The sequence below is a fragment of the Massilistercora timonensis genome, assembly GCF_048354975.1.
GTDB classification, from domain to species: Bacteria; Bacillota; Clostridia; order Lachnospirales; family Lachnospiraceae; genus Massilistercora; species Massilistercora timonensis.
The window spans coordinates 1-51,159 of the sequence record NZ_DBGCJQ010000064.1; the positions used below are offsets into that span (position 1 = coordinate 1).

The following is a 51,159-nucleotide window of genomic DNA, read 5'->3' on the forward strand; positions in this document are numbered from 1 at the left end:
GAATAACGGTGTGTGGAGGAAGGGGCTGTCCATCTCGGAGAGCGGGATCAACGTGGCGCCCACCATCTATCTGGAGGAGTATTATCAGCAGTTTCAGAAAGGGGCCACCGTGGAGAAGATCACGGAGGACATCCTGGAGCTCTATGGGGAGCTGCGGTTTCAAAAGCCCTGGTATCCGGAAGAACTCAATGTGTACCAGCAGGTGCGGGAGAAAATCGTCTACCGTCTGATCCACAGAGAGCGGAACCGGGAACTGCTGGAGCAGGTCCCCTATATGCCCTGGCAGGATCTTGCCATTGTGTTCGTGGTCCTTCTGGAGGCAGGGGAGAAGGGGAGCGCTTCTATGATGATCTGCAGGGATCAGCTTGCAAGGTGGGGAGTCACCCGGGAGGAGGTGTACCGGCAGGCCTGTGAGAATACCTGGCGGCTTCTTCCGGTGGATTTCCGGTCCATGGGGGCGGTGATGGAAGACGCCCTGTTTCTTCCTTCCCTGGACGAGGTGCTGAAGCTCTATGTGCTGACCAACCGGTGGAAAAACTACGGGGCAGCGGCAGCGCTCTATGAGGGGCAGCTCCAGGCGGTGGGAGAGATGTTCGGGGAAAATTTCTATCTCATCCCAAGCAGTGTCCACGAGATGCTGATCCTTCCGGAATCCCGGGTGCCAAAGCGGGAGGAACTGGACGAGATGATCCAAGAGATCAATGAGATCGCGGTGGCCCCGGAGGAAGTGCTGGGGGACCGGGCCTATTATTACGACCGGGACAAAGGGGAACTTTGCTGAGATTTTTCTTTACTTTATCCGGAATATGTGGTAGTATAACTAAGGCGGTTTTAAAAGCCGCCATACGCACCCGTAGCTCAGGGGATAGAGCACCGCCCTCCGGAGGCGGGAGCGGCGGTTCGAATCCGCCCGGGTGTGTACCTTTAAAAAAGTGTATCGTGTGTGGAGGTAGTCTTATGAAGGAAAGACAGGAAGGCTGCCGTACACGCCGGACAAGTACCTGCAGAAGCCGTGTGATCACGGCTTGTTTGGTTCTTGCGCTGGCAGTCGGGGTGGCAGGTTTTTGTCTTACCGAGGAAGAAGCACAGAAGGTACAAAGGACAGGCTGTATTGAGGCTGAGAAGATCCGGATCCCGGGAAGGGAGACCATGGTCTTAAATCCCCTGCGGGAGGAGACGGCGGATTCCAGGCTTGGCAGCGCTGTGAAGAACTACTACGAAGGACTTGCAAAAGAGACGGATTTTACAGAAGGCTATGAGGATATCCGGGCCTGTGTGAAAGACGGGGCATACAAAGATACATATGTGGTGTTTGCCAGATATGAAATGAAGATCAAAGATATCTACACCAAGGTGCCGGGGCTGGAGACGCTGTATGTGGAGGAAGACCACAAAAGCGGGGAGTTCCGGATCTTGACGGAACATCTGGACGAGGATACCAAGGATTATATACAGACGGTGGCCGGACATGAGGATGTAAGAGAACTGCTGGCGCAGATGGAAGAGGAGTATCAGGAGGCCCTTGCCTCGGACGCACTTCTTAAGGAATCGCTGGAAGATCTTAAGAAGGCCTATGAAGGGTCCGCTGCCGGAGAGTAAAGAAAAGAGAGAGGATCAGGTCCTGTGAAGGGTCTGATCCTTTTTGCGAGACAGGAAGGAGGAAGCGCATGGGATACAGGCAGGCATTTCGAAAAGCATTTCCCTATACCATACCGGTGCTGACCGGTTATCTTTTTATCGGCATCGCTTTTGGGGTGATGTTCGCGGAGAAGGGGTATTCTTTTCTGTGGGCGGTGTTGATGAGCCTTCTGGTCTATGCGGGATCCGGCCAGTATCTGGCGGTGAATTTCTTTGCTCCCGGGGTGTCCATCCTCCAGGTGGTGTTCCTGACGCTGATGGTGAATATCCGGCATATTTTCTACGGGATCTCTCTTCTGGAGAAGTTCCACAGTATGGGGCCGAAGCGCTGGTATATGATCTTCGGACTGACGGATGAGACCTATTCCCTTCTGTGCACCACCAGGGTTCCGGAAGGAGTGGAGGAGGACAAGTTCCTCTTTGCCATCTCTATCATGAACCAGTCCTACTGGGTGGTGGGATCTGCCATCGGCGGCCTGGCAGGCGCCATGCTTCCCATCAATTCAGAGGGGATCGATTTCGCCATGACTGCGCTTTTCGTGGTGATCTTTGTGGAGCAGTGGATGGATCAAAAGAACCGGATCCCGGAGATGGTGGGTGTGGCGGCGGCCTTCCTCTGTCTGCAGATATTCGGGGAGGACGGATTTGTGCTGCCCTCCATGATCCTGATCATACTGGTCCTGTTTGTGGCCAGGACCAGGCTGGAAAGGCAGGTGACGAAGGAATGCCGGTAAGTGTGGGGATGTCCCTTCTTATTATCCTTGCGGTGGCGCTGACAACATTTGCCACCCGGGTGGTTCCCTTTCTGATCTTTCCCAAGGGGAAGGAAATCCCGCCGGTGATCCAGTATCTGGGACGGGTCCTGACCCCGGCGGTGATCGGGCTTCTGGTAGTCTACTGCCTCAGGCAGACGCCTGTGATGGAAGCGCCCCACGGGATCCCGGAGGGGATCGCGGTGGCGGTGACGGCGCTGCTCCATGTGTGGAAGCGGAATAATCTTCTGAGCATCGGCGTGGGCACCGTGCTGTATATGGTGTTGGTGCAGGCAGTGTTTTAATGGTTTTGTCATGGTTTTATCACAGTTTGAACACATTTAGTGATTAGACTATACCCTGTAAAGAGAAAAACCATAAGATACCAGCCATGAAAGGAGACCTTATTATGGATCAACAATATACTTACTACACACCAGACCAGAATGGATCACAGAATCCTTACAGAGAGCCGGAGAAGAAACCGGAGAAAAAGAAAAAAGGAGCTCCCAGATGGGTGAAAGTAGCCTGCCTGGGCCTGATCTTCGGTCTGGTTGCAAGCGCTGCCTTCCAGACCAGCAACCTGGTGTTTGGAAGATTCCTGGGAAATTCAGACACAGCTTCTGCGGAGAAGACGGTGGAGAGCGCCAGGCTGACTACCAGCTCCGGTGGCACCGCTCAGTCGGATGTGGCCAAGATCGCTCAGAACGCCATGCCCTCAGTGGTATCCATCACCAATATGAGCGTTCAGCAGGTGCAGAATTTCTTCGGCGGCGTGCAGGAGCAGGAGATGAAGAGCGCAGGTTCCGGGATCATCATTTCCCAGACAGATTCCGAGCTTCTTATTGTCACCAATAACCACGTAGTGGAGGGAAGCGACACTCTGACGGTGACCTTTGCGGATGAAGAGAGTGTGGAGGCCAACATCAAGGGAACCGACGCGTCCAAGGACCTGGCAGTGATCGCGGTAGACTTAAAGGATATCAAGGATTCCACTAGGGACGCCATTGCGGTGGCTCAGATGGGAGATTCGGATAAGATCCAGGTGGGTGAACAGGCGGTAGCCATTGGAAATGCCCTGGGATACGGGCAGTCTGTGACGACAGGGATCATCTCCGCTACAGGGAGATCTCTGGACGGATTTGATATCGGGCTTCTGCAGACCGATGCAGCCATCAACCCGGGCAACAGCGGCGGTGCGCTTCTCAATGCCAACGGCGAGGTGATCGGCATCAATACGGCCAAGGCTTCCAGTACAGAGGTAGAAGGTATGGGATACGCCATCCCCATCTCGGAGGTCAGCGACGTGATCACCAATCTGATGAACCAGGATACCAAGAAGAAGGTATCGGAAGAAGAACAGGGATTCCTGGGGATCGAGGGCGTGGATGTGACCTCTGACAGCGCTCAGATGTACGGGATGCCGGAAGGTGTCTATGTATCCGGTGTGATCAAAGGCGGCGGAGCTGAGAAAGCCGGGATCACCAAGGGATCTGTGATCACCGGGCTTAACGGCACTACCATCGACAGTATGACCACCCTGCAGGAACAGCTGCAGTATTACGCGGCCGGGACGAAAGTGAAACTGACCCTTCAGGTACCCGGAAGCGGCGGAAACTATAAGGAGCAGACGGTGGAGGTGACTCTGGGAAAGAACACCCAGTAAGGATTTCCTTAAAAAATATGCCTTTTTCTGTAGAATTTTTGCCTTTTTTGTCCGAGTGTAGTATAATCGGGATAGAATTTCCATGAGGAGGAGGCATAAGATACCAATGAAGTGTCCGATCTGCGGACAGCAGTTAAGACCGGGAAAGAAAGATCCCAATTATCTGCTGTGCTACAATTGCAAGAAAAAGTTCAAAGCGCCGGCTGCCAAAGCAGAGCAGGAGGAGCGCGAGGAACAGAAGTATTCGAATATCCCGCCCAGGCATGTGCGCCAGAAACGGGAGACAGAGATGCGCAAAGCATATGACGAGCTGCTTTCCATCGATGATGGCAAGAGCCGGAAGAAGAAAGCCCAGTCCCAGCCCAAGAAGGCCCGGCGCAGGGCGGACTATGAGGATAATCTTTATGATGATTACTACGAGGAGGAGAAGCTCTCCAAGGCTCCGGTGATCATCCTGGGGATTGCCATTGTAGTGGTGGCGGCAGTGATCGTATATATGCTGATCCGGTAAGAGGTTAAGAAAAGAACAGGAGATGGATGAGAAGATCCATCTCCTGTTTTTTGCCTTAGCGGCAGCCTTTGTTGTCGAATTCCGGATTGAAGGCGTAGAAATTTCTACTGTCCAGCTTCTCCTGCACCAGCCGCAGGCCTTCGCCGAACCGCTGGTAGTGGACGATCTCCCGTTCCCGCAGGAAGCGGATGGGGTCGCAGACTTCCGGGTCTTTCACCAGACGGAGAATGTTGTCGTAGGTGGTCCGGGCTTTCTGTTCTGCCGCCAGGTCTTCGTTAAGATCTGTGATGGGATCGCCTTTGGACTGAAAGTAGGTGGCGGTCCAGGGGGTCCCTGCCGCGGCCTGAGGCCAGAGGCCCAGGGTGTGGTCCACATAGTATTTGTCAAAGCCGTATTTCTCAATCTCCTCGGGGGTCAGGTCCTTGGTCAGCTGGTAGACGATGGCGCAGATCATCTCCATGTGGGCCAGTTCTTTATCCCGTTTTTGTTGGAAATGATAAAAAGCCCCTAGATACGCGGGATCCGGGGCTTTATTGTCAGCTCAAAGGAGGCCTTTCCAGCTTCCCCCTTCTTATTCCGGATGGTCTTCCGGTATTCCACACTTTCGATCAGCAGCTTCAGGGCCTTGTTGCGATCCGGGACGTCGAGATCCCAGTAGCACCCAAGCAGATTCCGGCAGGATGGGAGGAAAGATGTGATGTTAGCCTGTATTTTCTTCTCTGAGGCCAGTTCTTCTTCCAGGCGAGCAATTCCTGCCTGGGATTCCTGCAATCGATCCTGGAGGCGCCTGGACCGCTCAAGGAAGGTTTCTGAGTCATAGATTCCCTGCTCCAGGAGGTCATATAATTTAGATTTCTGATTCTCCAGCGCTTCATGCTCCTGCCGGGCGGTAGAGAGCAGCACTTCCAGTTCCGGCACCCGGCTTTCTGAGAGCGTTTCTGTCAGCTCATAACCCTTTACCCAATCCTCCAGGGCGCTGATCAGCTCCCGTTCTACCAGATCAAGAGGGCTGCCGACCGTGGGACAGCCATCTGTCTTGCACATCAGCATATCATACGCGGCGCCATTTTTGATCCCTGGTTTCGTGGCCGGGCGTCGCTGCATGCGCTTTTTGCATTCCGCGCAGATCACCAGTCCAGCCAGCGGGCTTTTGACCCCGTAGGACTCCGGCGGTTTTGGTGTTCCCCGACCAATGTAGGACTGAGCCTCTTTGTAGATCCGGTGATCTATAAGAGCCTTGTGCCGGCCATCGTAGACTGCATAGTCTTCTGACCGGGGGCGGGTTTTAATTGGAAGGCCGTTTTCTACCGCAGGGACGATCTTCCGCCGGCCGATCGCAACCAGCCCATCATAAGCCGGGTTGCTAAGAATGTCCCGGATGGTGCTATCTGTCCAGGCAGGCCCTTTTCGCGGGTGGATCCCCTGGCGGTTCAGGTACTTCCGGATCATTGACACGCCCCGGCGGTCCGGTCCGGTGAAGAGAGAGTAGATCAGTCGGACGATCGGAGCTTCCTGGTCATCCGGTTCCAGGGTCCAGCCCTTTTCGTTCTGCAGTTTCGTCCGCCTGAAGCCATATGGGGCGGTGTTGAACGGCCATTTTCCTTCCTTTGCGGCGGCGTACCGGCCGGCCTGCATTCTGCGCTTGATTGTTTTATATTCCCGCCGGCTCATGAAGAGCCCAAACTCAAAATACTCTTCGTCGAATTCGTCGGATGGATCATAGGTCTTTTGGGGAGTGATTATGTAGGTGTTAGAGTACTGGAATGCCCGCTGCACCGTCCCCTGGTCGATAGTGTCGCCCCGGGCCAGACGTTCGATCTCCATTACCAAGACGCCTTCCCACATACCGCTTTCAACCTCTCGGAGCACCTGTTGCATGACCGGCCGGGCGGCAATGGTTTCCCCGGATACGATCTCCCGGTAAATCTTTCCAATGATGAGGTTTTTCTGTTTTGCCAGGGCCAGGAGGATTCTTTCATGCCGGGCCAGAGTCTCTCCCTGGCCGGCCTGTTCCGCCTCCAGGTCCTTCCGAGACTTCCGCAGATAGATACAGTATGCCATGTTATCATCTCCTCTTGTATTGTATGAGAAAAAAGGGTACAAAAATAACAGCCAGCGGGAACGTGAGTTCCGCTTGCGCTGTCTCCCGGGAAATGATACACTATATTGTGAAGAGTGTGCTTCTTGGCGTATCATTGCCCGGGAGTGCCTGACCGTCCTGGTGCTGCAACACTGGGGCGGTTTTTAATTATTGAACAGATATATCAATTGTAAATGGTGAAAATTCTAATTCCCAATTATCGCTATACCCCTCAGCATATATTTGGAACCCAGCTGAACTATCTATTGCCGGGAATACCAAGACGCCGGAAGAAGTTGCATTTGGTAGAATTTCATATGACAATTCTGGATATTCGCCTTCATAACTAGACATTGAAGACACGTCCTGAGAAATTTGCTGTCCGTTTTGCGTAATTTTTATATCGTACACACTGAAGCTAAACTTATCCGAAGAAGCATTGGTTTCCGTTAAATATATTCGTGTCTCCTTCTCAGCAAATTCAATCTTATCAACTTTCAATGATATCCCATTTTGTTCACTCACAGCGTTTTCCGGGGTGATTTCTTTTATCGTGGGTACAACAGCCTCCATGTAGGATTGCTTTTCGATTGAAATTGCGTCAATTTGTGGGCATTCTATGGTTGTGCCAAAAGCGTTTGTTCCTTCAAAGGTTCCTGTAATTCTTCCGTCGACCACAACATAGTCATCAACGTTAAAATCCTCTTCAGGACTTTCCATTCCAAATACAAAGTCATTTGTGCTATTCTGCACGTCATGCCAAGCCTGGTATGCAACATAGTCATCCGCAGTATCTGGTCCGTTAAAGATTTTTCCGGAAAGTTTTACATATTTCCCTTTGTAGTTGTCTGGATCAGAAAATAGATTCGCGATTTCTGATTCTGAAAGATACTCTTTCTTATCATTTTCTGATTCCGATCCACCATTGTCACCACCACAAGCTATCAACCCAACGGACATCAGGCAGACCATCACAATAGCCACAATTCTCTTTTTCATAATAGTTCCTCCTCATTTTCTCATTGGCTTACATTGAGATCTATATAATCGCTTCAGCGGTTATACCACTTTTCCTACGGCCAGGTGCGGGATAAACATGATATAATAATTGTTTACCATTACCCCAATGCCATACTTGCTTCGATACGCCTCTATACATTCAGTCAGACACTCTTCAGTTACCTCCAGATACTCCGCAATTTCATAACCGTTTCGACATCCGGCCTCATAAGCCCTGACCAGACCGGTCAGCCCGATCAGCTTGTTGAAGCCCCAAAGTCTTGCCTGGCGTTCTTGTTTCCGGTTGCCGGAATCGGACATGTCCAAAATATTCCCAACGCTGGTGTGATGATGGCCAAGCTCCTCAGCCAAAACACACATCCTTTCGGCCGTTGTATCTACGCATGTATTGATGGCAACATTGCCATCCGTATAGTATCCCTTCAGGTTGTCTTCTCCCAGGTAATAGTCGTAGACTGTCACCTGATCATCAAAGGCTTCCTGCTCTAATCGTTCCAGTTTATTCACAGTAATCCCTCCATAATAAAATAATATCAGAAGAGGTGTACAATAAACCGGACTTACTTGTCGCCTTCCTGTTTAATGAATTTTGCGAAGGCTTCTATTCTGTCGAGTTGCTCTTCTGTATACTCAGTTCCGTCAAAATGAGCCGCCCGAGTGTGAAGTGCTGATTCTGCGGAAGGACCATATCCAAAAGTGCCGAGGACGTCAGAAACTCCATATGCTTTACACATTACAAGCAAAGCGCCTGGGGTCGGCTGACTATTATTGTTTTCCCAACTATATATAGTAGACTCTGACGCTTTAAATCCTTTAGCCGTTAACAGATCAGAAATTTCTTTGACCGATATCCCTGCAGCATTTCTACATTGTTTTAAAGTCTTCCCTATGTTGTTCGGCATATTCACTACCTCCTTTAGACCAAGAATATCATAAGATTTTTAACACGTCAATAAAATTTCACAAGAAACTCATAAAACGTATTGACACCACAAGAAACTCATGATATTTTAATAATGTCATTAGAAACTTGTGAAAAGAGGTGATAAATTTGGACATTCCAACAAGAAACTTAGGAAGGTATGTTCGAGATAAAGGTTTTAATTTATCTGAACTATCGAGAAAGACAGGGGTTCCCTACATGGCTCTTTATGACAGTCTTATTAACGAAAAACGGGACAGAAGTTTGAGAGTAGATGAGTACCTAAAAGTATGCAGTCATCTCGAATTAGATCCAATGGACTTCGCAGAGGATCCGGAAGAGAAAGGAGCATGATGGGAAATGGTAATTTCTGATAAGGAGTACAGAGAAATCCAGATTGTTACTAATGCTGGTGAACTGATTGCGAGTATCACGGACGCGGATGTTCTCGAAAAGGATGGGTACAAAGTCGTATGTGTGCCGGTTGAAAATTAACCGAGGTTATTGTTACGAGCTTTATCAGGATTAGAAACTGGTGTTGGAACACCATTGATATTTCTAACATGATAATTTTCGTAGTTTCCTTGTTTGATCTGGTTTACAAATTGATTACGAGTCATATCGGCGCCGGTGAAATTATCGTGAAATCGTTCGTTCCGTCCTGTGTTTGATTCGCGAGTTACAGTGATACGTGGAGGCATACACATCATCCTTTCTATGCGGCACACATACCAACTTTGCAAACTTAGGATAGCACTAAATTTTTTTAACGTCAAGCAAAAAACACAATATACGGAAGAACAAATGGAGTGGAAATACAATATATTGATATTTCGATATAAATATATTGAAATGCTACGAGATAAGCGAGGTGAGGAAATTGACTATCAAAGAATGCAACGAACCATTTGTGACAGGATTTAGAAGGATTATAACGTCAAAAGGTCTAAAAAATGTTTATGTCGCTGAACAATCTGGATTTTCTCCGCAAGAACTTAGTGACATGCTCAACGGAAGGCGATTGATTAAAGCTTGTGACATTCCCAAATTAGCTAAAGGCCTTGGCGTGAAAGAGAGTGAAATCTACGAAGCTGGAAAGAGAGGAGAGTGATGAAGAGTGAATGTAAGAAAGCTTGACAGCGTATCAAGGGAAGAACAGAGGGCGATTTTAAGCAACCTCATTTCCAGGTGTATGATCGAGAATCATATGACTTTAGAAAATTTGGATGAGGCGTGCGAAAGCGTGAGGGAAATCTACAGAAAGAACGCCACGATAAAAGGCTGACTAAAGCCAGCCCCTTATTACCCCCTGTGACATTCTCGGCAACAGTAGAAGCACCCATCGAATTCTTTGTTTGGATACGCCATACGAGCAGCAATGATAGCAACCTTGCAGTTTTCATAGTACCCGATGAGTGTCCGGTTAGATGAGGATGGGAGGAATATACAATTTTCAGTATGGACTTCGTGATATCCATGTTCGTCAGTATTGTTGTTAAAGTAGTAGTAGTTCATGTGATTTACCCCTTTCTATTAGATTTTCGAAGCTTCTAATAGTATGGTAAGACACAATATGTAGTATGTCAATACAAAAATAATAAAAAACTACTATATAAAGTGCAAAACATATGTTTATCCACAAAATATTGCGCTTGTTGTGGAGGGTGTGGATAACTTTGTAGGAAAATCGCTGGACTATCTGTTCAAGACAGAGGAGGAGGTGAGGTAGATGTGGATTGCAAGAAAAAGGTTTGAAGAGTTAGAAGAAAGAGTCGGCAAATTAGAAAAAGCTAGAGGAGACATGCTGGGTTTTGCTGAGGAAATTCAAGAATACAACAAAAAAATAGAGGAAGAATTAAATATCCTTCCCCTTAAAATAGTAAAAATGCTAGCTGAAAACGGTCTGGACGAATGATTCTCCGAGAACTGTAGTAGAGAAAGAGCCAGTTTCAAAGTCAAGACGGATATTTTGAGAAGAGTAAGACTTAATAATCTGATAATACTCTTCTAACTTCTTGAAAGTCTGTGATTGCTTAACATATTTATAATGTTCAATCCCGTTTCCGACATAATTTAGCATATCTATTTTAATAATTCCGAGCCTTTCGTAATTAGAAAGGATTGTTGCCAAATTATCAGATGAAAGATTGTCATATTTTATATTGGTGAGATTTCTATAAACAATATTAAATCCTGAATCAGAAATCTTTTTAATATTCGAAACCGGGTAAACCTGTTTCGGTAGAGAGAAAAATAAGTGTTTTAAAAGTTTCACCTCGATGGGAGTCAATTGATTGAGGATGTTATCGAAAGCAAGTAAAGGCTTACATAGGTTATCGGAATTAGATGAAGCTAGCATTAGAACCAAGCAAGATTCACGCAGAGTATCCTCTGTAATTTTGTACTTAGCATGTTCGGCCATCGGGCCTATTAATACAGGATTGGGATCACAGTATTTTTCTTTTGGTATAGATGATAGGCCCTCTTGATAATCACTAATAAATTTGTCAGCTTTTGCTTTTGCTACCGAGTTTAAAAGTTTAATAGGGGTTAATGCAGTATTTAGCAAGCCAAGAACTGTTCCAGCGGCTTGCCCTAGTTCAGTAGAGATTGGATGCCCTAAATCATTATAGACGTCTTTAGCAACTTGTCCAGCGGATTCGGGGATTTCAACATTAAATAAAGGATTGTCTGCCATAATAATCATTCCTTTCATCATTTGATAGGAAGATTATACCAGATACCGGAAACCCGGACAATCCGCGGCACATATATTTTAGAAATGGAGGGATGTGGATTGATTGTAGAAACCCGGAAAAATGGCGAGTGTACGTGTCATTTTGATGACAGTGCCTGCGTCGGACGGACAGCGGAAGAGGTTGATGACATATTGCAGGCATTATCAGCCCTGGTTATCAGCTGCCTGCGAAAGAGGAAGGCCGCCTGAGGGCGGTAGAGGGGAGGGACAAGCTGCATGATCAACAGGATAAAGCCCCGTCGCCGCCGGGCGAGGATGAAGGAGATATTACACCACCTGGCAATAAACATTGCGTATCTGGCCGTTGGTACGGCGCCTGTGTGGCTGCCGATCTTGATGATCGTTATCGCCGGCGGGTTGATAACGCTGCTGGGGATGTGAGAGGAGAGGAGGTGAGAAAGATGGTAGAGAACAAGCAGAAGATTCTCGATTTGCTGCTTCCGGCGTTGCGGGAGACAAGGAATCTGTATGACGTGGTTGAGCTGGAGTTTGACGCCAGTCAGGAGTTGGTTTATGCAAAGTTTGCAAGTGGCCACTTCAAGATCGTAAATGTCGCAATGGATTCTGGAACAGCAATGATCGTAGACGTGATCCAGCAGCTTGTATGAAATGAGCGCCCTTATGAGGCGGGAACCTCGGGCGCTCAGACGAATCATCAATATCAGTATATCAGAAGGAGACGGAAAATGGAAGAAAAAAAAGAGATCATTACGACAGAGGAAGAACTGGAAAGCCTGATCGCGGTAGCCGCATCAAGGAGCTCAAAAAAATTCGGCGACATCCATTTTGGCTTGTTGATCATGGGTGTCGCAAGAGAGATCTCGGTGGATGTGCTTAACCATCTGTCTGGGAGGGAAAAGCTTCCGCAGGAATCGATCGACCTGTACAGAGAAATAAGAAACACACCGCGAGAGACTCAAAAAATCATGTTGGACATTGTTTTCAGAAAAGGAAATTAGCTATGAGTGAAGAATACAAGGTTACTATCCCAATAGAAGAATACAGGGAACTCTGCTGGACTGTTGGGAAGATGGCAGCGGTGATCAACTACTTGAATGGGACAGAATACATTGAAAAAAGGGTCTTGCAGGCGATCATCGGGATGGATTATTTCCAGAAAGACGGGGACGAATAAGATGGAGAACATACCGGGGTACGACGCCTGGAAGACGACGCCGCCGGAAGATCCAGAGCCGGTCACGTACTGTGACGTCTGCGGGGGTCCCGTATTTTCAGGGGACTATCTGACAGATATATCTGGAGAAAAATGGTGCGACGAATGTCTGAAAGAGATCAGGAGAGTGGTTTGATGGCAACAATGAGAGAGCGGCGCCAGCGGATTGAAGATCTTTTGGATGATCGCTTGGCTATGATTGAGGACAATAAAGTCGAAAGCATGTATCAAAGCCGAGATATCAACAATCTCACGCAGGCACTGCTTAACATGATCAGAATAGAGAAGGAGGATTTTTGTGGATAAAAAAATTCATCTGCCTGTGCGGAGTGCAAAATTAACCCGCAGGGCGTGATCAAAATTACACCGGAGGCCTTTGAAGCACTGGTAGAAGTGACTGGGGAGACCGGTATGAGTATAAGGGAGGCGGCCAGCATGATTATTGTGCAGGCTGTTGAAAACAGTCTGATCGTATATGACAGGGAGGGATAGAAGTGAGCAAGGTTATCGCAATCATGGGGGAGTCCGGATCCGGGAAGACAACTGCAATGAGGAATCTGGATCCAAAGACAACCTACTACATTGACGCTGACATGAAAGGCTTGTCCTGGAAGGGATGGAGGAGCCAGTACAGCGTTGAGAACAAGAATTATAAGGCGACGGATGACGCGAATATCGTCCGGCAATACATCAAGACCATTGCGGAGAAATGCCCGCAGGTGAAGGTGATCGTGGTCGACACGATCAACGGCCTGATGGTGGCCGATGAAATGCGTCGGAGCAAGGAGAAGGGATATGACAAATGGGTAGACCTGGCAGCATGTGTCTGGGATTTGGTGTGCGAAGCATATACCTATCGGGATGACCTGACCATCATCTTCACGGCTCATACTCAGACAGATCACGATGAGGCCGGCTATATGTTCACCCGGATCAAGACCTCCGGGAAGAAGCTGGACAAGATCTGCCTGGAGTCGAAGTTTACGACGGTGCTCTTGAGCAAGTGCGTGGACGGGCAGTACAAGTTCGAGACCCAGGCGAACAACTCCACGGCCAAGTCTCCGATGGGGGCTTTTGATCAGATGGAAATAGATAATGATATCGCGGAAGTATTGAAGGCATTGGAGGATTTTTAAGAATGAAAAAGCCAAATAATTATGACGACACAAAAGCACAGGGAGAGTTTATCCCTGTCGAACTTGGCGGCCACCGTCTTGTGATCAAAGAAGTGGTTGAAATGAAGTCGAAGAGTGGAAGGGACATGATCAAGGTCTGCTTTGACTTCGCGAAGGATGATAAGCAGCCAGGACATTTTGAGCAGATGTTCAAGGATGATATCCGCCCGGAGAAGAAGTGGCCTAACCAGGCGACGCAGTACATTCTCACGGAGGACGAGGACGGCAACTGCAGCAGGTCATTCAAGACCTTCATCACTTGCGTGGAGCATTCCAACAACAAGTTCGAGGTCAAATGGGTGGATGATTTTGGGAAGCAGTTCAAGGGCAAGCTGATCGGCGGGGTGTTTGGCCCGCAAATGGATTACTACAATGGCCGGGAGATCGAGAAGCGTGTCCTGCGATGGTTCATATCCATTGACAAGGTAGACGACGCCACGATCCCGGACATGTCCGAGACACAGGCATACAAGAATCATCTCAACGGATATCCGCAGGGATCCAAGCCTGCGGGGGACGGCTTCATGAATATCCCAGATGGGATTGACGAGGAGCTGCCGTTTAACTAGGAGGGATTGCGTTGGATATACAGATTGACTCCCGGGAGAAAGCCCGGGCGATCCGGAAGATCATCAAGACGTTTGACGACTGTGGAGTGAATCATTTTTCCAGCAAGCTTCTGGTTGGCGACTATATGAGCCTGGATAACCCCAGGCTCATCGTCGACAGGAAGCAGAACCTGCAGGAGCTCTGCGGGAATGTCTGCCAGCAGCATGAGCGTTTCCGGCGGGAACTCTTAAAGGCTATGCAGGCCGGGATCCAGCTTGTGATCCTGGTCGAGCATGGGCCGGAAATCAAAAGCCTGGAAGACGTATACTTCTGGAAAAATCCCAGGAAGCATGAGATCCGCTGGCGGATGGTCAACGCCCGCCGGGAGAAATATGTCGTGTCGGCCAAGGCGGTGGATGGCGATCAACTTTACAAGTCCCTCTGTACTATGCGGGATCGGTATAATGTACGGTTTGCTTTTTGCGAGAAAAAAGATACGGGAAAGGAGATCATCCGGATCTTGAGGGATGGGCTATGACAAGTGATGAAATTAAAAAAATGTATAGCATGCGAGACATTCTGATGAGATATGGAATCCAGCCAAATCGGGCCGGGTTTATCCGCTGCCCGTTTCACAAGGAAAAAACGGCGTCAATGAAGATCTACAAGGACAGCTATTATTGTTTTGGCTGCGGCGCCAGCGGAGACATATTTGATTTCGTTTGCCGGATGGACAACCTGACGTTCCGGGCGGCGTTCCTTTCCATGGGCGGAACCTACGAGAAGGAAACCTTCCGGGACAAGACAGCCCGGTATCATGCGCAGAAACAGCGGGAGCAGAGACAGCGGCAGGCTAATGATCTGGAAGCGAAGAGGAAGCTGAATAATGACCTGATAGACATCTACCGGGACTGGTATCAGCGGTCTGAGCCGTTTTCGGACACATGGACAGATTGCTACAATGCGCTGCAGCATCAGTTGTATCTGCACGGCATTTTAAACGGATTGGGGTGATATAAGGTGGTATGAAGCCATTAATAGAATATGACAAAAAGGGGATCCTGGCAGAGGAGGTCTTCGTGGAGATCTTCGAGCAGGATGACATGATCCGGCGGGCACAAATGCTTCTGTCCTTCCAGGACCGGGCAAAGGAGCTGGGAGTGAAAGGGCAATTCGACACGATGGTCAAGGCGTTCCAAGAGGTCGAGCGGGAGACGAAGAAAAAAAGGAGTAAGACACTTCTGGAGAACTGGACCAATTTTACAGGAAAATATGACGCCATGAAATGCGGATCATGGCTGGCGGCAGATGACGGGATCCGGACATTCAACAAGGACTATGATAATGAGGTCGTGGTCTGCTATCATCCGATCCTGCCGATTGGCCGGCTGCGGAACATGGAGACGGGAGAAGAACAGATCCGCCTGGCGTATAAACGGAACCACCGCTGGACGGAGATCACGGTCCCGAAGGACGTGATATCGTCTGCCAGTAAGATTGTAGGCTTGTCCAAGCTTGGAGTGGCAGTGACGTCGGAGAATGCGAAGTTGTTGGTAAAATACTTATCTGACGTTGAAAACTTGAATGACGATGAGATTCCGGTCAGGCAGTCCAGCGCAAAGCTGGGGTGGATCGGCGGTGGCTTCCTTCCATATGACACGGATATCATCTTTGACGGTGATATGCAATTCCGGCAGGTCTATGAAAGTATCGAACCGCACGGGAGCTGGCAAGAGTGGCTCGGGCATGTGCGGGACCTGCGGAAGACTGGCCGGATCGAGATTAAGGCATTCCTGGCGGCGTCTTTTGCAAGTATTCTTGTGAGTCGGCTGGGAGTGCTGCCTTTTATCGTAGATCTCTGGGGCGAGACAGAAGGCGGAAAAACCGTCGCAATGATGTTAGCGGCGTCCATCTGGGCAAACCCGGATAGCAGTCAGTACATTGGAGACTTCAAGACCAGCGAAGTACAGCTCGAAGTCCGAGCTGACCTGCTGAATCATTTTCCAGTGATGTTGGATGATACCAGCAAGACCAGCAGCCGGATCCGGGACAACTTTGAAGGTGTAGTGTATGACCTGTGTTCCGGAAAGGGCAAGAGCCGATCCAATAAAGAGCTGGGGATTCGCCGGGAGAACCGGTGGAAAAATACAGTCCTGACAAACGGAGAGCGGCCGCTGGCGTCCTACGTGTCCCAGGGAGGAGCAATCAACCGAATCATTGAGATCGAGTGCGGAGAGAGGGTTTTTGAGGACCCGCAATATACCGCGGAGCTGGTGAAGAAGAATTACGGGCTTGCTGGGAAGCGCTTTGTAGAAATCATAAAAAGCATGGACGTGGACGATCTGAGGAGACAGCAGCAGGAGATCCAAAAGGAACTTGCCAGCTCCGACAAAATGCAGAAGCAGAGCATTTCCATGTCAGTGCTCCTCCTGGCCGATAAGATCGCCACAGAGAAGATATTTCATGATGGGGTATACATTTCCCCGGATGAAGCCCGGGAAGCGCTTACGGACAAGGAAGAGGTGTCAGAGCACGAGCGCTGCTATCACTACCTGATCGATAAGATTGGAATGAATCATCAGCGCTTTGACGGGACAGCAACCGCGGAGCAATGGGGAATTATTGACGATGGGTATGCGATCATGTATCCACAGGCGGTCAAAGAGTTGTGCCGGCAGGGAGATTATTCCTACAAAGCGTTCCTGAGCTGGGCGGACCGTCAGGGAGTCATCCAGACGGACGGGAAGAATCATACAAAACTGAAGAAGATAGGCGGAAAACCGGTCCGCTGCATTTTCCTGAACATCAATGAATTCCAGGACCAGGATGGGTTCCAGCCGGTGGAATATGAAGAATATGACCAGGAAGAATTGCCGTTCAGGTAGGGCGGTAACAAAAATTTTTAAGTCATAAAAATGCCAGAAAGCCAGTAAACACAAGGGTTTGAGCGGAATTTTGAGCGGTAACAAAAATTGGCGGTAACATTTGAAATCGCACATATATGTCTGAAAATGTATATATATTGTTTTTCTCCCCTATATAGGAAAAGCGTTGTTACTTTTGTTACCGGCTTTTAAAACCGCCAGAAAGCCAGTAAACACAAGGGTTTGAGCGGTAACAAAGCCTGTTGTTACTTTTTTGAAATTATTGTTACAATGGCGTATTTCTGTTACCGGGAAAGGATGTGGAATGTGCACGAGAAAATAAAAGACATCCAAAACGATTTCTGGGCCGCATACAAGAGGTTCTCAAGGGATATGGATATGGCCCAGTACAATAAGGACCTGAAGGAGATCATGAGAAAGCATTCGCATGACCCGGTTATGCGCGAGTTCTGCGAGGATCTCTGCTGGTCCTGGGGGAAGTTAATTAACAAGATGAAGGAGCGAGCGCTATGAATGATATTGGTGCATGGTATGAGGAACTGACATATTCTGAGGCGAAGACCATTCTGCAAGAGAATATGACCAACATGAAGATGAGCTTTATCGCTGCGGGATATTACTTGAAATACATCCGGGACAGAGATCTGTTCCGGGAAGACGGATATGAGAGTATCTGGGAGTTCGCGGAAGACAATTACGGGATCCGGAAATCTACGGCTTCCAGGTGGATGTCCATGAATGACCGGTTTGCCCTAGGCGGGAATAGTCCGGTCTTAGCGGACGAATACAAAGGGTTTGAAAAGAGCCAGTTACAGGAGATGTTATATCTGGATGATAAGCAGATCGAGGAAGTGACGCCGGATATGACCGTGAAGGAGATTCGGGAAGTGCGGAAGCCAGAAAAGAAGTCTCCGATAGAGAGGGGCTGCATAACGGGAAAGAGTCCATACGGAAACTGCGTGTGCTGCGGAAAGAACGATGTTGAGTGTTGTGCACAATGTAGTGCTGATGACTGCAATGGAAGATGCGGCTGGATAGATTCAGCTGTTGCGACGTCGCAACAGGATGAAGAACAGATTCCCGGCCAAATGTCCATTGGAGACTTCCCGGAGTTGCTTCCTGATGGAGATAGTCTGGAAGAGGAAGGGTCTGAGGTAGAAAAAGTTCATGGTGAGATAGTAGGGTCTGAGTTTGTGGATGATAAAACTGATCACAATGAATCTCGCGAAAGTGAAAAGTTTGAGGAGTTGTCTGATAAGACGGATGCAGAGCTGCTTCGAGATCTTCTTAATCAGGCAAAAGACAGGCTTAGCTTGATGATGGAAGAATTCTCGGAGAATGATGTCCGTGTCAGAAAACAGAAACTGATTGTTGGCGCTTATGCTGGAATGATTGCGGAGCTGGATTTATATGCCGATCAGAACCGTGAACAGCCGGAATTACCAAAGCTTCGGAACAATGATCAACGAAAAGCGTTCCTGAACAACTATCGGGAGTGGCCTGTATGGTTCAGGGTGAATGAGGCGTCGGAAGTGTATTACCGATACGATCTTCTGGATGGAAGCAGCATCGTTATCTGTGAATATCATTTTTATCTCCCTTGGCTGAGAAAAGACCAGGACCGTACAGGCACGAGAGAATATCTATTAAAACCAGGCTACCACTACCTTGAAGATTGTAAAACGAATACGACTACACTGGTTGAACATTTGAAAAATATTCAAAAGAAGGTGAAAGAAGATGTTGACAGGCGTTAATTTCCAGCAAGCGATAAAATATTGGACCCAAGGACGAGAGGTGATCGTATTGGATCGGACGGTGAAGTCTCCATCCGGCGGGTATGAGACATACTCCCTGGAAGAACTTTTTCGAAATTTAGAATTCCTGGCCGATGTGCCGGCTGTCAAGAATCTAGAATTTGAGCAGGCTGTAGCTGACATGACTAAAGATACTGATCAGAAGATGGAAAAACCAGCCATGGAGGGAAAGAATACCCCCCCCTCAACAAGGCCTGAGGTGAGTGAGTTGCTTCAGGTCGAAACCGGGAAGACAAAAAAAGAGACAGCCCTTGAACTTGCAGCACATGGGATGAGCACTGCGGAGATCGCAAAACAGATGGGAGAAAGCTATAGCAATGTCTATTACTGGACTCACAAAGATAAGTCCAGAAAGAAGAAGCAGAAGAAAGTGTCCGGATGGAACGCTGACCGTCATGGGTGTCGGACCTGTCAATACCGAGCTGAAAAGAAGGGCTGTGATTATTATATCATCACAGACCGGGAGCGCGGGTGTGATCCGGCGGACTGTAACAGGTACGAAAAGGGAGAAAGGTTAGGGGAAAAATAAGGCAAGGGGAAAAACGGGGTGAGTGTGCAGAAACAATGAAATAAGCAGCAGACCGACCGGCAAGTCTCAAATCTGCTGCTCTTCACCTAAGGACAGTATACCATAACCGTCCTTGGGAGACAAGGAGGATTGTTGTTATGTATACCATGAAAGAAACTGTACGTGATTCCATCATTGCGGAGATGAGACCACACCTTGACGCTGTTCTGATCGATCTTCTTAACCAGGCAATCGTGCGGGCGCTGTTTGATGTGACGGTGACCGAAAGTGAGACGCTTCCGGCCACGAGAGATACCACCAATGAGCATATCCTGCAGCTTTACATGGCCAAAAAGGCTCCGAAGCTTAGCAAGAAGACGGTAAAGCATTATCTCCTGACGATTAAGCACTTCCTGGAGTTTTCCCAGAAGTCCCTTCTTGAGGTATCAGACCTCGATGTGGAGTTTTACCTGCAGGAATATGGCCGTAAAGGGAATCAGGCGAGTTGGTGGTCTATGGATCCAAGAACCGGAGCTACCGGACAGTTTGCCTGGACGCAGTAGCCCTGCATCATGTGCATAAATATGTGGATAGTCGGTGCGATACGGAGCCGGCGTTGTTCGTCAGCCTGCGAGCTCCCCATGAGCGCCTGACGAAGTCCGGGGTCGAAACCGCGATCCGGAACCTGGGGATCCGTGCCGGGTTGGAAAGGCGGGTGTACCCGCACCTGTTGCGGAAGACTACTGCGACAAACATGGCAAAGCGCGGGTGTGAACGTGAGCTGATCGCGTTTTATCTGGGGCACAAGGACGGTCGGACCAGGACGCTGAATAAGCATTATGCTGCAGCGGACAAGGGCCAGATTATTGCCGCGTTTCATCGGTTTGGCGCGGCAGCGTAAAAGAAAGGAGATAGATTACTATGGTGAGACTGAAAGAAACTTTGAGGTTTATCGAGATAGAGTGGCAGATCGTATGGTATTGGCACTTAAAGAAAAAGCTGGTAGAGCACATGGACAAGATGGCGGATCATCTGCTGAGGGATTACGGATCTTTGGAATGCAGGGAGGAGCAGCGGAAGATCTACGAGATCCTGCATGAGGAGGGGTCACGGTAACAGACGGTATCCGGGGCGGGTGATGCCGTCCCGGATCTTAAATAAAAAGTGGGAGGAGAGACTATGAGATATACGGAATATCACGCCGGGAAAGCGGTGATCAAGGACAGAAAGCTGCTTCCCGGGGCAATGGAGAAGCTGGCGAAGATTGAGGATATGACCAAGATCCCGCAAATCTGCTGTGATGAGTACTGCAAGTACCCGAATCAGCGCCTGCGGCAGGGGGGAGCTGGAGGAGATCTGCGCGGAATGCGAGCTGGCGGAGCTGTTTGAGTTACTACTGGATAAGTAAATTAGGATTTTTAGTGGAGGTATGAGATGGGAGAAACCGAAGTAATTAAAGGTTTGATGTTTTTAAAAGAGAAGCTGTACAACGGTATTTTTAAAGACCGTCTGAAGTGTATTGATCTTGCGATCGCCGCTCTGGAAGAAGTGCAGAAGTATCGGCAGATTGGCACAGTTGAAGAGTGCAGGGAAGCGGTGGAGAAGCAGAAATCAAAATCGCCAACCCTCGAAGGTGACGGGTATGATGAGGATGGAGAAATGATATACGACACATGGATCTGTCCAAGCTGTAACGAAGACTACGAGGTTGACTATGATGACTATGATTTCTGTCCAAACTGCGGGCAACGGATATTACATTGATGGGAGGAGAGTTATGCAGGCGGATGAATGGATGGACAGGATAAATGATATTGAGGACATGCTTGAGGACAAGGCGAGAAAGGATTGCACGTTACGAGTTGAAAAAGCAGAGTCATTCCGGGATAGATATATAGCGGCGTGCGAAGAGTTTGGCCGCCAAATAAGGCGTGCGATACGATTAGAGATAAACTGACATTTAGGAGGGAGATGAGAGTATGATAAGAAAGGTGGCCTGCACAGCTGCTGCGGTGATCATCGTTGCGGTAATCGCCTGGGCGGCAGCGGCTAGAATAGCCCCGGGTCCGACTCCGGAGTCTGAGCGGCGGGTTGAGGTAAAGGACCTGGTGATCAACACCCCGAAGGATGGGGACGCGATATTAATGACCGTGATAGATGATGATGGAGAGGTGGTATACCAGTATGATGGAGATCTGGAGCTGTGGAAGGGTGCTGATGGGAAGTGCTATGCTATCATCCACATTGATCGAGGTGCTAAGCCAGAACAAACGAAGGGAGAATAGAGATGGAGAGGTTAACGATACCTGATGAAAAAATAGAGGGTGGAGTGAGGAGAGCTGTAATAGACGCGAGAAAAGTAAAAGAGCATGCTATGACAATTTACTGGGCCTTGAAGAAGTATGAGGACACCGGACTCTCCCCGCAGGAGACCATGAGGCTGAAGGAGCACATGAATGACGGCTGGATCCCGGTAGAGGAGAGGTTGCCGGAAGAATTTACTCCGGTGTTGGTTACGGCAATTCAAGAATCCAGAAAACCTGGATGGGATAAACGCAAAGATTTTTTGGTGGTAGTAGATACGGATGTATACGATTCTGAGATATCGTCAGGATGGGAGGGTTATAAAGACAAAGTTCTTGCCTGGCGTCCTCTACCTGAGCCGTATTGTCCAGAGAGGAGCAAACGATGAATAGGCACACACAGAAGATAGATCAGCAGGCGCACATGGACGAGCTTGAAAGGGAGGGGCCGGATCCGCGAGCGGTAGACCGGTTTCGCCGGCCGCCGTACCAGGCTACACTGCGGCATAAGTCCGTTGTGGAATATGTGGCAGAAAAATTTGGGATAGGGATAGGAGATGATGCCGATGGAAGCAAAGACCGAGAATGAAAAGAAAAAGGAGTATCTGCGGAGTTACCAAGTCCATGTGCGTCGAGTTCAGCGGATCACGGCGGAGATCGAGGAGCTGCGGGCTATGAAAATGTATCCGTCCGTAAAGGACAATGATGGGATGCCGCACGGGAGTGGCGGCCAGGGAGATCTATCCGGATATGCAGCCGATCTGGATGAGATGATCAAAAACCTGATCGAGGAGAGGTATCTGCGGATTAAGACCTATCAGCAAATTGCCCGGCGAATAAAGAGACTGCGGAGTGAAAATGAAAAGGACGTGCTGTTCTACCGATACATAAAGGGCATGGACTGGTGGGAGATCGCAGAGAAGATGAAATACTCTGAAAGACAGGTGCATCGCCTGCATGGGAAGGCTTTGGCTCATTTTGAGCTCCCAAAAGATGTCATAGAATGTCAGTAACATCTGTGGTATTATGGTATCATCGAAAGAAAGAACAAGAGGAGCTCCTCACCGGATGGCGGGGAGCTTTTCTTATGCGATAAAATGCCAGAATGAAGGTGGTGACGTGAGCGGAACGCAGAATTATGTTTTAGCTGAAAAAGACTATATGGCCGGAATGAAGTACAAGGATATTGCCGCTAAATACAGTGTGACTATAAATACGGTGAAGTCCTGGAAGGTCCGGTATGGATGGAATAAAAAGAGTGTGCATACAAAACCACAAAAGGTGTGCACACAAAAAATAGTTGCGTTAGATGATGCCAGCGCTAGGTCTGGAATTGCCAAGGAAGATGTTGATCATGTTGTTTCGAATCCTGATTTAACTGATAAGCAGCGGCTTTTCTGTCTTTGCTATGTGCGGTGCTTCAATGCAACTAAGGCCGCAATAAAAGCTGGATATAGCCGAGAAACAGCAATGGAACAGGGATATCAGCTGCTTCAGAAAACTTCAGTTCGAAACGAAATCCACCGCCTTAAGCAAAGTCGTTTGAATCGTGAGATGTTAGATGAGCATGATATCTTTCAGAAGTACATGGATATTGCATTTGCGGACATCACCGATTATGTAGAATTTGGCCGTGAAGAGGTTCCTGCGATGGGAGCGTTTGGCCCAATATCGGTGAAAGACCCTGAGACCGGCGAGGATGTGCCGTTGAAAAAGACGGTTAACACGGTCAGGTTTAAGGAATCTTGTGAGGTGGATGGGACCCTGATCGTTGAGGTGAAACAAGGGCGGGACGGTGCCAGTGTGAAGTTGGCAGACCGTATGAAGGCGTTAGATTGGCTGGCGAATCATATGAATCTTGCGACAGAGGGAGAGCGGGCCATGATTGAGCAGCGGAAAGCGCAGACACAGAAGATCACCGGGGAAGGAATGGAAGTTGAGGATATGTCGGGAATAGAGGCGGAAATCTATGGAGAAGCAGATCAGGAAAAAACGGACGCTTAACTACGAATTTTCAGAAAAACACAAGGCATATATACGGGCTTGTCAGGAATGTGAAGTGAATATCGCAGAGGGCGCGGTACGTGCAGGAAAGACAGTAGACAACGTGTTCGCTTTTGCCCGAGATCTAAAGACGACGCCGGACAGAATCCACCTTGCGACAGGCTCCACGGTTGGAAATGCAAAACTGAATATTGGTGTATGTAACGGCCTGGGTCTTGAGAATATTTTTCGCGGGCAAAGCCATTGGGGAAAATTCAAGGATAATGAGGCGTTGTTTATAAAAGGACCTGACACTGGGTGGAAGCAAAAGATTGTCATATTTGCCGGCGGAGCAAAGGAAGATAGCTACAAGCGGATCCGAGGAAATTCTTACGGGATGTGGATAGCTACAGAGATCAACCTTCATCATGACAAAACAATTAAGGAGGCGAACAACCGTCTCCTTGCGGCGAAGCGCCTAAAAATTTTCTGGGACTTGAATCCAGATAACCCTAATCATCCGATCTATACGGAGTATATAGACAGATATCGAGACATGGCTGACGCAGGGGAATTCCCGGGCGGATACAACTATATGCACTGCACAATCTACGACAACAAGACAATCACAGAGGAACGCCTGCGCCGTATTGAGAGCCGGTATGATAAAAATAGTATTTGGTACATGCGTGATATAAAGGGTATGCGTGTTGTGGCAAGTGGTCTGATTTATCGGAGATTTGCAGATGATGTCAGCACGAAACAATATGCTTTCCGGATTGATGAGAAGCCTAAAGATATCATGGAGATTAATTTGGGGGTAGACTTTGGAGGATCTGCTTCCGGGCATTCTTTCACTGCAACAGCAATTACGCGAGGCTATCGGTTTGTGGTTGCTCTGGCGTCCGAGTTGATCCCGTGTAAGGATCGCAGCGGGAATCAGATTGAGATAGATCCGGAAATGCTGGGGAATATGTTCTGCAATTTTGTCCAGAGACTACTAAGCATTTACGGCTTCGTCACAACAGTGTATTGCGACTCTGCGGAACAGACGCTTATCGCTGGAATACGGAGCAGCTTGAAAAAGCATGGCCTTGGCTGGGTCAGGGTAGACAATGCACTGAAGACAGAGATTAACGATCGGATCAATGCCACATCGATATTGATGGCCCAGGGTCGTTTTTTTTATGTGAATAAACAATGTAAAAGCCTGGAGACCGCATTGTGTACAGCGGTGTGGGACCCGGATGAGGTTACAAAGAATGTGAGGCTGGATGACGGGACCAGCGATATCGACAGCCTGGACAGTTTTGAATATACCTTCGAGCGACGTATCAGTCAGTTGATCAGGTATGGATAGGGGTAATGCTTATGCGGTATACAAAAATGTATGAAGCGATCACGAAAATCTTGAAAAGAGAAGAGCAGATATCTTTTATGATGTCTGATATTATGGCACATCAAATAGAGCTATGGTCGCGCCTCTATCAGGACAAAGCTCCGTGGATTGACGGCACGACACAGAGTCTAAATCTTCCCGCGTCTATCGCAGGAGAGACAGCAAGGTTGATCACGCTGGAGATGGACACCAAGGTAGAGGGCAGCTCCAGGGCTGTATATATTGACGCCATCTATCAAAAGACAGTAAAGAAGCTGAAAGATTTTGTAGAATATGCTTGCGCGAAGGGCGGTCTTGCTTTTAAGCCCTATGTTACAGAAAGCGGTATTTGTACTGAGCTTGTCCAGGCAGATGACTTTTTCCCGCTTTCATTTGATGATGATGGTAATATTACACGTTGCGTTTTCCTTGATCAGTTCCGGGAGGGGAATTCCATCTATACAAGGGTGGAATATCATAAGATGGAAAATGGAAGGCTTATTGTCCGAAACAGGGCTTTTGTAGCGCGTACCGATGGGGTGTTGGGGATAGAAGTCCCATTAAATGTTGTCCCTAAGTGGAGCTCTCTTACTGATCAGATGATATTTGAGGGAGTTCGAAAATTGCCATTTGGATATCTTAGGATACCAATGGCAAATCAGAAAGACAATAAAAGTCCTCTTGGAGTTTCGTGCTATAGCCGTGGGGTGGGCCTGATAAAAGAAACAGATGTAAGGTACTCTCAGATCAGCTGGGAATATGCGGCAAAAGAGGCGGCGATCCATATCGCGGAAAGCTTACTAAAAACAAATCCGGACACGCAGAAAAAGGAATATCCGGAAGGGAAGGAACGGCTTTACCGGGAAGTGGAATACAACATGGGTGCTGTGGATAAGCCGCTTCTGGATAGTTTTTCCCCAGATATTCGCGACCAGTCATTCTTCAACGGGCTCAACCAGCAGCTACGCCGTGTTGAATTTGCTTGTAATCTTGCCTATGGCACGCTGTCAGATCCTAATAATACGGACAAAACGGCAGAAGAGATCCGGGCAAGCAAACAAAGATCGTATTCTTTCGTTGAGGCTTGTCAGAGTGCCCTTCAGGACGCTCTTGATGATTATATATCCGCGATCGATTTTTGGTCTACGATATATAATTTGGCACCGCCAGGCGGATATCATGTGTCATATAAATGGGATGATTCCATTGTGGTCGACGCAGAGAAAGAGCGGCAGACCGATCGTGCAGATGTTGCAATGGGCGCTATGCAGCTGTGGGAATATCGGATGAAGTATTATCAGGAAGATGAGGAGACAGCGAAAAGGATGGTAGCTCAGCCGGCAGACGTTTTGGAGTAGGTGATCTGAATGATGACGCAAGGAGAGATAGAGTCCCTGACAATTGCAATGGAAAAGGCGGCCTCTCGGTTGGAGATGGACATTATGAAAGATATTGTTCGTCGGATCAAGGCGAATGAGGGGCTGACTTCCACAGCGGAATATCAGATTGATCGCCTTCGACAGATGGGGCTTGCGGATGATTATATCAAAAAAGAGATACAGACTTACTTGAAGGTTTCTGATGATGAAATGGACAGGATATTTAGAAACGTTCCTGAAAATGAGTATGGAAAGTATAGTTCTATGTATCAGGACATGGGAATAGATCAGAAGCCATTTGGGAATCATGTGACGATCCAGAGCGTGATAGATTCTTCGCTGAGGCAGACGGCTGGAACTTTCCAGAACATATCACAGACCCTTGGTTTTGCTGTACAGAATGGAGGGAAGACTGAATTTCTTCCGGTGGCTGAGTATTACCAGAAAGCTCTCGATAATGCGATCCTTGGAGTTGCAACAGGAGCCTTTGATTATAATTCTGCGCTGTTACGGGTGGTGAAAGAAATGACCCGTAGTGGCCTAAGGACTGTGGGCTATGCTTCTGGTAGGTCTTACAGGATAGAGTCTGCTTCCCGCATGGCTCTTATGACTGGTTTTTCTCAAATCACTGGCCACATGAACCAGCAGATTGCTTCAGAACTTGGGACTGATGATTATGAAGTCTCTTATCACATGGGCGCCAGGCCAACGCATCAATGGTGGCAGGGCAGGGTGTACAGCTACCAAGATCTGATCTATACCTGCGGCCTTGGCACTGTTACGGGGCTGTGTGGAATCAACTGCTATCACTGGTATGAACCCTTTATCCGTGGTGTGTCTGTTAGAAATTATACAGACCAAGAACTGGACGCAATGATCCAGGAAGAAAACAGGCCGAGGAGTTATCGGGGCAGAGAGTATACTACTTACACCGCATTGCAAAAGCAACGGAAGATGGAACTTCAAATGCGGGCTCAAAGGCAGGAGATTGCGCTTCTGAAAGAGGGCGGGGGAAGCACACTTGACATCCTGGCGGCACAGGCCAGGTATCGTACTATTATGAATGAATACGTATCCTTTTCCAAGGCAATGAATATGCCGCAGCAGATGGAACGGGTATATATGGATGGGCTCGGAAGAAGTGTTAAAAAATCCGTTGCAAAGAAATCTCTTTTTGGTACAATAGAAGCACGATTATCGAAAGAGGAAAAAGCGGTGACCACTATACGTTCTTTGGGAAAAGTAAAGAAGGAAGTCATAGAAAAAGAATTTGGAAAAATCCAGACTGATGAGATAATCATTACCAACGAGAGAGAGGAACATATAAAATCAAGACATCCAGAAGATTATGAATTGTTTCAAAAATATGGTGCAGAAACTGTCAGTAGTCCAGATCTTATGATTAGGGACGGGAAGAATAAGGGGACCGTCTTCATGATAAAAAGATTGCATGGCACAAATTTGAATGTTGTTGTGAGAGTGGCTCTCGAAAGGGATGAAAAGGGGCTAAAAAATTCTGTCATGACTTTTTATAGACTTCGCGAACGAAACTTAAGAAAAATGATAGAAAAGAACAGCATTTTAATTGGGAAAGACAGTGTGCTTTACAAAAGGGAATAGAAACGTTATAATATAAATACAATAAGCAGAGAGATATTTGAAGTAGAGATTGTGCTGCTACGCACCCTATGGGTCAAAAGAAATGCGGGAAGGGGCACACCCGCCAAATATCTTTCTGTTTACTGGATTATATTGTTTGAAGTTACCACCAGTCAGAAAGGCCGGTGGTATTTTTATATTCATTTTTAGGAGGTGATCCAGATATCTCCCTTTGAGGCGCAGGGTAAGCGTCTTATTTTTATGCCCTGCCATATGGCGCAAAACTGGGTAATTGGCAGCCATGCCGGAAATGGCAGCTCTGTGGGTGGTGGGTTACACACCGAAAACAACCGAATGCAGAGAGAAAGGATAATGATGATTTTAAAAACAGAGACTTTGAGAGAAAAAGGTATGTCGCAGGAACAAATTGACTTCGTGATGGCGGAAGTCGGGAAAGAGATTAACTCTATCACGGCTGAGAGAGACACCTATAAGACCCAACTGGATACTGCGCAGGCGTCATTAAAAGCTATGGAAGGCGTTGACGCTGCCGGGCTTCAGCAGAGTGTTAAGGATCTTCAGACTCAGCTTTCAGGCAAGGACGCAGAGATCGAAAAGATCAAGGCGGACTATGCGTTTAACGATAGCCTGAAAGAAGCAATCAGGAAGTCCGGAGCAAAGAATAGTAAAGCGGTCATGGCATTACTTGATATTGATACTCTTAAGAAGAGCAAAAACCAGACTGTGGATATTGAAGCCGCACTGGAAGGCGTGAAAAAAGAGAATGACTATCTTTTTGCCAGCGACAAGCCGCTCCCGCGGGTAGTATCCACGACATCCGGAATCGATCAGATTGCGCAGACGAAGAAAGAGCAGGCAAATGAAGCCTTGCGCAGCCTTTTTGGAAAAACAGAGTAGAAAGGAGAACGTAAATTATGGGAGTAAACATTGTAAATCGTGCGGACGCAGAGGCGCTTATCCGGGAACAGGTTGTGGCAACTATATTCCAGGACGCACCAAAGCAGTCCGTTTTTATGGGTATGGCAAGAAAACTGCCCAACATGACCAGCAAACAGACCAGGATCAGGGTTCTTGATTTCCTGCCCACGGCATATTGGGTGAACGGAGACACGGGAATGAAACAGACCACCCGGCAGGCATGGGATAACGTATTTTTGACGGCAGCAGAGCTGGCAGTAATTGTCCCGATTCCGGAATCTGTTTTTGACGACGCAGAAATAGACATCATGGGAGAAATTACCCCGCGCGTAAACGAAGCGATCGGCCAGCGCGTGGACGGCGCTATCGTATTTGGGGACAACCGTCCGGCAGAATGGGATGCGGATATCATTACCAGAGCAAGACAGGCGGGCAACAATGTTGCACCAGCAGAAGGAAAAGACTGGTACGATCTGATCCTCGGGGAAAACGGGGCTTTCGCAAAGGTTGAGGATGACGGATATGGCGTCAATGGTGCAATCGCGCCAATGAACTTCAAGTCTAAACTGCGTGGGCTTCGTGACGCAAATGGAAATCCAATCTTTATGCGGAGCATGCAGGAGTCTACGAGATATACGCTGGACGGAGCAACCATTACCTTCCCTGAGAACGGCGGATTTTTCCCCAACATTGCGCAGTTGGTAGTAGGAGATTTCTCTCAGGCGGTATATTCCATCCGTCAGGATATCACTGTTAAGATTCTTGACCAGGGCGTTATCCAGGATCCGGAGACAAAAGAGATCGTTTATAATCTTGCACAGCAGGATATGATTGCTCTTCGTGTTGTATTCCGGATGGGCTGGGCGCTTCCGAATCCTGCAACACGAATGAACGAAGACAGAACTGGTTGCCCATTTGCATATATCGAGCCGGGTACACCGGTTACGACTCAGGAGGTCACCTTTACGGTGCAGGATGGAGATTCTTCCGCAATTGAAGGCGCGAGGGTGAGCGTCGACGGGGCGATCCTGACAACGGATTCTTCTGGGAGAGCCGTGTTTATCCTGCGGAAGGGAACTTACAAGGCGAAAGTTTCTGCAAAAGGTTATGTGGCTGCCATCCAGACCGTAACCGTAGATAACGCTGCTGTTCCGCTGACTGTGAAACTGACCGAACAGGCATAAGGGGGCGAATAAGATGAGAACGATTGAAGCGTTGAAGGAACTGGCCGTTGCAATTAAAGGCAGCGGCCAGGCTGCCGATATTCCCGGAGACACAATCCCCGAGGTGATTGAACAGATTACAGCTGCCTATGTTGAATCGAAGAGTTCTGATACGGATCCGGAAGGTGCGTAAGGAGTGATGTTTTATGTATGCGGACTATAAATATTACACAGATACTTATTTAGCAGGTCGTGATCCGGTGATTGTCAAGGAAACCGATTTTAATTTTTTTGAACGTTCTGCTGAGAAGGAAGTCAATAACCGCACTTATGGCCGTATACAAAAGCGCCCAGATCTCATTACCGATGATGTGAAGAACTGTGTATGTGCTCTGACAGAATTTTTGTTCAAATGCGACACCTTGGATGAGAGCAGTTTTCAGAACGGTGGCGGGCGGCTGGTGTCTTACAGTAATGACGGAGACAGCGGTTCCTTTGATCTATCACAATCTGATTTTGTGTCAGATCAGGCTCGGCAGAAGAAAATTAGCGGCCTTGTTTCATTCTATCTGAGTGGGACGGGGCTGCTGTACCGGGGAGTGTGTTGAGTATGAATCCAAATTATATCCATACGATCACTGTATATAACTGCCTGCGGGCAACGGATAACCCGGACAGCATGAAGGATACCTGGCAAAAAACAGTCCTGCATGGCTGCTATTACAAGAACGTGATCGGGAGGGTGGACAGCGACAAGACATCCAGAATGCAAAATGTATACACAGCACGGATCCCGGAGTCCGAGCAGTATCTGCCTTATCATGAATGGGCAGAGAAACCGGAAAAGGAAAGAGCTTCGTATTTCACGCTTAGCCTGGATGATATTGTTGTGAAGGGTGAGTGTGATGAGATGATCACGGGCAAGACTCCGGATACCGCGGCTGAGCTCCTGGCCCGGCATAAACCGGACGCGTTTGTGGTCACAGCGTTCTCCGACAACACATCACATATGATGTCGAAACATTACAGGGTAGGTGGTTAGATGATCTCAGAAATGCACTGGAACAGACCCATCCCGCAGATCGTCCGGGAAGCTACCGGGGACAAGAAGACGTTGCTTTTTATGGCACAAGAGGCCAGGCGGTTAATGGATCCTTATGTCCCGGCAAGAAACATGGTGCTTTCCCGGAACGTACGGACTTACGTTGAGGATGACCACGGAGTAGTACATTATCTTTCTCCCTATGCAAGGTTTCAGTACGAAGGCTATTTGATGGTGTCCCGGATCACCGGGAGCCCATGGGCGGCAAAAGGAGAAAGTAAAGTGGTTACCGGGACGCGGCTGAACTACAGCAGCGCACGCCATCCGCTTGCTACGTCTGAATGGGATCAGGCCATGAAGACAGCCAGGCTGGAAGACTATGTGCATGCTGTTCAGAATTATGTTAGGAGGGGTGGATAATGTCAAAGCATGACGCTATGGTCGCCTATGTCTCTCCAAAAGTACAGGAGCTGGCCGGGCGGCTATTGAATTTCAATGTCTCATCGGACAAGGTGAATGACATTTCATTCCTGACAAATTATGCCGCGAAGATCCGGAAGAAGTATATCCGTGTAGGGGCAGATAAAGAGTACGGCTTTACGATTGTGATCACAAAGCATTTTTCTGACAGCACGGATGACCTGAACCTGGAGGCCATGAACTTCGCCCAGGGATTTATGGACTGGGTGGATGATCAGGACAGAAAGAAAAGCTATCCTGACTTTGGCGACAACTGCCAGGTAAAGAAAATTGAAAACCTACAAAACATGCCAAACCTTGCTACTGTGGACTGGGAGAATATGATCGCTCAGTACATGCTGCAGTGCAGGGTTATTTATTTTGAAAAGGAGATGTGAGATATGAAATTAAGCGAATTGATGGCAAAGCATACACCGGATCCAGAATATACTGGATGGGTTACAAATGATGATTACGTGTTGGCGATTGACACAGATCCGGGCGCGTCGGAAGCGACTACAGAAGCTAATTTTGCTGTGGTAGAAATGGGGATTTCAGGTCTTGATTCGCAGATGAACCCTGTTACACAGGATAAGCAGTATATCCGCGCTGGGCAGAGTACAACAAAAACCGGAACGCAGAGAACCTTTACTTTATCTGGTGACAGGTATGTTGGGGACGAGGCACAGGACTATATCCTGTCACATGCGATGAAGTATGGAACTGGAAATAGCGTGGTAACCAACTATGTATACTTTAACATCTTAACCGGAAAAGGAGAAAAGGGACAATGTTCGATCATTGTAAATTCAGACGGGTCTGGAAACGCAGGAGAATCGTCTGCGGTAGACGTAGAGTTCCGTAAAATTGGGGCAAACCCAACAGAATACACATATGCGGCGGCTTGAACTGAGCCTGTGTCAGAACCAAAGATCGCTGAAATTGATGTTGTAGATGATAGGGAGGAGATTGACAATGAAATTGATAACAGTGAAGCTCCAAGGGAAGGAAGTGCAGGCGGATCTGCTGAATCCGAAAGTAACGAAGCGATTTGAGGATGGATTTGACGAAGTCCTTGAAAAATTTAAAGCTTCTACGGGAGATGAATCGATATCGGGATCTGAAGGAATCCGAATGCAATGCCAGGCTGTGATCGATTACGTGACAGACATCTTTGGCGCAGACGGGGCCAAAGAGATATTTGGGGCCGAAACAGATCTCCTTACTTGCTTGGATGTGTTGGAAGAAATGCAGGAACTGTATCCTTCCCAGGTTAATCCTCTGGTGCGGGAAAAGAGTAACTCGCTGGAAAGAAAGCTGTCTGGAAAAGCGAAGTCAGAGGGTGAAGCGTAATGCGTTTTAACCTGTTATCAGAAGCCCTCCCGGAAAGTGTGACTATCGGCGGAAAGAATTATCCAATTCGATGGGATTTCCGGGTGGGAATCCAGGTGGAGGCGATTGTCCGGAGTGAGAAATCGGACATTGATAAATACGAAGAAATCCTCCGGCTGTATTACCCAACAATCCCATCTGACCTACAGGCGGCAATGGATCAAGCTATGTGGTTTTACCGTTGCGGAGAGGATAAAGACCCGGAAGAGAAAGACCGGAGGCGGTATATGCGCCGCAGCTCGAAAGGGCCGGCTTGGGTATTTACCCAGGACGCGCCATACATTTATGCCGCATTTAAGGAGCAGTATGGGATTGATCTGACAGAGAAAGAATCCTTGCACTGGTGGAAGTTTATGGCTCTCTTTGAATCTTTAGGGGAAGACACAAAGATGAGCAAGATCATGTATTACCGCCAGGTAAATACTTCAGGCATGTCAAAAGCGCACAGAGCTTTTATTAATGAGATGAAGAAGCATTTTCAGATCCGGGAGACAGGGAAGAAAATGACACTGGAGCAGCGGAATCAGCGGTGGATCAGATACATTGAAGACAGATATTCGCAGGGGAAGGCATGATGGGGAAAGCTCCCATCCCCCTGCACAAAAGCAATTAGGGCATGGCGAAAGGCCGTGCTCTTTTTGCGTCATAACGGACAGGGAGTGTGACGCATGGCAAGTGACGGAACTATAAAGATAACGACAGAGCTGGACAACACCCGGGCGGAACAGGCGCTTTCTAAGTTTGGCAGCCTCATGAAAAAGGGCATAGCGGCTCTGGGGGTCGCGAAGATCACATCCGAGGTAGCCCAACTTGGCGGGTATGTTGTTCAGACCGGGATTCAGTTCGAATCTGCGTTTGCCGGGGTGCAGAAGACGGTAGACGCAACAGATGACGAGCTTGCCGGGTTCCGTCAGGGGATCCGGGACATGGCAAAAGAGATCCCTCAGACGGCGGCAGAGATATCGTCTGTAGCAGAGGCTGCAGGTCAGCTGGGGATCAAAAATGAATATCTTCTCAGCTTTTCCCGGACCATGTCGGATTTGGGCGTTGCGACGAATATGTCTGCAACGGAGGCGGCCACGGCTCTGGCCAGGCTGGCGAATATTACGCAAATGCCCCAGGAGAACTTTGGTCGGCTGGGATCTACCATCGTTGCATTGGGTAATAACCTGGCAACGACAGAATCGGAGATCACCGAGATGGGCCTGAGACTTGCCGGTGCAGGAAGCCAGGTGGGAATGACAGAGGCCCAGATTCTTGGTCTGGCCGGAGCGATATCCTCGGTAGGTATTGAGGCGGACGCCGGAGGATCTGCGGTATCTACGGTCATGACGAAGATGCAGCTGGCCGTTGAGCAGGGAGGAGAATCCCTTGAGCAGTTTGCGAATGTGGCCGGCATGTCGGCGGCTGAATTCCAGCAGGCATTCCGGGAAGACGCAGCTGAAGCACTGGTGTCCTTTGTTGAAGGTCTCGGGAATATGGAATCCCGCGGGCAAAGTGCTATTGCAACCCTGGCAGACATGGAGATCACTGAGATCCGCCAGCGGGACGCTCTTCTGCGTCTGGCCGGGGCCGGAAATGTGCTGTCAGAATCTCTCGGGATTGCCACACAGGCCTGGGATGAGAATAACGCTCTGACAAATGAAGCAGAGCAGAGATATCAGACACTGGAAAGCCAGCTGCAGATCCTGAAGAACAATATCGATGATTTTGCGATCAGCCTGTATGACGGGATCCGGGATCCTATGGCAGAAGTAGTATCTGAATCCATCGGATATGTGCAGCGGCTCCACGACGCTTTCAGTGCGGGCGGATTGTCTGCGGTTGTGTCGGAGACGGGAGAAGTGTTCAACGATGTCGCTGATGATATTGCCGGAACCAGCCAGGCGGCTGCAGGACTGGTGAACCCGCTGAGAGATGTGGCGAATGTCGGCGGGAATCTGGCGAGAACGGTCCTCCCGGTTCTGGGAGACGGCGCGAAGTTTACGGCAGAGAATTTTGACGCGATCCTTCCGGTATTAACGGGAGTGGTTGCTGGGTACAAACTATACAATACTATAGGCCAGAAGACGGCCACTGTACTTAAAGCCAGTACCGCAGCGACAGCGGCGTTGAATAAAATGGAAAAGGCCAACGCCCTGCTACTGGTAGCGCAAGAAGGTGGGTTGACCACAAGGCAGACGCTCATGGCTTTATATAATAAACAGATCCCCGTTACAACAGCGGCAACGGGATTATGGACCAAAGCTCAGACTGCCCTCAACACTGCCATGAATGCCAACCCAATCGGAGTGGCAGTGGCAGGGGCAACAGCCCTGATTGCAGTTGGGACGGCGATCAAAAACATTGTGACCCGTGAGACTGAGGCAGAGCGGGAACACTCCCAGGCGCTGAAGGAATCCGCTGAGGCAGCTACCGAGAATCGGAAAGCGGCTGAGGAAAGAAAACAGGCTTATGAGGAACTGGTAGAATCCCAAAACACCCAGGCGGCAGGAGATGTCGCACAGCTGGATCGTTTACGAAGTCTGAACAATGAACTGAATACCATTGTGGACGCAAACGGCCGGGTAAAGGCAGGCGAAGAAGATCGGGCCGCCTTCATCACATCCCAGCTTTCTGACGCTCTTGGCGTTGAGATCTCTATGACAGATGGGGTGATCAATAATTACCAGGAACTCCGGGGAGAGATCCAGAGCCTGATCCAGCAGAAACGGGTTGAGGCTGTTATGTCTGCACAGCAGGCCAAGTATGAGGAGGCCGTGGCAAATCAAATGCAGGTGGCTGCGGAGGCCTCTGCAAACCTGACAGCCATGAAGCAGGCGGAGAATGACGTCAAGAGGGAGAGCGCAGAATTATCGCAACTGGAGGAGGATTATAACCAGGCAGTCCTTGATGGAAACAAAAAGCAGGTTAGTATTCTTGGCGAGAAGATCAAACGCCAGGAGGAAGACGTCGCGAAAGCCAAGGAGGCCTATGAAGAAAATAAAAAGGCCTACGAGGGAAACTCGGAACTCCTGGCCCAGTATGCAAATGATATTGACATGTACACTGCTCTTGCAGAAGCGGCAGCAACCGGAAATGCGGAAGCCATTGAGGCGGCGATCAGCCAGATCACGGCCGGTATTAAAACGGCCAGCAATGCTACAAGCGAAGAACTACAGCAGCAGGTTGTCGACGTCGCCAACATGGAAAACCTGATCCGGCAGGAGGTGGAAAAGGGAACTCCCGGATTCACTCAGTCAATGTTGACTCAGGCGCAGAGCGCAACGACAGCAGCGCTAGAAGAATTTGCAAAGGCTGCCCCTCAGACGGCCGCGGAGTTGGCGAAAGTACCGCCAGAGGCAGTAGCCGCATTGGTGGCCGGCGATATGCGAGGCCAGCTCTCCGCAGAGGCAAGCGGGGCCGTGGATGGAATGCTGGAGCAGTTTGACAGCCTGGACGATGAGACAAGAGAAGCTTTCGCCCAGGCGATTTACGGCGCCCTGGAGGGGCTGGAAGGTTTTGATCAGCTGAAGGATCCGGCTGAAGAAGGTGTGGAAGCGTTCCTGGAATCCCTGCGGACAGCCCTGGATGAACATTCCCCATCGAAGAAAACGGAAGAGATCTTCCGGCTGGCGATGGAGGGAGCTGCCCAGGGAATCGAGAGCGGGAAAGAAGGCGTTCTGACAAAAGCCGGCGAATTTGTGGCTGCCTTCCTTGCGAAGTTTACTGGCGGAGAGGAAGCCGGGGGGCTTAGCGGAAAGCTCCAGGGCATTGGCTCTGCAGCAATGAATAAGTTTGGAATTGGCGCCGCGTCTCAGACTAAAAATTCCCAGGCGGCGGGGAAGGCAAATGCTGACGCCGCGAACAAAGGAGCCGCGTCTGTAAATCCAACCGGAACTGGTAGCAAGTTTGGAGGACAGTATAATGCCGGTGTGTCCGGGATGTCCGGAGCTGCGCGGGGCGTCGGAACAACTCTTGGTAAGAACGCAAACGCTGGCGCAGGGTCTGTGACCGGCACAGGTACAGGCGGCAAATTTGGATCTCAGTATGCCTCAGGCGTTGGCGGGAAAAGCGGAGAAGCAAGGACAAAAGGAAGCAGTCTTGGCAGAAGCGCAGAATCTGGCGCAGGGTCGTATTCAGGGTATGGAGCTGGATCTGATTTTGGTTCTGGTTTTGTACGAGGCATTGGTAGCTGGATTGGCAGTGCTGCAAGTAAGGCAGCTTCTCTTGCCAAAAGTGCGTTTGATGCCGCAAAAAAATGGCTGGACGCACATTCACCGTCTAGGAAGTCTCGGAAGCTTGGGCGCTGGTTTGGACAGGGCTTTACGGGTGGCATTGAGGATGAGGTGCCATCTGCAGAAAAAGCTTCTCAGGATATCACGCAGGCTTCTTTGGATGGTCTGGACACGAAAGCCATTTCTGAAAAGCTGAAAGGATTGGACCTAGAAAAAGAAATGGCAAATGTATATTTTTCCGTTGATTCGAACCAGGCAAGAGTGGCAGACAATATTGTCAGTGCCGTAAGTGCGCGAGAGTCGCAGGCGTGGAAATCCCGGGAGCAGACAACTACAGTATCGCTGTCCGATGAGGATATTAAAAAGCTGGCCAGAGAATTTGCTTCGATCGTATCTACGTCGATTGCAAATGAGTTGGACGGCATGGGAATCTATGCGTATGAACGCGAATTTGCGAGAGTAATAAGGAGGTCGGAGGCACGATGAAAGATATTTTTTATGTGAACAGCATAGGAAAGAGGCTTGATCTGCTAAAACCTCCTTATCTATTGCAAACAGGAGACCTTTTTGATTATGAATGGGGCTACAATAGCGTGGTTTCTTATGCGGGACAAGGGAAAATAACTTCTTTTTTAAAGGAAATACAGGAAAGGCCACTCACACTCAGTATTCTGAATTATTCTAAAGAGTCTTATGAGCAGGCTATTGATCAGTTTTTTGAGACAGTAGATTATGATGTCTGTACTAAGAGCCCTGGGAAATTATATGTGGGAGAACAGTATCAAAAGTGCTATATAATAACATCCGAAAAAACGGGATGGGAATACGATATAGAACTCTTGGACACAACAATAACCTACGTTTCTGAAAAACCAGTGTGGATTACAGAACGCCCTTATTATTTCAAGCAGAGCGAAATACTATCAAGCAACAATAAGCGATATGCAGGGAGGTATCCATACCGTTATGCAAATGGACTTACAAACGCAAGTCTCACAAATGATCACTATACAGAGTGCCCTTTCCGGATGATTATCTATGGCCCCTGCACAAACCCGGCCGTCTATATAGGTGGGTATGCGTATTCTTTTAAGATTGTCCTGGAGAAAGGCGAATACCTGGAAGTGGACAGCGCTGCGGAAACAGTGACGAAATACATGGTATCTGGAATACAGGTAAATGCGTTTAACAACCGGGATTTTACAAACTCTGTTTTTCGTCCGGTCCAGACGGGCAAGCAGGAAGTAAGCTGGAATGGGAGGTTTGATTTTGATGTCATCCTTTTAGTCGAAAGGAGTGAGCCAAAATGGTCGTAATGGTAGAAGCGATTTGCGACGGCGGTGCCTATGAACTGACAAAGGATAATCAGACAGGCTTATATGTTGCAAAGATCACGGCGATCAGCAAGCTGCCGCAGACAGATGAAAAATATAGTTATTACCCGGTTATGTTAAGGGTCACAGATGAATCAGGAAACGTGACGGTCAAGACCGTATCAGACGCAATGATCGGGACGGATCTGCTCTTGATAGTTCGAGAGCAGGATATTTTCCCGTTAAAATTTATCGTGGCGAATGAACGGGGCGAGGAAATAGGCTATCTGAAGGCTGCAAGCAGTGTTGATCTAGATTTGGGAGACACGAATGATGTGGAGGTCGAAATGGATGCCGGCGCCTGGACAGAGGAGACCTTAAACTGGAGATACAGGCTATACATCCCAGGTACAGAGTACGGCTGTCTGGTTGAAGATCGTAAAACATCAACAGCAAGCAATACGGTCACATGGCTGGGGTACACCTGGCGCGGTCTTCTGGCGCAGAAGATTGTTGAGCCTCCATCCGGCCAGTCCCATCTTACCGTGTCCGGAGACGCAAATAAGATTATCGGACAGGTGATCGGGGACCGGTTTGGGACTCTCTTTGTGGTGGACACAGCGGACAGTGGAATACACGTAAGTAATTACCAGATTGACCGGTACTGTACGGTATTAGCCGGCCTGGAGAAAATGCTGGCGGCTCACGGCGCCAGGCTGAGGATCTATTATCAGCAGGGAGACCCCGGCGGGATGAATGGAGCGGTACACTTATGTGCAATTCCGATCACGGACTGGTCAGAAGAGCTGGAATACAGCCAGGACGGGCAGATTAATTTCACGACCCGGGATTACCGCCGCGGGATCAATCATCTGATCTGCGCCGGCACGGGAGAAGAAGAGAACAGGACTGTCATCCACCTGTATGTACAGGAAGATGGAAGCATTGGAGATACTAAGTATTATACAGGGTTGGATGAGCGGACAGCCCTGTACTCTTATACTTCTCAGTCTGACGTGGACCAGTTGCGGGAAGATGGGACGAAGCGGCTACAGGAACTGATGGATTATGTGCAAATGGAAGCAACCCTGGATAATGTAGATGTAGACATCGGGGATATCGTTGGCGGTCGGGACCGCATTACTGGTATGCACCTGGCCAAACCCGTGACAGGGAAGATCCTGCGAATCAAGGACGGGAGTGCAACTATAGAATATAATTTGAAAGGAGAAGAATGATATGGCATTTAAAGCGATCACTGTAAATACGCCAGCGGCCGATCCGGCGCACATATTGGCAGAAGATGACGCTGCTCTGTATGAGAGCCTGGTAGGTGGTGACAAAGTGCTGAATGTAGGCGGAAAACTGGCGGCAACTACTATCAGTAATAACAAAATTAGGATTACGGATGGAGTGGTAATAGTAGGTGGCCATGTTGGGCGGATCTATAAAGGCGACTATGAGGACCTGACAATTGAGAATGGGACATCCGGTCAGAACAGAAATGATCTGATTGTGGCCAGATACCTGGCTGGGAACAGTGGCGGGGCAGACTCTTATGGTCTTGCTGTGATAAAAGGGACTCCCGGAAGTACAGCAACAGATCCTATTTATATGCAAGGGAATTTATACAATGGAGATCCGCAGAGAGATTTTCCGCTGTACCGAGCAAAGCTAGAAGGGCTTAGCATTGTTGCGGTGGAACAGCTTTTTGAAGTTGGGAAAACAATTGGGGAGTTGGAAGAAGAGATTGAAACGCTAAATAGCAATATGAAAAATGCCATGTTTGTTGAAGAATACAACCTTGACAATCAGTCTCTTGCCGCGAACTCAACCGACATTTTTGAAGTGCCGGTTCCAGTAATAGAAAGATATGCCAGAGGATCATTTGAAACGTCTGTGTATAACGCGACATCAAGTGGATCTGGGTCATCTTTTTGTACTGTGTATCAGCAACTCGTATCAGGGAACAACGTACGCGTGGCTATAAGAAACAATTCTGCATCAGCAGCACGGATCAAGATAAATGTACGGATGACATATATTCTTGGTGAGTTTATCGCGCAAAGGTGATTTCCATAATCAAAGCAAATCATTCCGAACATACATCATTCGGACAGACACTCTGATCTTGATCGACACATTTGCATAATTCCGGATACCGACATCCACGTGATCATCATTTGTTGTGAGGTTTGTGCTGTATACACAAGCGTATGATGATCCATTGCCATTCGATGAAGCGTTCGTTGCTCGTGCTGTCCATACACATCGAGAATACCCAGTTTTTACCGGGACTGATACCTGTATGGTGACTGAGCTGTTCGCAGGAATAGTTTGGTTGTCCTTGTAATATTCATCAGAAATAATCGAATCTTTTTTATTGCTATTTAGTTCTTCAGTAACCAGTAAACCAGATCCCGTTGGGATCTTATTTTATATGCCGCTATTTGCGGAGAAAGGGGATGATATTATGGCCATTGCAACAATGGAGTATATAATGAACGGACAGACCTATCAGTTGCAAAAAGATCTATCGACAGGGAAATACAAAAAAGTTTTGACTGCGCCGGCAAAAAGCAGCTATAGTCAACCAAATCATGTGTATGCTACGACATTAAAGGTTAAGGACCAGGCTGGTAATGTAACAACGATAGACCAGGGCAACGCTGAGTTTGGTAGCAAAATGAAGCTTGATGTGAATGAAAAGGTTCCGCCGGTGATCACTCCGACAAAACCAGGAGATGAAGCATATCTTACGAGTAATAGTGTTCAGATCCAGTTTGATGTGACCGACAATGATTCGGGGGTGGCGCAAGGAAGCATATCGCTGCAGATTGACAACCAGGCGGCAATTACAACAGGGCTGACAAAAACAGAGATCGCGGGTGGTTATCGGTGTGCTTATACTGCAAATATCGCGGATGGCGATCACACGATCAAGATTAATGCAAAGGATAATGACGGCAATGTCGCTTCTCAAGAGACAATCACTTTTGTTGTTGATACGACAAATCCAGAGTTAGAACTGTCCTCCCCGGCAACGGACCTGATCACAAACAAAAAGAGCCTGACTGTCGCAGGCGTGACAAGCGATGCGACAAGCGGGCCATGCACGGTGACGATTAAACTCAATGATGTAGATCAGGGTGCGGTAACCGTATCAGGTAGTGGGGACTTTTCGAAGGTGGTTAGCCTTGCGAAAGGGACAAATAATCTCACGGTGCGGTCTACCGATAAGGCTGGAAAGTATACAGAAGTTGAAAGAGCGGTTGTTTATGATCCGGACGCGCCGCAGGTACTGTCTGTGGAAATTACTCCCAACCCGGTGGATGCAGGCGGAGAATTTACGATTACCGTTGAGGCGGTTGACGAATAGGAGGTGCGGCACGTGATCTACATTGATGATATACAGGTCACACCTAACCCAGTTAACACGAACGGGACACTCATAATCGAAGTGACGGCACATGAAGAATATGAAAATGCGAAAAGATATGCCAACCGATATCCGTATCGGTACGGAGAGAAAGGAGAAGAAAAATGAAGCAGTTAATGTTAAACGACGGACGGAGTATGGAGGTGCAGAGTGTTACCGCTTCAGGGGGGATTCTGCACGTTAGAATGATCCTGACCACGTCTGAGCAGCTCAAGGCGTATTTTATGGATACATTTGCGACGTCTGTTATGACCCTCTATGAGAATGGGAAGCCTGTTGATGATCCATATGAAAATTATACGGTCCTGAAGTACATTAAAGAGGAGACCGGCGGGATCTGGGAGGTTGAACTGAGACAGACGGCTGCGGATACGGACAAGCGGCTAACAGATCTTGAAGCAGAGGCAGAGGAGACGCGGGAAGCAATAAGTCAGGCAAATACAGATCTTCAAATGGCGATTGCAGAGCTGACGATGGTGATTGCTACACTTGCGGCGCCAGTCACAGGAACAGAAGGAGGTGAGATGGATGTTTAACGAAAATAGCGTGATCGTGAAAACGTGGGTCAGCTTGGTGCTGGCAGGAACCTACACTCGGGAACAGGTCCCGGAATTGAGTAACTTGAAAACTATCGTATATGGTGTTCTTGATGAACTGAAAGGAGAATAGGTATGACATTTACAAAAAATAGCATTTTGGTGAAAACATGGGTAAGTTTGGTGGTTTCTGGTGTGTTTACAGTAGACCAGGTGCCGGCGCTTTTTAACCTTCGGGCTGTGGTACAGGAGATCATTAGCGAACTGATGGGAGAATAATCTGATGGACGAGTATATTGGAAGACAGGAGCATGAAGAATTCAAGCGTCGCATGGAAGATGAGCATAGGCGGATTAACCACCGGGTGGGTGATTTGGAAAAGACGGTTCGGGAGATCCGGGAGCTGACAGCTAGTGTGGAAAAATTGGCGTCGTCAGTCGAGAGAATGACGAAGTCTCAGGCACTACAGGAAGAGAGGCTGGAAACATTGGAATCCCGTGACGGAGAAACATGGAGAAAAGTGAAGTGGTATCTGCTGACGCTGGCCATCGGAGCGGTTGCCGGTGTTGTTTTTACGCAGTTAGGATTATAAAGGAGGAGAATTATGAACACAGAAATTTTAATGCAGTATTTTACTTATGCACTGATCGCAATCGGTGTGCTGGCCTTTCTGGTCAGCATCATTACCCAGGTGATCAAAGAAATGCCTGGGCTGAAGAACATCCAGACAAACGCGGTCGCCCTGGCCGTGTCTGTGATTCTGTGTCCGGTATCAGTGATCATTGCTTGCCAGTATTTTAATATCGTGATCACGTGGTATTATGTGTTCGCTTCTTTTATCGCCGCTTTTATTGTATATTTAGTCAGCACTGGCGGCTGGGAAAAGGTTGCGGAGATGTGGGAACGGACAAAATATAATAGGACAAAATAAACCAGGAGGGCGGGAAACCGTCCTCTTTTTTCGTTGCGACGTCGCAACAGGAAGGAGAAAACATGGCAAACAGAAATGATATTGTAAAACAGGCAAGATCATGGGTTGGGCTGAAAGAATCAAACGGTTCGCATAAGAAGATCATTGATATTTATAATGGCCATAATCCCAGGGCGAGAAACCATAAGGTCAAATATACGGACGCTTGGTGCGCTACGTTTGTTTCCGCTGTTGCTATTAAGTGCGGCGCAACGGACATCATACCGACTGAGTGTGGCTGCGGCCAGATGATTGCCCTGTTTAAAGAGTTTAAGGCATGGCAGGAAAATGATGCCTACAGACCCCAAGCTGGAGATGTGGTTTTCTACGACTGGGATGATAGCGGGAAGGGAGATAATACGGGCTGGCCAGATCACGTTGGTATTGTTGAAAAGGTGTCCGGGAATACGATTACTGTGATCGAGGGAAATAAGAGCGATGCGGTAGGGCGCAGAACGATCAACGTAAACGGCAAATTTATCAGAGGCTATGGTGTCCCAAAGTATGATGATGGTGGTCTTTCCAGTTCTTCCGGATCCGGTACTTATTACCCGGCGTTCGACAGCGGATCGATCGTAGACGGACTGGCCGGAATCGGAGAGGATAGCAGCAAGGAGATGCGGGCGGCGATCGCGGCGGCGAACGGGATTAATAACTACTCTGGGACGTATGATCAGAATGTTAAGCTGTGCGACCTGGCCAAACAGGGCAAGCTTAAGCGTCCGGGCGCATCATCTGAATCAACACCGGCTGTCTCTAGTGGCGGTACGGGATACCAGGTCGGTGAAGTATACACGCTGCAGAGCAACATGAAAGTCCGGACGGGCCCGGGGACGGGATACCGGATGAAAAGCCACAGCGAACTGACAGCGGACGGCCGGAAGCACGATAAGGATCGGAATGGCTGCCTGGACGCTGGCACAAAGGTTACCTGCAAAGCAGTCGAGACGTCCGGTGATCAGACATGGATCAAGTGTCCGTCCGGATGGATCTGCGCGCGGGACGGAGGATCAGTATTTATACGATGACGTTTCTCACGGAAACACTCCGAGGATCTTTCGTTAAATAGCAAACTGGTGCCAATTCCGATAACGCTTATCCCGGAAAGCTTAAACCTGCCATCTGGGGTTAGTTATCGGTGTTGGAGTTATCCTGCCCTCGGGTTGGCGTTTCTGCGGATCTATCTCCCATCACGGGCGAGCAAGGTCTACGAGCAGGGCGAAGAGTATACGTTGTATACCATACCGTCCGGCGACGGGTATCCAGCCTTTAGCTCTGCTTTATACACGCATGGCGGTGTTAACAATAAGGTTGACGCCCGTGTAGCCGATGGGAAAATAACCATAACGCCGCGTCTCGGAGACGTTGCGGCAAACAACTTGATAACAATCGGTGGGTTCTGGTTTACCGGTTAACTATGATCCGTATATATTTAAACAAACCAGAAACCAGAGAGCTGAATCGCGGCAGTGGCCGGAACATCCGCAACCTTTGGCTGATATCTTACGGCGCCGGCGCTATTTATCGCGCAGTTCGAAACACCAGACCCAGAACTGTAACATGCCAAAGAGATCGAGCGTGCAGGTCTATATCCGGCCTCGATCTCATAAAGACTGTAAGTTGTACCTGCTTCATACGTTTTTGATATCCGCGGATTTACGGTCAGATTCAGTACGCACATCCCTACCGCGGGGTAATAATAGCAGTCATACGTGTAGTCCGTAGAGCCATCATCCAAGCGGGTAACGGCAACCGGTATTTTGCTATTTAACAGCTTTCTTCTTATTAAAATATCATCTCCACAGAAAACGGGATACTTCCTCTGTGCCGATATCGGTCAGAAGCCCAGTCACCTCCTTGTAGGGCATGGTGTACCGCTGGGACAGATAGCGCATGGAGGCGGCCAGTTCCCCGTCCGGTCCTCCGAACTGACTGATGATCACCTGGGCGATCTTGGGGTTGGTCTGGGTGATCTTCACCGGATACTGCAGTCGTTTCTCATAATTCCACATGGATCAACATCCTCCTTCCTGCCAGGGCCAGGGCTCCCTGACCCATTTCCAAGTTTCTTCGTTCTGACACGCGGGGCTGACGGTGTCTATGGTAAGGGGACCAAAGCAGTCGGCGTATTCTTTAAGAGCCTGGTTCCGCTGCTCTTTCATTTCCTGAAAATAAGAGAGGGCTTCCGGACAGTCTGGGTGAGAGTCCAGGAAAAGCTTTACGTCATCGACGGCGAAGCTGACTACGTTGATCCAGTCCAGCATTTCTTTTCGGCTTCTTCTTGCTTCGTTCATCTGCGGCATCCTCCTGTTCCCTGAAATGGTTTGTTCAGATCTTCGAATATGGTCCCGCAGCAGAAGCCCTGGCGGGGGTCATAGAGGCCGCCCCATTCCTGCCAGGGGACGTATGCCATGGCGACGGGCATTTCCTGCAGGGGATCGGCGCCGGCTTTGCCAGAGCAGGGAGTCTTCGCCTGAGCCGGAACACATCCGCAGCCGCCGCGGCGCATGGGATCCTGGGGATAATAGCGATAATTGGGCATATCCATTCTCCTTCTAAAAACATTTGCACTAGTATAGTATGAAAACCGGGGGATTTTGTGATATACTGAAGCAATATGGAGGGTGGAGAACATGTGTTATGAACTGGTCTATCCGGGGAAAATGGATGAAAAAGAGGTGCTGGCCGGGAGCGGGGAGGGAAAGTTCCTGCGGCTGGAGCGGGTATTTTCATGTGGCGGGGAGGAACCGTGGAGGAATCTTCTGGTCTTTGGCGATAATTTAGAGTTCCTGCGGTCTGTGTACCAGGAGGAGGATCCGCTGACCCGTGGACAGGTAAAGGGGAAGGTGAACCTGATCTACATTGATCCGCCTTTTGCCACGTCCGATGAGTTCCGGAACCAGGAAGGGGCGTGGGCATACCAGGATAAAAGGACGGGGGCAAAGTTCCTGGAGTTCCTGAGAAGGAGGCTGATCCTGGCAAGGGAGATCCTGGCCCCGGGCGGAAGCATTTTTCTCCATCTGGATCAGAAGATGAGCCATCCGGTGAAGGTGATCATGGATGAAGTCTTTGGGAGGAGCAATTTCCGCAATGAGATCGCCTGGTGTTACACCGGTCCTTCTCAGGCGGGAAAATATTTTCCCAGGAAGCACGATACCATCCTGTTCTACAGCAGAAGCGCCGACTATTATTTTGATCCGCCCAGAGTGCGGCATAAGAGCGGCGTCCACAACAGCGGCCAGTTGTTTGGTGCTGTCGGGGAAGAAACGGGGAAGAAAGAGGCCATGGAGAAGCAGGGGAAGCGGGTAGAGGACTGGTGGACGGACATCTGGTCCTGCGACCGGTACCGCGGTGAACTGGCCGGTTATCCCACCCAGAAACCGGAAGAGCTGCTGCGCCGGATCATCCTGGCGGTCACCCGGGAGGGGGATCTGGTGATGGATTTCTTCGCCGGAAGCGGTACGACGGCGGTGGCGGCGGAGAAGCTGGGAAGACGATGGGTCCTCTGTGATGAAGGGAAGCTGTCCATTGCGGTTTGTCAGAGGCGGCTTCTTGCCATCGGAGAAGGGAAGGATCTTAAGAGCATTGAGCAGCGCCCGCCAAAATACGGAAAGGAATGCGGGCCTTTCGGTGTGTATCGCCTGGCATCCCAGGATGAAGAGAACTGGTCCTGTCCGGCGCCTCCAGGGGTAGGAGCCCGGATAGAAGAACGGGCGGGGGAACTGGTCCTTGTTGTTACAGAGTTCTGTTCCTGTGAGACACAGACGGGGAAAAGGGGAAAGAAAAGAGAAGGGAATTTCGGGGACCTGGCGGGGATCCTTACAGGCGCCGGCCGGGAGGATGGAAGTTTTGAGATCCGGGAGTTTTATTTCGCGGATCATCTGAAGCCGGAAGGCGGAAAGATCTGTATCCCGCTTGCAGGGATGGAGAAAGACGGGGAGATATGGGCAGTGTTTCTGGACATTTACGGAAATGAGACGAAGCGGCAGTTTCCCTGTCCGGGAATTTAACGGTTGTTTTTCTTCGCGCAACTGAGTATAATGAAGACGATTGGAGTGTAGATATTATGGCAGGGACGCGCAGAAGAAGAAAAGAGAATACAGGACCAGTCCCGGTTCGTTACTATGATTATAGTCTCGTTGCGGTGCTGGTCTTTCTTGTATGTTTTGGCCTGGTGATGCTCTACAGCACCAGCGCTTATACCGCATTGATCGAAAATGAAGACAGTATGTATTATTTTAAGAGGCAGATCCTGTTTTGCGGTGCAGGTGTCGTCATCATTTACGTGGTATCCAGGATCAATTACCACTGGTATATCGGGAAGGCGAAGGCGATCTATTTCTTCTCCCTGTTCCTGATGTTTCTGGTTAAAACGCCGCTGGGGAAAGAGGTCAACGGGGCCAGACGGTGGATCCGGCTGCCCATGGGGCAGCAGTTTCAGCCCTCAGAGCTTGCCAAGATCGCGGTGATCCTGTTTATTCCCGTATTGATCTGCAAGATGGGAAAGGAGTTCCGGTCTTTGCAGGGAGTGGTGAAGATTCTGGCCTGGGGCGGCGTTTGCGCGGCGGCGGTGCTGTTCCTCACGGACAACCTGAGTACGGCGGCTATCGTGTTTGGGATCACGTATATCGTGGTGGCGGTGGCTCATCCCCGGACGAAAGTGTTTCTGGCGCTGGCGGGGATCGGAGTGGCAGGGCTTGTGACTTTTGTCCTGGCCTTTGGAAGCGGTTTTGCTTCCAGCAGCGATTTCCGTCTCCGGAGACTTGCGGCATGGCTGCACCCGGAGCAGTATGCGGACGGCCAGGCTTACCAGACGCTGCAGGGGCTTTACGCCATCGGTTCCGGCGGGTTTTTTGGCAAGGGGCTTGGGAACAGCGCCCAGAAGATGGTGATCCCGGAGGTGCAGAACGACATGATCCTTACGGTGATCTGCGAGGAACTGGGAGTGTTCGGGGTGATCGTGGTGCTTGTGCTTTTTGGCATGCTGTTGTACCGGATCCTTTTTATCGCCCAGAACGCGCCGGATATGTACGGGACTCTGGTGGTGATGGGGATCTTTGCCCACATTACCCTGCAGGTGTTCCTGAACATCGCAGTAGTCACCAACATCCTTCCCAATACGGGAGTGACCCTTCCCTTTATCAGTTACGGAGGTACGTCGGTGCTGTTTCTGATGGCGGAGATGGGCATCGTTTTGGGCGTGTCCAGGACCATCAAACTTAGTGAATAATTTCCTTTTCTTTCCGGAAGTTCTGTGTTATGATATTAGAAGTGGTATTTAATACTATGTATAATAGAAACGAATGACAGGCAAGAGGCATGAGAGGATGCCAAAACGCCGGGAGGATGACGATGAGTTATAAGATTGTTGTGGACAGCTGTGGAGAGCTGACAGAAGAGATGAAGAAGTCCGGACATTTTGAGACCGCTTCTCTGGAGATCGATGTCAACGGGCACCATATCATTGATGACGAGACATTTGATCAGAAGGAATTCTTAAGGCTGGTGGCGGAGTCGCCGGAATGTCCCAAATCATCCTGCCCTTCTCCGGAGCGGTACATGGAGGCATTTCACTGTGATGCGGACCATGTATACGCGGTGACGCTTTCCGCGGAGCTGAGCGGTTCCTACAACAGCGCGGAGCTTGGAAAGAAATTATATCAGGAAGAATACGGGGAGAAGGATATCTATGTGTTCAACTCCCGTTCCGCCTCCATCGGGGAGACCCTGATCGCAAGAAAAGCGGCGGAGTGCGAAGAGAAAGGCATGAGCTTCCAGGAGACGGTGGAGACGGTGGAGGCCTATATTGAGGGGCAGAACACTTATTTTGTGCTGGAGACACTGGAGACCCTGCGCAAGAACGGAAGGCTGACCGGGCTGAAGGCCATCGTGGCGTCGGCGCTGAACATCAAGCCGGTGATGGGGGCGACCCCTGCGGGAACCATCCGTCAGCTGGGCCAGGCCCGGGGGATCAAGAAGGCGCTGGTGAAGATGGTGGATGAGATCATGAAGGATCTGAAGGATCCCATGGAGAAAGTCCTGGCAATCTCCCATTGCAATTGTCCCCAGAGGGCGAAGGATGTGGCGGAGATGCTGAAGGCGCGGGCTACATTTAAGGAGATCATGATCCTGGATACGGCAGGCATCAGCAGCATGTATGCATCCGACGGCGGTGTGATCGTGGTTGTATAATCCGAAGAACTGTGGTAGAATATCCCTATTGGAACTGATAGGAGGAATACAGTCGCGATGAGTCAGGAAAAAGTAGACAGATATAAGAAGGAAAAGGCAAACCGCAAGCAGATCATGCGCAAGGAGAAGATGGCGAACCTGCTGCGCAAGTGCGTGGTGGGGATCGTAGGGCTGATCCTGGTAGGGTGGATCGGATATTCCGCTTACGGTACTTATGAGAGCAGTAAGCCCAAGGAAGAAGCGCAGATCGATTATTCCGTTTTTGATGAGCTTCAGGGCCGGCTGGAGGCCGTGCAGGAAGAAGAAGCCGCGGCACAGGAAGCGGAGTAACAGCAGTTACCTGCGAAGGCAGAGACTGGATCAACAGAATAGAATAAGGAAGATAAAACAAGACCGCAGAATGGTAAAACATTCTGCGGTCCTTTCTTTTTTTCAATTAGGGACAGGGTATTTTCAATCTGGGACGTGGTATTTTTAAAAATACCACGTCCCAGATTGAAAAAAGGGTTGAAATTACCTAAAAAGTAGTTTACAATGAGTTCAAGTGGTAGGAAGTGGAGAAAAGTGGAACGAAGTGGCGAGAAAATGGAGAGCCATTTCGAAAGAGGGTGAGTTTCATGTTGAAAGGAGAGTACAGTCATAATATCGACCCAAAGGGCAGATTGATCATTCCCGCGAAGTTTCGTGACGATCTTGGGGAGAATTTCGTCATTACCAAGGGGATGGAGAATTGTCTGTACGTATATCCGGAAAACGAATGGAACGCCTTCGAGGAGAAGCTGAATGCTCTGCCAACCACCACAGATAAGAAAGCCCGTGCTTTTGCGTACTTCTTTCAGGGGAGCGCTTCGGACGGAGACCTGGACAAGCAGGGGAGGACTTTGATTCCCGCAGTCTTAAGGGATTACGCGAAGCTTGAGAAGGAAGTGGTCTTCATCGGTATGGGGAAGCGTGCCGAGATCTGGGACAAAGCAAGATGGGATGAAAAGAATGCTGAAGTGGAACTCAATATCGAGGACATCGCCTCCGATATGGAAGCGAGCGGATTCAGTATCTAGAGGGAGAAGATATGGAATTCGAACACAGATCAGTATTGCTTGAAGAAACTGTAAACGGCCTGAATGTCAGACCTGACGGAATCTACGTGGACGGAACGCTGGGGGGCGGAGGACACGCTTATGAGATCTGCAGGCGGCTGGGCCCTAAGGGGAGTATTGTAGGAATAGACCAGGATGCGGCGGCGATCGAGGCCGCGGGCGTCCGACTGAAAGACTTCGGGGAGAAGGTCACGATCGTAAGGAGCAACTATCGTGATATGAAGTCGCAGCTCCAAAAGTTAGGCATTGACAAGGTCGACGGGATCGTACTCGATCTGGGCGTATCATCCTACCAGTTAGATA

General features: G+C 49.0%; 73 protein-coding genes, 1 tRNA gene and 2 pseudogenes. 67 read left to right on the forward strand and 9 right to left on the reverse strand.

Annotated elements, in window-relative coordinates; translation table 11 throughout:
- The 7 genes from ACML7B_RS05635 to ACML7B_RS05665 all read left to right on the forward strand — a co-directional run.
- Nucleotides 1–781 (forward strand): DUF5688 family protein (locus tag ACML7B_RS05635; protein ID WP_418539708.1); only part of this gene is annotated, 781 nt, incomplete at its 5' end.
- Between the two features lie 66 nt (nucleotides 782–847).
- A tRNA-Arg gene (locus ACML7B_RS05640) sits at nucleotides 848–919 on the forward strand.
- Nucleotides 920–957: 38 nt separating this feature from the next.
- A complete protein-coding gene (locus tag ACML7B_RS05645; RefSeq protein ID WP_418539710.1) occupies nucleotides 958–1,599 on the forward strand; it encodes a hypothetical protein in 642 nt (213 codons plus the stop codon).
- 68 nt (nucleotides 1,600–1,667) lie between these two features.
- Nucleotides 1,668–2,372 carry an AzlC family ABC transporter permease gene (locus ACML7B_RS05650; RefSeq protein WP_346708126.1) on the forward strand — a complete coding sequence of 235 codons (705 nt, stop codon included), beginning with the start codon at nucleotides 1,668–1,670 and terminating at the stop codon, nucleotides 2,370–2,372.
- Nucleotides 2,363–2,695 carry a branched-chain amino acid transporter permease gene (locus ACML7B_RS05655; RefSeq protein ID WP_106790271.1) on the forward strand — a complete coding sequence of 111 codons (333 nt, stop codon included), beginning with the start codon at nucleotides 2,363–2,365 and terminating at the stop codon, nucleotides 2,693–2,695. The genes ACML7B_RS05650 and ACML7B_RS05655 overlap by 10 nt, the downstream gene beginning before the upstream one ends.
- A 104-nt stretch (nucleotides 2,696–2,799) precedes the next feature.
- Nucleotides 2,800–4,056 (forward strand): S1C family serine protease, encoded by a 1,257-nt coding sequence (locus ACML7B_RS05660; protein ID WP_418539713.1) that lies wholly within the window; start codon nucleotides 2,800–2,802, stop codon nucleotides 4,054–4,056.
- A gap of 106 nt (nucleotides 4,057–4,162) precedes the next feature.
- Nucleotides 4,163–4,567, forward strand: coding sequence for a hypothetical protein (locus ACML7B_RS05665; RefSeq protein ID WP_346708128.1), 405 nt, complete (start codon nucleotides 4,163–4,165; stop codon nucleotides 4,565–4,567).
- A gap of 55 nt (nucleotides 4,568–4,622) precedes the next feature.
- On the opposite strand, the pseudogene ACML7B_RS05670 reads toward ACML7B_RS05665, so the two are convergent.
- The 5 genes and pseudogenes from ACML7B_RS05670 to ACML7B_RS05690 all read right to left on the reverse strand — a co-directional run.
- Nucleotides 4,623–5,042: pseudogene (locus ACML7B_RS05670) on the reverse strand (manganese catalase family protein); the annotation flags it as partial.
- 32 nt (nucleotides 5,043–5,074) lie between these two features.
- Nucleotides 5,075–6,628: a recombinase family protein gene (locus tag ACML7B_RS05675; RefSeq protein WP_418539716.1), complete on the reverse strand. Its 1,554-nt coding sequence runs from the start codon at nucleotides 6,626–6,628 to the stop codon at nucleotides 5,075–5,077.
- Nucleotides 6,629–6,815: 187 nt separating this feature from the next.
- A complete protein-coding gene (locus ACML7B_RS05680; RefSeq protein WP_418539718.1) occupies nucleotides 6,816–7,646 on the reverse strand; it encodes a hypothetical protein in 831 nt (276 codons plus the stop codon).
- A gap of 60 nt (nucleotides 7,647–7,706) precedes the next feature.
- The gene (locus ACML7B_RS05685) at nucleotides 7,707–8,174 is read right to left on the reverse strand and encodes an ImmA/IrrE family metallo-endopeptidase (RefSeq protein WP_418539720.1); all 468 of its coding nucleotides are present in this window, start codon (nucleotides 8,172–8,174) and stop codon (nucleotides 7,707–7,709) included.
- Nucleotides 8,175–8,227: 53 nt separating this feature from the next.
- The gene (locus ACML7B_RS05690; RefSeq protein WP_418539723.1) at nucleotides 8,228–8,569 is read right to left on the reverse strand and encodes a helix-turn-helix transcriptional regulator; all 342 of its coding nucleotides are present in this window, start codon (nucleotides 8,567–8,569) and stop codon (nucleotides 8,228–8,230) included.
- A gap of 149 nt (nucleotides 8,570–8,718) precedes the next feature.
- On the opposite strand from ACML7B_RS05690, the gene ACML7B_RS05695 reads away from it, so the two are divergent.
- From ACML7B_RS05695 to ACML7B_RS05710, 4 genes are all read left to right on the forward strand, one after another.
- Nucleotides 8,719–8,943 carry a helix-turn-helix domain-containing protein gene (locus tag ACML7B_RS05695; protein ID WP_418539725.1) on the forward strand — a complete coding sequence of 75 codons (225 nt, stop codon included), beginning with the start codon at nucleotides 8,719–8,721 and terminating at the stop codon, nucleotides 8,941–8,943.
- A gap of 526 nt (nucleotides 8,944–9,469) precedes the next feature.
- A complete protein-coding gene (locus ACML7B_RS05700; RefSeq protein ID WP_418539727.1) occupies nucleotides 9,470–9,700 on the forward strand; it encodes a helix-turn-helix domain-containing protein in 231 nt (76 codons plus the stop codon).
- A 6-nt stretch (nucleotides 9,701–9,706) separates the two neighbouring features.
- Entirely contained in the window at nucleotides 9,707–9,874 is a 168-nt protein-coding gene (locus tag ACML7B_RS05705) for a hypothetical protein (protein ID WP_418539730.1), read from the forward strand.
- A 444-nt stretch (nucleotides 9,875–10,318) separates the two neighbouring features.
- Nucleotides 10,319–10,504, forward strand: a complete 186-nt coding sequence (locus ACML7B_RS05710; protein WP_418539732.1) for a hypothetical protein — start codon at nucleotides 10,319–10,321, stop codon at nucleotides 10,502–10,504.
- Here ACML7B_RS05710 and ACML7B_RS05715 read toward each other — a convergent pair.
- Complete coding sequence (locus tag ACML7B_RS05715; RefSeq protein ID WP_418539735.1) at nucleotides 10,478–11,287, reverse strand: Abi-alpha family protein; 810 nt, start codon at nucleotides 11,285–11,287, stop codon at nucleotides 10,478–10,480. The two genes, ACML7B_RS05710 and ACML7B_RS05715, sit on opposite strands and share 27 nt — an antisense overlap.
- Before the next feature lie 276 nt (nucleotides 11,288–11,563).
- On the opposite strand from ACML7B_RS05715, the gene ACML7B_RS05720 reads away from it, so the two are divergent.
- The 50 genes from ACML7B_RS05720 (at nucleotide 11,564) to ACML7B_RS05965 (ending at nucleotide 44,595) form a co-directional block, all read left to right on the forward strand.
- On the forward strand, nucleotides 11,564–11,728 hold the full coding sequence (locus ACML7B_RS05720; protein ID WP_418539739.1) for a hypothetical protein: 165 nt from the start codon (nucleotides 11,564–11,566) through the stop codon (nucleotides 11,726–11,728).
- Between the two features lie 20 nt (nucleotides 11,729–11,748).
- On the forward strand, nucleotides 11,749–11,955 hold the full coding sequence (locus tag ACML7B_RS05725) for a hypothetical protein (protein ID WP_418539743.1): 207 nt from the start codon (nucleotides 11,749–11,751) through the stop codon (nucleotides 11,953–11,955).
- A 78-nt stretch (nucleotides 11,956–12,033) separates the two neighbouring features.
- On the forward strand, nucleotides 12,034–12,306 hold the full coding sequence (locus tag ACML7B_RS05730) for a hypothetical protein (RefSeq protein WP_418539746.1): 273 nt from the start codon (nucleotides 12,034–12,036) through the stop codon (nucleotides 12,304–12,306).
- 2 nt (nucleotides 12,307–12,308) lie between these two features.
- Nucleotides 12,309–12,482, forward strand: coding sequence for a hypothetical protein (locus ACML7B_RS05735; protein WP_418539749.1), 174 nt, complete (start codon nucleotides 12,309–12,311; stop codon nucleotides 12,480–12,482).
- Nucleotide 12,483: 1 nt separating this feature from the next.
- On the forward strand, nucleotides 12,484–12,657 hold the full coding sequence (locus ACML7B_RS05740; protein ID WP_418539752.1) for a hypothetical protein: 174 nt from the start codon (nucleotides 12,484–12,486) through the stop codon (nucleotides 12,655–12,657).
- On the forward strand, nucleotides 12,657–12,827 hold the full coding sequence (locus ACML7B_RS05745) for a hypothetical protein (protein ID WP_418539754.1): 171 nt from the start codon (nucleotides 12,657–12,659) through the stop codon (nucleotides 12,825–12,827). The genes ACML7B_RS05740 and ACML7B_RS05745 overlap by 1 nt, the downstream gene beginning before the upstream one ends.
- A 45-nt stretch (nucleotides 12,828–12,872) precedes the next feature.
- Nucleotides 12,873–13,013, forward strand: a complete 141-nt coding sequence (locus ACML7B_RS05750; RefSeq protein WP_418539756.1) for a hypothetical protein — start codon at nucleotides 12,873–12,875, stop codon at nucleotides 13,011–13,013.
- A 2-nt stretch (nucleotides 13,014–13,015) separates the two neighbouring features.
- The gene (locus ACML7B_RS05755) at nucleotides 13,016–13,657 is read left to right on the forward strand and encodes an AAA family ATPase (RefSeq protein ID WP_418539759.1); all 642 of its coding nucleotides are present in this window, start codon (nucleotides 13,016–13,018) and stop codon (nucleotides 13,655–13,657) included.
- 2 nt (nucleotides 13,658–13,659) lie between these two features.
- Nucleotides 13,660–14,265, forward strand: a complete 606-nt coding sequence (locus ACML7B_RS05760) for a hypothetical protein (protein ID WP_418539761.1) — start codon at nucleotides 13,660–13,662, stop codon at nucleotides 14,263–14,265.
- Between the two features lie 11 nt (nucleotides 14,266–14,276).
- Entirely contained in the window at nucleotides 14,277–14,783 is a 507-nt protein-coding gene (locus tag ACML7B_RS05765) for an ERCC4 domain-containing protein (RefSeq protein WP_418539764.1), read from the forward strand.
- A complete protein-coding gene (locus ACML7B_RS05770; protein ID WP_418539766.1) occupies nucleotides 14,780–15,259 on the forward strand; it encodes a CHC2 zinc finger domain-containing protein in 480 nt (159 codons plus the stop codon). Before ACML7B_RS05765 ends, ACML7B_RS05770 begins: the two co-directional genes overlap by 4 nt.
- An 11-nt stretch (nucleotides 15,260–15,270) precedes the next feature.
- The gene (locus tag ACML7B_RS05775; RefSeq protein WP_418539769.1) at nucleotides 15,271–17,130 is read left to right on the forward strand and encodes a DUF927 domain-containing protein; all 1,860 of its coding nucleotides are present in this window, start codon (nucleotides 15,271–15,273) and stop codon (nucleotides 17,128–17,130) included.
- Between the two features lie 306 nt (nucleotides 17,131–17,436).
- Nucleotides 17,437–17,643, forward strand: a complete 207-nt coding sequence (locus ACML7B_RS05780) for a hypothetical protein (RefSeq protein ID WP_418539772.1) — start codon at nucleotides 17,437–17,439, stop codon at nucleotides 17,641–17,643.
- On the forward strand, nucleotides 17,640–18,887 hold the full coding sequence (locus tag ACML7B_RS05785; protein WP_418539774.1) for a hypothetical protein: 1,248 nt from the start codon (nucleotides 17,640–17,642) through the stop codon (nucleotides 18,885–18,887). The genes ACML7B_RS05780 and ACML7B_RS05785 overlap by 4 nt, the downstream gene beginning before the upstream one ends.
- Before the next feature lie 49 nt (nucleotides 18,888–18,936).
- Entirely contained in the window at nucleotides 18,937–19,476 is a 540-nt protein-coding gene (locus ACML7B_RS05790) for a helix-turn-helix domain-containing protein (RefSeq protein ID WP_418539776.1), read from the forward strand.
- Nucleotides 19,477–19,613: 137 nt separating this feature from the next.
- Complete coding sequence (locus tag ACML7B_RS05795) at nucleotides 19,614–20,018, forward strand: phage integrase N-terminal SAM-like domain-containing protein (protein ID WP_418539779.1); 405 nt, start codon at nucleotides 19,614–19,616, stop codon at nucleotides 20,016–20,018.
- Nucleotides 19,964–20,356, forward strand: coding sequence for a tyrosine-type recombinase/integrase (locus tag ACML7B_RS05800; protein ID WP_418539867.1), 393 nt, complete (start codon nucleotides 19,964–19,966; stop codon nucleotides 20,354–20,356). Before ACML7B_RS05795 ends, ACML7B_RS05800 begins: the two co-directional genes overlap by 55 nt.
- Before the next feature lie 20 nt (nucleotides 20,357–20,376).
- Entirely contained in the window at nucleotides 20,377–20,571 is a 195-nt protein-coding gene (locus ACML7B_RS05805; protein WP_418539781.1) for a hypothetical protein, read from the forward strand.
- A 63-nt stretch (nucleotides 20,572–20,634) separates the two neighbouring features.
- Nucleotides 20,635–20,844 (forward strand): hypothetical protein, encoded by a 210-nt coding sequence (locus ACML7B_RS05810; protein WP_418539783.1) that lies wholly within the window; start codon nucleotides 20,635–20,637, stop codon nucleotides 20,842–20,844.
- A gap of 45 nt (nucleotides 20,845–20,889) precedes the next feature.
- The gene (locus ACML7B_RS05815) at nucleotides 20,890–21,219 is read left to right on the forward strand and encodes a hypothetical protein (protein WP_418539786.1); all 330 of its coding nucleotides are present in this window, start codon (nucleotides 20,890–20,892) and stop codon (nucleotides 21,217–21,219) included.
- 13 nt (nucleotides 21,220–21,232) lie between these two features.
- Entirely contained in the window at nucleotides 21,233–21,412 is a 180-nt protein-coding gene (locus ACML7B_RS05820) for a hypothetical protein (RefSeq protein ID WP_418539788.1), read from the forward strand.
- Nucleotides 21,413–21,434: 22 nt separating this feature from the next.
- Nucleotides 21,435–21,740, forward strand: a complete 306-nt coding sequence (locus tag ACML7B_RS05825) for a hypothetical protein (RefSeq protein WP_418539790.1) — start codon at nucleotides 21,435–21,437, stop codon at nucleotides 21,738–21,740.
- A gap of 2 nt (nucleotides 21,741–21,742) precedes the next feature.
- The gene (locus ACML7B_RS05830) at nucleotides 21,743–22,147 is read left to right on the forward strand and encodes a DUF551 domain-containing protein (protein ID WP_418539793.1); all 405 of its coding nucleotides are present in this window, start codon (nucleotides 21,743–21,745) and stop codon (nucleotides 22,145–22,147) included.
- A 177-nt stretch (nucleotides 22,148–22,324) separates the two neighbouring features.
- Nucleotides 22,325–22,771, forward strand: coding sequence for a hypothetical protein (locus ACML7B_RS05835; protein WP_418539795.1), 447 nt, complete (start codon nucleotides 22,325–22,327; stop codon nucleotides 22,769–22,771).
- Between the two features lie 55 nt (nucleotides 22,772–22,826).
- Nucleotides 22,827–23,762 (forward strand): terminase small subunit, encoded by a 936-nt coding sequence (locus ACML7B_RS05840; RefSeq protein WP_418539798.1) that lies wholly within the window; start codon nucleotides 22,827–22,829, stop codon nucleotides 23,760–23,762.
- Nucleotides 23,728–25,101, forward strand: coding sequence for a PBSX family phage terminase large subunit (locus ACML7B_RS05845; RefSeq protein ID WP_418539800.1), 1,374 nt, complete (start codon nucleotides 23,728–23,730; stop codon nucleotides 25,099–25,101). Before ACML7B_RS05840 ends, ACML7B_RS05845 begins: the two co-directional genes overlap by 35 nt.
- An 11-nt stretch (nucleotides 25,102–25,112) precedes the next feature.
- Entirely contained in the window at nucleotides 25,113–26,477 is a 1,365-nt protein-coding gene (locus ACML7B_RS05850) for a phage portal protein (protein WP_418539802.1), read from the forward strand.
- 12 nt (nucleotides 26,478–26,489) lie between these two features.
- A complete protein-coding gene (locus ACML7B_RS05855; RefSeq protein WP_418539869.1) occupies nucleotides 26,490–28,118 on the forward strand; it encodes a phage minor capsid protein in 1,629 nt (542 codons plus the stop codon).
- 351 nt (nucleotides 28,119–28,469) lie between these two features.
- A complete protein-coding gene (locus ACML7B_RS05860) occupies nucleotides 28,470–29,015 on the forward strand; it encodes a phage scaffolding protein (RefSeq protein ID WP_418539804.1) in 546 nt (181 codons plus the stop codon).
- A gap of 17 nt (nucleotides 29,016–29,032) precedes the next feature.
- Entirely contained in the window at nucleotides 29,033–30,220 is a 1,188-nt protein-coding gene (locus ACML7B_RS05865; protein WP_418539806.1) for a phage major capsid protein, read from the forward strand.
- A 13-nt stretch (nucleotides 30,221–30,233) separates the two neighbouring features.
- Nucleotides 30,234–30,392: a hypothetical protein gene (locus tag ACML7B_RS05870; RefSeq protein ID WP_418539808.1), complete on the forward strand. Its 159-nt coding sequence runs from the start codon at nucleotides 30,234–30,236 to the stop codon at nucleotides 30,390–30,392.
- Between the two features lie 13 nt (nucleotides 30,393–30,405).
- On the forward strand, nucleotides 30,406–30,807 hold the full coding sequence (locus ACML7B_RS05875) for a hypothetical protein (RefSeq protein ID WP_418539810.1): 402 nt from the start codon (nucleotides 30,406–30,408) through the stop codon (nucleotides 30,805–30,807).
- 2 nt (nucleotides 30,808–30,809) lie between these two features.
- On the forward strand, nucleotides 30,810–31,241 hold the full coding sequence (locus ACML7B_RS05880) for a DUF6751 family protein (RefSeq protein WP_418539812.1): 432 nt from the start codon (nucleotides 30,810–30,812) through the stop codon (nucleotides 31,239–31,241).
- Nucleotides 31,242–31,661: a minor capsid protein gene (locus ACML7B_RS05885; protein WP_418539814.1), complete on the forward strand. Its 420-nt coding sequence runs from the start codon at nucleotides 31,242–31,244 to the stop codon at nucleotides 31,659–31,661.
- Nucleotides 31,661–32,098, forward strand: a complete 438-nt coding sequence (locus ACML7B_RS05890; RefSeq protein WP_418539816.1) for a hypothetical protein — start codon at nucleotides 31,661–31,663, stop codon at nucleotides 32,096–32,098. Before ACML7B_RS05885 ends, ACML7B_RS05890 begins: the two co-directional genes overlap by 1 nt.
- Nucleotides 32,099–32,101: 3 nt before the next feature.
- Complete coding sequence (locus tag ACML7B_RS05895) at nucleotides 32,102–32,608, forward strand: phage tail tube protein (protein WP_418539819.1); 507 nt, start codon at nucleotides 32,102–32,104, stop codon at nucleotides 32,606–32,608.
- Nucleotides 32,609–32,675: 67 nt separating this feature from the next.
- Complete coding sequence (locus tag ACML7B_RS05900; protein WP_418539821.1) at nucleotides 32,676–33,053, forward strand: DUF6673 family protein; 378 nt, start codon at nucleotides 32,676–32,678, stop codon at nucleotides 33,051–33,053.
- Complete coding sequence (locus ACML7B_RS05905) at nucleotides 33,053–33,667, forward strand: bacteriophage Gp15 family protein (RefSeq protein WP_418539824.1); 615 nt, start codon at nucleotides 33,053–33,055, stop codon at nucleotides 33,665–33,667. Before ACML7B_RS05900 ends, ACML7B_RS05905 begins: the two co-directional genes overlap by 1 nt.
- 93 nt (nucleotides 33,668–33,760) lie before the next feature.
- Nucleotides 33,761–37,795 (forward strand): phage tail tape measure protein, encoded by a 4,035-nt coding sequence (locus tag ACML7B_RS05910; protein ID WP_418539826.1) that lies wholly within the window; start codon nucleotides 33,761–33,763, stop codon nucleotides 37,793–37,795.
- The gene (locus tag ACML7B_RS05915; RefSeq protein WP_418539828.1) at nucleotides 37,792–38,625 is read left to right on the forward strand and encodes a hypothetical protein; all 834 of its coding nucleotides are present in this window, start codon (nucleotides 37,792–37,794) and stop codon (nucleotides 38,623–38,625) included. The genes ACML7B_RS05910 and ACML7B_RS05915 overlap by 4 nt, the downstream gene beginning before the upstream one ends.
- Complete coding sequence (locus ACML7B_RS05920) at nucleotides 38,616–39,860, forward strand: hypothetical protein (RefSeq protein WP_418539830.1); 1,245 nt, start codon at nucleotides 38,616–38,618, stop codon at nucleotides 39,858–39,860. The genes ACML7B_RS05915 and ACML7B_RS05920 overlap by 10 nt, the downstream gene beginning before the upstream one ends.
- 1 nt (nucleotide 39,861) lies before the next feature.
- A complete protein-coding gene (locus ACML7B_RS05925; RefSeq protein WP_418539833.1) occupies nucleotides 39,862–40,695 on the forward strand; it encodes a hypothetical protein in 834 nt (277 codons plus the stop codon).
- A 400-nt stretch (nucleotides 40,696–41,095) separates the two neighbouring features.
- Nucleotides 41,096–42,001, forward strand: coding sequence for an Ig-like domain-containing protein (locus ACML7B_RS05930; protein ID WP_418539834.1), 906 nt, complete (start codon nucleotides 41,096–41,098; stop codon nucleotides 41,999–42,001).
- A gap of 12 nt (nucleotides 42,002–42,013) precedes the next feature.
- Entirely contained in the window at nucleotides 42,014–42,169 is a 156-nt protein-coding gene (locus ACML7B_RS05935; protein ID WP_418539837.1) for a hypothetical protein, read from the forward strand.
- Nucleotides 42,166–42,597 (forward strand): hypothetical protein, encoded by a 432-nt coding sequence (locus tag ACML7B_RS05940; RefSeq protein ID WP_418539840.1) that lies wholly within the window; start codon nucleotides 42,166–42,168, stop codon nucleotides 42,595–42,597. Before ACML7B_RS05935 ends, ACML7B_RS05940 begins: the two co-directional genes overlap by 4 nt.
- Nucleotides 42,590–42,730: a hypothetical protein gene (locus ACML7B_RS05945; RefSeq protein WP_418539843.1), complete on the forward strand. Its 141-nt coding sequence runs from the start codon at nucleotides 42,590–42,592 to the stop codon at nucleotides 42,728–42,730. Before ACML7B_RS05940 ends, ACML7B_RS05945 begins: the two co-directional genes overlap by 8 nt.
- 2 nt (nucleotides 42,731–42,732) lie before the next feature.
- Entirely contained in the window at nucleotides 42,733–42,876 is a 144-nt protein-coding gene (locus tag ACML7B_RS05950; protein WP_418539845.1) for a hypothetical protein, read from the forward strand.
- Between the two features lie 4 nt (nucleotides 42,877–42,880).
- Nucleotides 42,881–43,189, forward strand: coding sequence for a hypothetical protein (locus ACML7B_RS05955; RefSeq protein ID WP_418539849.1), 309 nt, complete (start codon nucleotides 42,881–42,883; stop codon nucleotides 43,187–43,189).
- Between the two features lie 12 nt (nucleotides 43,190–43,201).
- Nucleotides 43,202–43,528, forward strand: coding sequence for a hypothetical protein (locus ACML7B_RS05960; RefSeq protein WP_418539851.1), 327 nt, complete (start codon nucleotides 43,202–43,204; stop codon nucleotides 43,526–43,528).
- Between the two features lie 62 nt (nucleotides 43,529–43,590).
- Nucleotides 43,591–44,595, forward strand: a complete 1,005-nt coding sequence (locus tag ACML7B_RS05965) for a CHAP domain-containing protein (protein WP_418539854.1) — start codon at nucleotides 43,591–43,593, stop codon at nucleotides 44,593–44,595.
- A 783-nt stretch (nucleotides 44,596–45,378) separates the two neighbouring features.
- On the opposite strand, the pseudogene ACML7B_RS05970 reads toward ACML7B_RS05965, so the two are convergent.
- The 3 genes and pseudogenes from ACML7B_RS05970 to ACML7B_RS05980 form a co-directional block, all read right to left on the reverse strand.
- Nucleotides 45,379–45,579 (reverse strand): annotated as a pseudogene (locus ACML7B_RS05970) (manganese catalase family protein); the annotation flags it as partial.
- 3 nt (nucleotides 45,580–45,582) lie between these two features.
- Nucleotides 45,583–45,861 (reverse strand): spore coat protein CotJB, encoded by a 279-nt coding sequence (locus ACML7B_RS05975; RefSeq protein ID WP_346708129.1) that lies wholly within the window; start codon nucleotides 45,859–45,861, stop codon nucleotides 45,583–45,585.
- Complete coding sequence (locus tag ACML7B_RS05980; protein WP_418539856.1) at nucleotides 45,858–46,109, reverse strand: spore coat associated protein CotJA; 252 nt, start codon at nucleotides 46,107–46,109, stop codon at nucleotides 45,858–45,860. The genes ACML7B_RS05975 and ACML7B_RS05980 overlap by 4 nt, the downstream gene beginning before the upstream one ends.
- 91 nt (nucleotides 46,110–46,200) lie before the next feature.
- Here ACML7B_RS05980 and ACML7B_RS05985 point away from each other — a divergent pair, with 91 nt between their 5' ends.
- The 6 genes from ACML7B_RS05985 to mraW form a co-directional block, all read left to right on the forward strand.
- Nucleotides 46,201–47,577, forward strand: a complete 1,377-nt coding sequence (locus ACML7B_RS05985; protein ID WP_418539857.1) for a site-specific DNA-methyltransferase — start codon at nucleotides 46,201–46,203, stop codon at nucleotides 47,575–47,577.
- A gap of 56 nt (nucleotides 47,578–47,633) precedes the next feature.
- Nucleotides 47,634–48,797, forward strand: a complete 1,164-nt coding sequence (locus tag ACML7B_RS05990) for an FtsW/RodA/SpoVE family cell cycle protein (RefSeq protein ID WP_418539859.1) — start codon at nucleotides 47,634–47,636, stop codon at nucleotides 48,795–48,797.
- A 122-nt stretch (nucleotides 48,798–48,919) separates the two neighbouring features.
- The gene (locus tag ACML7B_RS05995; protein ID WP_418539862.1) at nucleotides 48,920–49,759 is read left to right on the forward strand and encodes a DegV family protein; all 840 of its coding nucleotides are present in this window, start codon (nucleotides 48,920–48,922) and stop codon (nucleotides 49,757–49,759) included.
- Nucleotides 49,760–49,816: 57 nt separating this feature from the next.
- Entirely contained in the window at nucleotides 49,817–50,089 is a 273-nt protein-coding gene (locus ACML7B_RS06000; protein ID WP_346708134.1) for a hypothetical protein, read from the forward strand.
- A gap of 287 nt (nucleotides 50,090–50,376) precedes the next feature.
- On the forward strand, nucleotides 50,377–50,817 hold the full coding sequence (gene mraZ, locus ACML7B_RS06005; protein WP_106790280.1) for a division/cell wall cluster transcriptional repressor MraZ: 441 nt from the start codon (nucleotides 50,377–50,379) through the stop codon (nucleotides 50,815–50,817).
- 11 nt (nucleotides 50,818–50,828) lie between these two features.
- Nucleotides 50,829–51,159, forward strand: a 331-nt coding sequence (mraW, locus tag ACML7B_RS06010) for a 16S rRNA (cytosine(1402)-N(4))-methyltransferase (RefSeq protein ID WP_418539866.1), incomplete at its 3' end; no start/stop codon positions are given.

What these genes read in the sequence shown, in the direction of transcription:
- ACML7B_RS05795 (WP_418539779.1), top strand. Translation starts at nt 19,614, where the DNA reads ATGTATACCATGAAAGAAACTGTACGTGATTCCATCATTGCGGAGATG.
- ACML7B_RS05830 (WP_418539793.1), top strand. Translation starts at nt 21,743, where the DNA reads ATGGAGAGGTTAACGATACCTGATGAAAAAATAGAGGGTGGAGTGAGG.
- ACML7B_RS05850 (WP_418539802.1), top strand. Translation starts at nt 25,113, where the DNA reads ATGCGGTATACAAAAATGTATGAAGCGATCACGAAAATCTTGAAAAGA.
- ACML7B_RS05805 (WP_418539781.1), top strand. Translation starts at nt 20,377, where the DNA reads ATGGTGAGACTGAAAGAAACTTTGAGGTTTATCGAGATAGAGTGGCAG.
- ACML7B_RS05950 (WP_418539845.1), top strand. Translation starts at nt 42,733, where the DNA reads ATGACATTTACAAAAAATAGCATTTTGGTGAAAACATGGGTAAGTTTG.
- ACML7B_RS05690 (WP_418539723.1), bottom strand. Translation starts at nt 8,569, where the DNA reads ATGCCGAACAACATAGGGAAGACTTTAAAACAATGTAGAAATGCTGCA.
- ACML7B_RS05770 (WP_418539766.1), top strand. Translation starts at nt 14,780, where the DNA reads ATGACAAGTGATGAAATTAAAAAAATGTATAGCATGCGAGACATTCTG.
- ACML7B_RS05745 (WP_418539754.1), top strand. Translation starts at nt 12,657, where the DNA reads ATGGCAACAATGAGAGAGCGGCGCCAGCGGATTGAAGATCTTTTGGAT.
- ACML7B_RS05860 (WP_418539804.1), top strand. Translation starts at nt 28,470, where the DNA reads ATGATGATTTTAAAAACAGAGACTTTGAGAGAAAAAGGTATGTCGCAG.
- ACML7B_RS05665 (WP_346708128.1), top strand. Translation starts at nt 4,163, where the DNA reads ATGAAGTGTCCGATCTGCGGACAGCAGTTAAGACCGGGAAAGAAAGAT.
- ACML7B_RS05710 (WP_418539732.1), top strand. Translation starts at nt 10,319, where the DNA reads ATGTGGATTGCAAGAAAAAGGTTTGAAGAGTTAGAAGAAAGAGTCGGC.
- ACML7B_RS05880 (WP_418539812.1), top strand. Translation starts at nt 30,810, where the DNA reads ATGAATCCAAATTATATCCATACGATCACTGTATATAACTGCCTGCGG.
- ACML7B_RS05675 (WP_418539716.1), bottom strand. Translation starts at nt 6,628, where the DNA reads ATGGCATACTGTATCTATCTGCGGAAGTCTCGGAAGGACCTGGAGGCG.
- ACML7B_RS05920 (WP_418539830.1), top strand. Translation starts at nt 38,616, where the DNA reads ATGGTCGTAATGGTAGAAGCGATTTGCGACGGCGGTGCCTATGAACTG.
- ACML7B_RS05820 (WP_418539788.1), top strand. Translation starts at nt 21,233, where the DNA reads ATGCAGGCGGATGAATGGATGGACAGGATAAATGATATTGAGGACATG.
- ACML7B_RS05890 (WP_418539816.1), top strand. Translation starts at nt 31,661, where the DNA reads ATGTCAAAGCATGACGCTATGGTCGCCTATGTCTCTCCAAAAGTACAG.
- ACML7B_RS05815 (WP_418539786.1), top strand. Translation starts at nt 20,890, where the DNA reads ATGGGAGAAACCGAAGTAATTAAAGGTTTGATGTTTTTAAAAGAGAAG.
- ACML7B_RS05905 (WP_418539824.1), top strand. Translation starts at nt 33,053, where the DNA reads ATGCGTTTTAACCTGTTATCAGAAGCCCTCCCGGAAAGTGTGACTATC.
- ACML7B_RS05735 (WP_418539749.1), top strand. Translation starts at nt 12,309, where the DNA reads ATGAGTGAAGAATACAAGGTTACTATCCCAATAGAAGAATACAGGGAA.
- ACML7B_RS05810 (WP_418539783.1), top strand. Translation starts at nt 20,635, where the DNA reads ATGAGATATACGGAATATCACGCCGGGAAAGCGGTGATCAAGGACAGA.
- ACML7B_RS05760 (WP_418539761.1), top strand. Translation starts at nt 13,660, where the DNA reads ATGAAAAAGCCAAATAATTATGACGACACAAAAGCACAGGGAGAGTTT.
- ACML7B_RS05660 (WP_418539713.1), top strand. Translation starts at nt 2,800, where the DNA reads ATGGATCAACAATATACTTACTACACACCAGACCAGAATGGATCACAG.
- ACML7B_RS05730 (WP_418539746.1), top strand. Translation starts at nt 12,034, where the DNA reads ATGGAAGAAAAAAAAGAGATCATTACGACAGAGGAAGAACTGGAAAGC.
- ACML7B_RS05655 (WP_106790271.1), top strand. Translation starts at nt 2,363, where the DNA reads ATGCCGGTAAGTGTGGGGATGTCCCTTCTTATTATCCTTGCGGTGGCG.
- ACML7B_RS05715 (WP_418539735.1), bottom strand. Translation starts at nt 11,287, where the DNA reads ATGGCAGACAATCCTTTATTTAATGTTGAAATCCCCGAATCCGCTGGA.
- ACML7B_RS05975 (WP_346708129.1), bottom strand. Translation starts at nt 45,861, where the DNA reads ATGAACGAAGCAAGAAGAAGCCGAAAAGAAATGCTGGACTGGATCAAC.
- ACML7B_RS05855 (WP_418539869.1), top strand. Translation starts at nt 26,490, where the DNA reads ATGACGCAAGGAGAGATAGAGTCCCTGACAATTGCAATGGAAAAGGCG.
- ACML7B_RS05740 (WP_418539752.1), top strand. Translation starts at nt 12,484, where the DNA reads ATGGAGAACATACCGGGGTACGACGCCTGGAAGACGACGCCGCCGGAA.
- ACML7B_RS05915 (WP_418539828.1), top strand. Translation starts at nt 37,792, where the DNA reads ATGAAAGATATTTTTTATGTGAACAGCATAGGAAAGAGGCTTGATCTG.
- ACML7B_RS05910 (WP_418539826.1), top strand. Translation starts at nt 33,761, where the DNA reads ATGGCAAGTGACGGAACTATAAAGATAACGACAGAGCTGGACAACACC.
- ACML7B_RS05965 (WP_418539854.1), top strand. Translation starts at nt 43,591, where the DNA reads ATGGCAAACAGAAATGATATTGTAAAACAGGCAAGATCATGGGTTGGG.
- ACML7B_RS05840 (WP_418539798.1), top strand. Translation starts at nt 22,827, where the DNA reads ATGGCGGGGAGCTTTTCTTATGCGATAAAATGCCAGAATGAAGGTGGT.
- ACML7B_RS05945 (WP_418539843.1), top strand. Translation starts at nt 42,590, where the DNA reads ATGTTTAACGAAAATAGCGTGATCGTGAAAACGTGGGTCAGCTTGGTG.
- ACML7B_RS05785 (WP_418539774.1), top strand. Translation starts at nt 17,640, where the DNA reads ATGAATGATATTGGTGCATGGTATGAGGAACTGACATATTCTGAGGCG.
- ACML7B_RS05680 (WP_418539718.1), bottom strand. Translation starts at nt 7,646, where the DNA reads ATGAAAAAGAGAATTGTGGCTATTGTGATGGTCTGCCTGATGTCCGTT.
- ACML7B_RS05955 (WP_418539849.1), top strand. Translation starts at nt 42,881, where the DNA reads ATGGACGAGTATATTGGAAGACAGGAGCATGAAGAATTCAAGCGTCGC.
- mraZ (WP_106790280.1), top strand. Translation starts at nt 50,377, where the DNA reads ATGTTGAAAGGAGAGTACAGTCATAATATCGACCCAAAGGGCAGATTG.
- ACML7B_RS05845 (WP_418539800.1), top strand. Translation starts at nt 23,728, where the DNA reads ATGGAGAAGCAGATCAGGAAAAAACGGACGCTTAACTACGAATTTTCA.
- ACML7B_RS05940 (WP_418539840.1), top strand. Translation starts at nt 42,166, where the DNA reads ATGAAGCAGTTAATGTTAAACGACGGACGGAGTATGGAGGTGCAGAGT.
- ACML7B_RS05900 (WP_418539821.1), top strand. Translation starts at nt 32,676, where the DNA reads ATGAAATTGATAACAGTGAAGCTCCAAGGGAAGGAAGTGCAGGCGGAT.
- ACML7B_RS05645 (WP_418539710.1), top strand. Translation starts at nt 958, where the DNA reads ATGAAGGAAAGACAGGAAGGCTGCCGTACACGCCGGACAAGTACCTGC.
- ACML7B_RS05650 (WP_346708126.1), top strand. Translation starts at nt 1,668, where the DNA reads ATGGGATACAGGCAGGCATTTCGAAAAGCATTTCCCTATACCATACCG.
- ACML7B_RS05725 (WP_418539743.1), top strand. Translation starts at nt 11,749, where the DNA reads ATGGTAGAGAACAAGCAGAAGATTCTCGATTTGCTGCTTCCGGCGTTG.
- ACML7B_RS05960 (WP_418539851.1), top strand. Translation starts at nt 43,202, where the DNA reads ATGAACACAGAAATTTTAATGCAGTATTTTACTTATGCACTGATCGCA.
- ACML7B_RS05895 (WP_418539819.1), top strand. Translation starts at nt 32,102, where the DNA reads ATGAAATTAAGCGAATTGATGGCAAAGCATACACCGGATCCAGAATAT.
- ACML7B_RS05865 (WP_418539806.1), top strand. Translation starts at nt 29,033, where the DNA reads ATGGGAGTAAACATTGTAAATCGTGCGGACGCAGAGGCGCTTATCCGG.
- ACML7B_RS05720 (WP_418539739.1), top strand. Translation starts at nt 11,564, where the DNA reads ATGATCAACAGGATAAAGCCCCGTCGCCGCCGGGCGAGGATGAAGGAG.
- ACML7B_RS05885 (WP_418539814.1), top strand. Translation starts at nt 31,242, where the DNA reads ATGATCTCAGAAATGCACTGGAACAGACCCATCCCGCAGATCGTCCGG.
- ACML7B_RS05930 (WP_418539834.1), top strand. Translation starts at nt 41,096, where the DNA reads ATGGCCATTGCAACAATGGAGTATATAATGAACGGACAGACCTATCAG.
- ACML7B_RS05835 (WP_418539795.1), top strand. Translation starts at nt 22,325, where the DNA reads ATGGAAGCAAAGACCGAGAATGAAAAGAAAAAGGAGTATCTGCGGAGT.
- ACML7B_RS05825 (WP_418539790.1), top strand. Translation starts at nt 21,435, where the DNA reads ATGATAAGAAAGGTGGCCTGCACAGCTGCTGCGGTGATCATCGTTGCG.
- ACML7B_RS05995 (WP_418539862.1), top strand. Translation starts at nt 48,920, where the DNA reads ATGAGTTATAAGATTGTTGTGGACAGCTGTGGAGAGCTGACAGAAGAG.
- ACML7B_RS05875 (WP_418539810.1), top strand. Translation starts at nt 30,406, where the DNA reads ATGTATGCGGACTATAAATATTACACAGATACTTATTTAGCAGGTCGT.
- ACML7B_RS05980 (WP_418539856.1), bottom strand. Translation starts at nt 46,109, where the DNA reads ATGCCCAATTATCGCTATTATCCCCAGGATCCCATGCGCCGCGGCGGC.
- ACML7B_RS05870 (WP_418539808.1), top strand. Translation starts at nt 30,234, where the DNA reads ATGAGAACGATTGAAGCGTTGAAGGAACTGGCCGTTGCAATTAAAGGC.
- ACML7B_RS05990 (WP_418539859.1), top strand. Translation starts at nt 47,634, where the DNA reads ATGGCAGGGACGCGCAGAAGAAGAAAAGAGAATACAGGACCAGTCCCG.
- ACML7B_RS06000 (WP_346708134.1), top strand. Translation starts at nt 49,817, where the DNA reads ATGAGTCAGGAAAAAGTAGACAGATATAAGAAGGAAAAGGCAAACCGC.
- ACML7B_RS05775 (WP_418539769.1), top strand. Translation starts at nt 15,271, where the DNA reads ATGAAGCCATTAATAGAATATGACAAAAAGGGGATCCTGGCAGAGGAG.
- ACML7B_RS05925 (WP_418539833.1), top strand. Translation starts at nt 39,862, where the DNA reads ATGGCATTTAAAGCGATCACTGTAAATACGCCAGCGGCCGATCCGGCG.
- ACML7B_RS05985 (WP_418539857.1), top strand. Translation starts at nt 46,201, where the DNA reads ATGTGTTATGAACTGGTCTATCCGGGGAAAATGGATGAAAAAGAGGTG.